We start from the raw sequence: 57,671 nt of genomic DNA, 5'->3' as shown, positions 1-57,671 counted from the left end.
CGCGGCACCAAATAATCGAACTGAAACTATCCATAAGGGTTATAAAAGTAGCAATTAATTTGCCTTACTAATATTATTTAATTTAGCCTCCCTGCACTTTCAGAGAGGCTTTTTAAAAATGTTAAAGGAAAGGAAAGAGGAGGCAAAAAATTCAGCCGATGAGATTATTAGAAATATATAGAACCATTTTTTCATTATCATTACTCCTGTCTAATTGAACTATGGTAATAATGTTATACAACCAAATTTAGTCACTTTTATAAAAGTATTAATCCTGCCTTTCCTAACCTAAGATAACTGGTTCTGGTGCAAAAAACATTTGATAGAGACACAGAATCTACGTGGTCTGTTCAATTCCAAATTATTACTTAACATAATGAATTTTATAGGCAGTAATGGGTGTAATAATATTTCCAATTAGTGTATAGTAAGGAATAATTTTTCATTATATATCTAAGAGGTGGGATCGTTATGGAAAAACTAGAATATGAATGGGTAAAACAAGCACGACAGATTTTATTAAATCAGTGTAAAGAATTGAATAAAGATGACTTTACTAAGGAATTTGAATTTGGTTTTCAAAGTATTAGAGATTCTTTAGTTCATGTGGCAGGGTGCTATCATGCTTGGCTAGGTTCTTTTATACTTTCAGAAACATCATCACCACTATTTACAAAAGAAGTAATTAATACTATGCAGGTAGACGATATTCAACGTTATTTTCAACAGGCTGATAGATATGTAGAGAAAGTATTTGAACAATTTACAGACAAATTTGATGAAGTTATTGAAAAAGAGCCTTCTTGGAAAGCAAATAGTGGTTTTATCAAAAAAACACCTCGCCAATTGCTCATCCATTCAATTACTCATGAATCACATCATAAAGGACAAATTGTAGCTATGCTACGTCTACTCGGCCATATACCTAAAAGTACAGACATAGTGGGATTACCTGCAAAAGAACTTGCCAAATAATAAATAAAGAAAACTTTCTTAATAGAGCACATTGTTAAAGCAACAGATGTGCTCTTCTTCATGTATACCATATACAAGATTAGTTTACATAATTCTCGTTATCGGAAATTTTTTGTTATTTAATGCTGTACATGCAATTAAATTACAGCTTAAGTCTTACTATGTTCTAGGTCTATGAACGCTTACTTTTACGTTATATACCATTTACAATAAGTGGGAAGTAATCGACATAGGGAGGTTTATATGAAAAGTAAACTATTAAGCGTAATCACTATTGTGATGATAATCCTGAATTGAAGCTATTTAGAGGAGAAAAGCTCAGGTTAGTCAAGAATTTATTGAAGTTTATAATAGATGGATAAATAGGGAAATAACAGCTGTCCAAGTGATGAGAGAAGCCAATGTAAAAAAGACAAATTTCTATAAACTGGTGAAAGAACATGAGTATATGCTCAACAATGATAATGTTAGTGTATAAACTGGACGGAGCCTATATTACTGTTTCGCGTTTAAAACTTACAACTAAGCTTTTAAAGAAGAAGCGAAAAAAGGAACTGTAACTCGTGTGTGGTATTATACGAAGTGTACAAGTTAGAATACAAAGTATAATACAGTACGTCCATTCCTAATAGACCTAATCAACTAGGTCTTACAACTGTAAGGATAATTAAAAGAGAAGGAAGGGAATTATCAGTGGTAAGTCTTGATTGTATTAACTAGACACCGATTTTAGATATAAAACCAGTAATGAAAGAATTTCTTCCAAAAGAGCCTATTGTCCAACCTAACTGGACAAAAGACATCATGAAAAATTATTGGAGTTAATAAATAAATTGGCGAATGCTTTGTTTTCAATACACTTTTTTCCTTCCCTTCAGGATCATTACATCTTCCCTTTGATATTTATAATTGGTCAGCAAATTATGTATGGAATCACTTCTATCCGATTCATCGCCTTTTTAACCAAAACGGACTATACAAAATATAAAAGCTTATGATCATCACTAACTCCATCGAAAATAGATACCACGGCCATGGACCAAGATAATTTAAAAGTGAAGAAGTATTCCCTGGCTTATGCATGATATAGAGATAGTTCGCCCGCAACCATTTATTTAGGAGAAAAATGCATGCAGCATAAAAGTCTACAATTAAAACGGTGGTCCAAATTGAATGAATGGTCGGTCTAAATTTACATGAAACAACCATAAACAAAATGGCTAGCACTACAGTTCCATGCGATACAAAAAACTCGACATATCGAAAATGAGGAAATGAAAAATGTCCAAGATTTGGAGTAAGTATTGCTTGAATAGAACTACCCAACCCGGCAAAATACATAAATGTAAGTAGTTTGCAATTATTTCTTAGCAACATTATGATAGCCAGAAATACAGCAAGGTCACTAAGATGAAGCGGTAGAGCAGTTTTAACTGACCATTCATTCTCGCTTAAAAGCCATACATGATAAACACTTTCAGATAACACTAATAGAAATGCTAAAGAAAAACGAATAAGCCGATTTTTGCTCTCCTCCTGAAAGGTCTTTCTAAAGAAAACGAAAAGTATGCAGAGAGTTAAAATAATTCCCATTGTTAATAAGTGTTCACCTGAAAAAAGGCGAAATGATTCTTGTTTTGAGTGAAAGGAAAAAAAGGAGTTCATTTTATTACCTCTTAATAGTAAATTTTATATTATTTTAATTTCAAATCATTAAAAATGTAGCGCGCAAATTTCCCTTAAAGAAATCCTCGACTTTAACTGATGTTTCACCTTTTCTTATTTATTTTATTACTTCCCTCACTAGTCCATACTCAATAAATTATCCAACTAAAGTCTAATTATTCGCGATATTTTACATTATGTGGAATTTTATAACTGAATTGACTACTACAGCCTCTAGCCTACTTCTTTTGATAACTTTATCTAAACTTTCTCCAGTTCCCCCTATGTATTTCTTAATTTCACAAAAAATTACCTATAGGTAGACTTTTTTATGCCTACTCTATAGGTACATTTCAAACCTTCAAAGGCTTCTTTTTGTTATCATTTTAGTTAGTATTCGCTAGGTGGATTAGCTAAATAATAAATGTCAGCTACTTCACCCAAAGTCTGGTTACAGCGCCAAGCCTCACCTATTGGGGACATATCATTTTCTAATCTGCTTCCTGGAGCAAGTTTCATAGGTATACCACCATAATCACTGTGCACTTTATCGAGACCAAGCTTGTATATACCAATATGGTTAATAGCAGCCCCCACGAAGATATTATACACTCCTGGTCGTGTATTGGTTCCTGAGTTAACTAGAGATAGAGAAGAAGGATCACTTGAATCCCTTGCCATGTCGGGAAAGGTAATTCTCCCCAAAAGAATTAGAGCTGCGCGATACTGCTGAACGAAAATAGACTCTGCAGCCAAACTAGCATTTGGACCTACTAAATTCGTACCAGGATGAATCGCCTTAGCGCCAAAATCGCCAAATGCCTCATATGCAACTATGTCATGTCTATTTCATTTTACTCTTGTCATGGTTGATTCATAGCCACCACCGTCAGGATAGACCCATGCACCAGTGTTGATGTTGCCGTCTGAGCTGAATGTGCCTTTGAAGTAGGCAGGTGAGCCTTTTTCGCCTGCCCAGATGGTTAACAAGTTCCCTTCCATTTCATAGACGTAGTCAAATGTATTACCCATGCTGTCATAGTATCAGGACTTAATGTCTTTACTTGGCTCTTCACCGAATGGCTGTAAGTGTCCAATAATCTCCATTCCTTTTACTTCATTGCCGTGCTGCTTCAAGTCGACGTGCTGGATCAAAAAAAATTTATCTTCCATCCACTCATAAGTAACAGTGCCTTCTGCACCTCCACTAACCTTCCAGGTACCAACTAAACGGTTCAGTGGATTGAGATCAGGATTAGGGAGGGACATTTGGTATCCTCGTCCTTGTACATTTTCATTTGACATATAACGTCTCCTTTCAGATTCAACTTGTTCAATAATTGGTAATTATTTATTGTACATTTACTTATATTAGGGATACGGGACCCATTTTCCTTTATGTATATTCTATACATTCCTAGTTAACATAATGATTGTTAAGGGAAGTGAAGAATGCACATGTCTTAGAAACCACGGTGTTTGAGACAACATTAAACTTAAAAGATAAAAACATTCCTTTCTATATAAGAAAAATTTATAATGGGAAAATACAAGAAAAAAGGAACTAAATTATGACAAAAGTATTTATGCTTATTTAGATAGATCATAGTAGTTCAAGAAGAAGGATCTCATCTGATGTCTTTCTCAAAGAAATATCAAATAAATCTCCAGATGAAATCAAAGAGTTATTACTTAAGAAATATTCATCTCATTTTTTGTAGCCATTATTTTTAAAGTTATATGATAAAACGGATTGGAGGCGACATACTAAAAATCCTTTTAAAGGGCACAGTTCTTGTATAAAGAGTTATGTTTTTTAGTTATTTGGATAAATAAATGTTATTTCTTTAGTATTGCACTTTTGACGTGCGAAATAAATCCGAATATCAATTTTAACTTTTGAAAATTAACGTATATAGCAAGCGCCTCTAACGGATATTAAGTCGAGGAGGTGTGCAAAATGAACGAAGATTTATACGTTATAAACGGAAAAGTATTAATTTTAACTTCTCTCTTAAACAATAAGGAGCCTTCTGCAGAAGCTTGCGATGTCACTCCGGAAGACTTCGTTAAGATTTACGAAGAAATGTATAATGAAGGTTTAATTAGTCATACGAACTTTGGGGATGTGTTAAACGCAGAGGTAACGGATAAAGGGTTTCATTACTTCGATAGTATCACGAATAGGTTAAGAATTTAGAGCAATCGAATTATTTCGGTTGTTTTTTTATTACGAATTCTTGCTGGATGCAACAGTGCGTTACCTGAACAAGACATCAAAACATAATCATACTTTTGCAAACCAATGTTTAAATTGAATACATGTAAATGAAGTGAAAATCATTGATGTTTCAATGCTTCTCACTCCGAAGTTAAGATAACAGTGTAATATTGAAATTACATCCATTTTGTACTTTATAAGGTACCCATATCCATCATCTGATCTAGCTCCAAAGGCAAAAAAGCATATTCTCCGTCCTTAATAATTTCACATTTACGAACTGAAATAGGATATTTAAAAATGGGCCCATCTATTACTGTGGTATGGAATTCTCCACCTTCTCCGCAGGGATCAATACCACGAGCTTCAAGCTCCTTCACGTATTCATGGGTTAACGTTCTCCCTAAATCATCCTCTCGCATTCCCAATGATAAATTAACAGTTACAATGATTGTTACGAATCCTAGATTTATAAACTCTTCGACAGCTTTACGATGGTTCATTTCCCATAAAGGCATCCCAAGCTTTAATCCAGCATTCTTCGTAACCTTTTCATGCCAACAGCCATGAGCGGGCATATCTAAGTCTCCAGTTACTAAAACTTCTGCTCCTTGATTTTTAGCTTTTTCTAAAAGTCGCATAAATACTTTTTCATAATCTGTCCAACTTGCAGCTGCAGTATATACGGGCAACCCTATAGATTTAGCTTGGGCACGTATAAGTTCCGGAGGCATTCCATGAGATCTGGAACGTTTTCCTTCTTCCTCCAGCATGACGATCAGTCCAATCGCTTCTCCAACCTTTACTGCTTTATATAGAGCTAAAACACTATCCTTCCCTCCACTAAAAGAAGCTATAAATTTATGCCCGCGAACACTATTTTTCCAATCCATTAATTCTGCCATTCCTATCTTTCTCCTTTATTCTAATGGTTTTTTTCACGATGTTTGTTATTAGCCAATTTCATATATAAGGTTTCATGGCTCCATTTGTTTGATTTTATCACCATTGGACCTTATAGATAAGATATTATTGTACCTTGATCCAAAAAACTTAAAATTTAATGATGGAAAAAAGGGAAGTTTAGGTCGCGATTCTTGAGAACTGCTTTTCTTAATTTATTGCACCCTATAACCGGGAGAGAAAGAAAGGGATTACAACTGTACAAGCGATGGAAGAAGCTAATATTAAAAACTATGGTCTTTGAGATCGTTTCTTTACATTTCTTTGAGTTCATAATAAATAGAATTCACACTAGGTAACGTAATGGATGTTATAGATAGTAACATATAAAAAGCCTGCATTCTTTTGATGCAGGCTCTCCTTGAGTTATCGTTACTGTATTCTTTTATGATTCTTTATCTTTAGGAACATTTCTAAGAATAAAAACAACCAAACTTTAGTGATGAAAACCCTTGTCGTCTTCTGGATCTCTCCGTATAGGTCCCTCCAAAGAATTCAGATATTCAATGGCTTGCTTAAGATTTACCAAGAATAAATGAGCAAGATCCCTTGAAAATCCATTTCGAACTACAATTCGCATAATGGTTACCTCTTCCATGTCTGCAGGTAACGGATAAGCTGGCACTTGCCATCCATACGTACGCAATTGTCGAGACAAGTCATAAAGCGTCCATTTTGATGTGTATTCATCTTTCAACCGCCAGGCCAATACTGGAATCGTTGAACCATCAGAAATCACTTCAAATGGTTCCATTTCTTGAATCTCCTTGCTAAGAAAACATGCTGTGTCCTGAGAGGACTTTTGCACTTCATAATACCCTTCTCTACCTAAACGTAAGAAATTATAATATTGCAGAAGGACTTGTGCACCAGGCCGGGAAAAATTTAGAGCAAAGGTTGGCATATTTCCCCCCAAATAAGACACCTTGAAAATGAGGTCCTCTGGGAGGTCTTCTTTTTCCCTCCAGATTACCCATCCCAGGCCAGGATAGACTAATCCATATTTATGTCCCGAAACATTAATGGACTTTACCCGTGGTAATTGAAAATCCCAGACTAGGTCTGGTTGAAGAAATGGAGCAATAAATCCCCCTGAAGCAGCATCTACATGAATAGGGATGTCTAGACCTGTCTTCTCCTGCAAATCATCTAAAGCTTTCGCGATTTCAGCAACCGGTTCATAGGATCCGGTATAAGTCACACCGAGAATGGGCACCACACCAATCGTATTTTCGTCCACAGCATCGAGAACTCCTTGCGGGTCCAAGCATGGATGCTCAGGGCTAATATTCACATAGCGTGCTTCAACATCCCAATAATTTGCAAATTTCTCCCAAACCACTTGTACAGCCGAACTAAACACAATATTTGGGCGTTCAGTTGATAGACCTTGGCCCTTTCGTGCTTTTTGCCAACGTCTCTTTAACGCCAGTCCACCAAGCATACATGCTTCAGATGAGCCTGTCGTTGAAACGCCCATCGTAGTATCTGGATGAGGCGAATTCCAGAGGTCAGCTAAAATACGTATACAACGCTCCTCAATCGCTGCGGTCTGTGGATATTCGTCTTTATCGATCATATTTTTATCGAAAGACTTGGCATATAAACGCTCTGCAGCAGGCTCCATCCATGTGGTAACAAATGTAGCTAAATTGAGACGAGAACTCCCATCTAGGGTCATTTCATCATGAATGATTTGATACGCCGTGTCCGGTAACATGCCTTGATTGCGAATACGTAGGCGTGGGATAGTTTCTTCTCCTTCACGAGAATACAAAGGATTAACAGAAAATTCTTCAGGTAATTTCATTTGTTCGCGATGCGGGTGCCATTTTGGCATACGGTATCATCTCCTCCAACGTGAGTAACACAACTATTAATTTTAGCGCTAATATACTAGCATGTTGTAAAAAACATCTAACCCTTTTGAGGGACCAATCCATAATCGAGCTAAGAGTAAATTGAGTTTTCCTCCTAAATAATAGACTCATTGAAGCATCAAACAGAATAAGGATTATTCTCTCATTGGTGATGCTTACCACGACGGATGTACGCCTTGGTCAACAGATCAAGACTATTAGATAAGTTCGCTCAGTAACATTCTTCCTTTCTTTGTCAGTGATTAAACATTTAGGTCTTGGAATCCCCTTTAGTTAAATGTCCACTATTATGTAGGGATACTATATAAAAGTTTAGTTAGCATAATCTTTACTATCGGAATTTGATAATAAAAAAACGCTTAGAGCATCAACTCTAAACGTAGCATTTTATCCCTTTTAAAAAGGGTAACTATAGTTTAATTGCCTCAAAAGCCATTGTTTATGGTACCGTTCTTTTGCACTTTAAATCGTACTACTATTTTCTCCATAACTGCTTGTTTTTTCGCAAAATAAAAATTAAATTTACAAGCTATTAGATTATATATTGACTAGTTCCTTTTAAGCCTTCCCTTTCAATAATAATCGGAGAGACAACAGAAATCACTAACTTTTAAGGTTTATGTAAGATTAAGATTAAAATAATGTAAGGTTAGTATCGTATAGTCATATTTGTAGAGGCTAATAGATGAAACTATCAAGAAGTTTTATTATAGAGCGTACCATATATCTTGAGAAGAGGAGGATTGAAACATATGAAAGGAAATAACATTTTATCATCATTATGTTATTTTAGTATATTTTTTGCACCATTTTTATTCCCGTTAATTGTGTATTTTATGGCTTCTAAGGAGGTGAAAGTTCATGCAAAAAAATCACTATGGCTACATTTGTTTCCCTATATTATTTTAGTCGTCGGTCTTGCTGGATCTGGATGGAGAGGAATTAGTGGATGGGATCAAATAGGAATTGGGTTTGCAATCACTTATGTCATTTTTATTATTGCTGGGGTATATTTCTTCTTTTGGAATATAGTCAAAGGAATAAAAGTATTAGCAGATCATTAAACGGAGACATAGAGTGTGTAAGCTCAAGCTTACTCAAACTATTTTAAGACTCTCTCTTTCCACTTATCTTGAAGAAGAAGCTGATTCATAACGGTTTTGGTGCAAAGGTTATATTTATTTTTTAAATTTTTTTGATAAAAAAGTGAAAATATAACAAAAAGGGTTTACTTTCCTAATGAATAGGGTACATGCCAGTGAATCCACATTGATGGAAATTTAAGTAAAAGAGAGGATGGTAAGGAATGAAAAAGATAGTCGCGGGTACAGTCGCAATGTTATCATTAGCAGGCGTTTCTGGACAAGTTTCAGCAGCAGAACCAACAGCAATAAAAACCAGCACTGTAGGAACTGAAAGTTCCATTAAGGCACAATCAGCTGAGACACAGATAGCAGCTGTTACCTCATTATCAACTCCTCAAGAAGGACAGAAAAATCGGTCTAGTGGAAATTTTAGCGTTGAAAATCTACCAGCAGGCACTTACGCGTTAAAATTTGTAGTAGAAGGGGCCAATTCTGGTACACATTTTAATGTCATGAAAGATGTTTCAGGAGGAACTGACCCAACAATTTGGTCTAATGTTTATAGTGGCAACACTACCGATGTACAAACCGATCGTTCATTCTATATTGCAAACCCATCAGGAACAAACTCCAACTTTACTGTTAAAGTATATGCTCTACATTAAGGAAAAAGAGGCATAGATACGTATCAAAATGTGGATTCGTTAATCAAAGTAGACCATCTCAGGACTTATTGAAGAGAAAAACTTTAAAATAACACCACTGCCAGAAAGTAAAGAGAGCAAGTTCGTTTAGCTCTAACGAACTTGCTCTTGTTTGTGCTTATGTATATTTTGATGGTCCGTTTATCATTTTTAAGGTTATGTTAAATCTTAATATTGATTTATACTTGTCTCTACATCTTGAATTACTCAATTTGTGTTTCAATCACTTTTCTTCCTTATTTAATCTTTGCCGTACCCTTACAATTCTTTTTACATACAAAATTTAAATATTCCATATTGATTACTTAGTGATTTATATAATTTTTGCTTTTATAGCTGTATACATCACTTATGGTCGTTCAGACTACATGGATAGTTCTTTCTACAGCTAAACTAACAAGGGATACTTCTTAATAAGCAGACAAATAAGGGATGAAAAGTGGTATGAAAAGAATAAGTTTTCTTCTAATCTTAGTATTGATTTGTATAGCAGGTGTAGTCTTTATACAATTCAATACTCAAAAAATAAACAAGCTTTATAAAGAAAAAGCTGAACCCGTCATATTAGATAAGGAGACCGTCTCTTTATTTAAGGAAGGAAAAGTTAAGGGTGTTCCTTTTTCACTTGATGATTTCCCTGTTAAAAAAGTAAAAAAAATGGGGAAGTCCCAATGAATAGATTGATTACGAAGACATTCAAGATTATGTATATGAAAAAATGGACAGAAAATCATCTTCAGTGTAGATGAATTAGACACTGTTAACTACTTTAGGGTTGAATTGAATATGAGTCTAAGGGAAGCAAATGAGAAGCTTGGTAATCGTTATAAAGTGAAAAATCTATCCAGGGAATTCATATATCCTATGGGTAAATACAAGCTTCGCATAGATCGTCTTTCAAAAGAACGTGTTTTAATTAGTTTGGATGAGAAATATAGTTGATTTTTTAACTAAACTCTCCTAGTCGACATAGTTCCAGTGCAAAGACTGTATTTATTTGAAAGAGACATATAGATTCCCAATGGAACTTGTGATTATGCAGCCATTCCAAATAGTTGATGAATAAACTTCACTTGATTTTGGATAGACTTGACTCCTAAGGCAAGTTGTCCTTTTTTAATGATGTGCGTCTCTCCTTTATATGTACATACTCTAAACAAACCTAGTGCACATAATGAGTGGTATAAGAAGCAAAAGTCCATTAGATATTAATGTCTAATGGACTTTTGCTATTAGGTTAGGCTTATCTATTTATTTTGGTATCAATAATAATCTGGTGCTCCATAATCGCTCCTGATAGTTGAAGAATGGAATTAAAACTTCTCCCTAGTTGATCCGTTTCTCAAATTTAGCTGTCTGGAGGAGATTTAGACCCTTAGCGAGCCACGAAAACCCCTAGCAGCATAGTAGGATTCTGCTCCATTGTGATACACGAAGACGTGACCGTAGCGACGATCGCAAAAAAGGGCACCGCCGAGTTCTCTAATGTCAGTGGGTGTTTGCACCCAACTCGATGTTTTCACATCGAAATTTTCAAGTTTCTGCAATGCTCGATATTGTTCTTCAGTCAAAAGTTCTATGCCCATAGAAGTTGCCATATCAATTGCGTTATTTTCAGGCTTATGTTTTTTTCTTGACTCTAGCGCTTCACGGTCGTAACAAACACTTCTACGGCCTTTAGGAGTTTCTGCTGAACAGTCACAAAAAATGTATTCATCCTTCTCTTTATCATAGTCCACAACATCTGGTTCACCGCCAGTGCTTTCCATTTCATTGAGAGACCAAAGTTTTTCAGTATTCCCATCCAACTTTGCTTGGACTTTAGCCCATTCAATATCTTTATGACGGTTCATGTTTTTCTCAAAACGGGCTTTCAATACTCTGAGTAATTCTGCACTTTGTTCTTGTGGCAACTCCTTTTTATCACTGATTTTATTTCCCTTTGTCATGTTAGTTCCCCCTTATGGTTTTTAATCATAATAACTTACTTTTAATAATGTACAGGAACACGATCTAAATTCTTTTTCTTGGCTACAAAATAACGACTATAACTATCTAAAAGTTCGTGTGTATCTGGATCAATGATAATCGGTTTATCTACAGTTCCATTCTTCTCAATACTTTCTTCTACTGCCTTTTGTTTTGCTATTCCTGGTGTAAATTGAAGAAAGGCTTCTGGAACCTTAATTTCCTCTAAAGACATCCAGTCTCTCGTCCCTTTCGGAACAAGAAGGGGCTTTTTCTCTTGCCCTTGTTCACTTTCTTCTTGAGGTTTAATTTCCTCTTGATTTTTAGCCCTTGAACCCTTTTTCGGCGTTTGTTTCGTTTGTTTCTTCTCTTTCTCTTTGTTCTCAATTTCTTGTATCTGCATACAGATGATGCCTATCTCACCTGTATATTGATCAAACGGAATATCCAAACAAGGCTCTCCTTGAACAAGGAAACGCCGTTGGGAAAATTCCTCCTGGTTTATGTTTAATTTCTTAAATTGTTTTGAACTCAGTACAACGGTATAGGTAATTGCATTACTCTGAAAAGGAATTCCTTGTGGAGCATTGGGACTCCCTTTTTCCGCCATATCAAAAGTCAGGTACTTATCATAGTCCTGAATTGAGCTAGTCGGACGGCCAGTTACACTAATTTTATGAGCCATCGTCCCCCCTCCTTCTCTTTCTATATGTCTAGTATATATACCTTTATATAGAACTGAATAGAGTTAACATCCAAAAAACAACAGAAAAAAGGGATTATCTTTTTTTATTAAATTACTATATTATTAATAGCCTTCCATATTTGCTACAATAAGGAGATTAAAGGGAAATAAGTGTTCTTGAATTGAAAAGTACAGAAATTGTGAGGGAAGTCGATCAATTAAGACATATTGTCATTTCAAGAAGCCAAGAGAACATCTAAATAAAATTGTATTCCTTTTTATTAATAGAATTGGAGGCTGTGCATGTAATGGGATTCTTTAAACGTTTTTTTAAGAAAGTAGAAGATGTGAATAAAGGGGAATCTGCTGCTTCTGAACTTGAATCTGAGTTTTATTTAGAGTCACCAGAAGAAGAAGCAATGAATCTCTGGGTGGAAATGGCACAAAATATTATCGTAAATGTGGTTAAGGTAACTAACAACTCCGTTGACCGTGCTTTTCTCTTAGTAAATATGGGGGAGCAACCTTCTTTTGATGTTTTTTATCAAATAGATGGCCGTTTAGTTATGTGGAATCAACTTAAAGATACTTTTATAAAAGAAGAGATTGAAAATGAATTATTACCGCAAGCATCTATTGTCGCTTCATCAGTAAATGAGAACTTTGCACAAGTTGAACACCCGAAGATTGCATTTGCTGAGCTACAATTTGAATGGGCAACTGGAGCTTGGTTTTCTCATGTAATTTGGGAAGATGATGACAATGCAAATCTAGCAAAGGAAGAAATTTTAAGTAAATGGTTCAACAACTTAAGCGCTGAAATTAAAACCCAACCATTAGATAGTGATACCAAACTCTCATGGTACCCTTAAGGTCTACTTTAGAAAGACATTAAATATATGATGACAGGTCTGAATTTTACATTTATCTTTTGTTTTATAGGTAATCCCACACTAATTGTGGAATTCAGGCCCCTTTTAATGCTTGGTTTTCGTCGTCTATATCTTTTTATCAATTTTAAAACATAGAGTGCTAGTAGACTACCCTGTCCGCCAGTTTATTCTTGACTTGAATAATGGCATTTTAAGATAAGGCTATTTTAATTTTCTGGTGATACTCCTACCATTAGCATTGAGGTAAACCAAAGACAGATAGGGTTAATAGTATCTGTCTTTATTCTTCCATATTTATCAAAATAAGGATTTTTTCTTTCTTTCCTTTAAGATCCCGCCAGTCCAACCTCTAAATCTCAAATAAAAGTAAATAGCGATAGTACTAACAAAAATCAAAATAAGGGAACCTAAATATCCAAATTTCCATTCAAGTTCTGGCATATGTTTAAAATTCATTCCCCAAAGGGCTCCTAGGGCCATCACTGGCGTAAAAATAGTTGTAATGACTGTTAGTGTTTTCATAATTTCGTTCCCCCTATAGGAAGAAATCGCTTCTTCTAAATGGAGTAACGTCTCCATTTCTTCTTGATAATGTCGAACTAACGTCATTGCCCTTTTAATACGTAATCTCGCCCTATTAAATTCTAAAGTTTTTACCACCTGATTGAGGAATGTTTCTTCAATTGCGTTAATTAATTCTTCCATTGGGATAAGTAAACTTTTTGACGTAATCAATTCCTGGCGATATCGAAAAATTTGATCTAATTTATTTTTATTATTATTTCTCTGCAACTTCCCAACAATGTTTTTCAATTGGACTTCAAAATCATCTATTCTTATTAAAAAACGATTAGTAATCTCACTCAATAATATACAAAAATTTTCTACCCCATTTCTTGATGACTGCATACGATGTAACATTTGATTTTTTTGTTTCGATTCGTTCATCTCGAGGCCAACCGTAATAAAAAAATCTTTACAAGTATAAAAGTGAAACACTTTATACTCATTCTCTTTTTGGGAATTTTGATGATAAATCAATGAACCTCTCACGTGGAGATAATCTGGGGTAATAGCTATTTTTAAATTATTCTTATTAGACTCATTTATTTCTTTTATCCAATCTTCACCTTCCGGTATGTTGTTAGCTATTTCTGATATCTCTTTTTTATCTTGGAAATCAAATTCTAACCATTCTTCATTTTTATTAAGAGGATAATCCAAATTTAACACCTCTTTCTATCATTGAATAATCCTTTAGTGTCTATTATCCAATTTAATAGAATGTAAAACCTGTTCATTTTTCTAGCATAAACTCAAGGAGGCACTAAATGTAGTACCTCCTGTATTCCCCCTCTTCCATCCATTAAAAAGATTCATTTAGAATTAGTCATTCAAAAAGGATAACAATGCTTCATTAAACTCTCTAGGATGTGTTGCATTGAGCCCATGTGGCCCTTCCTTGATTAAAGCTAATTTAGCGTTAGGAACTGCTTCATGGGTTCGCTTCCCACTATATTCAAATGGAACAGTTGCATCTGAATCACCATGAATCACAAGAGTAGGTATATTAATTTTGGCTAAATCTCTTCTAAAATCTGTTTTACTGAAAGCAGCAATACAATCTAGAGTCCCTTTAGGGGATGCACCTGCTGCAATATCCTTATTGTAAAGTCGGAATGGTTCACTAACTAAGTCCGTTCGATCTCCAGCAGAAAAAAATGTTTTCGTAAACTCATCAAGAAAGGCTAGGCGATCATTCTTTACTCCATTTTCAAATGCTTGAATAGCTGAATCATCTAATACTCCCTCAGGATGATCTGCTGATTTATAAAGAAATGGGGGTACAGCTCCTGCAAATACAGCCTTCTCTACTCTGTTTGTTCCGTAGGTTCCGATATAACGAGCTACCTCCCCGCCACCCATTGAAAATCCAACTAGCGTCACATTTTGGAGATCTAAATGCTCTAGTAGCTGATGTAAATCAGCAGTGAATGTATCATAATCGTAACCATTCCATGGCTGTGATGAGTTCCCGAACCCTCTACGGTCATAAGTTATGACTCTGTATCCAGACTCAACTAAAGCAGGAACTTGGTATTCCCAAGATCGACCACTCAATGGCCAACCGTGAATTAATACAACAGGCTTCCCTGTCCCATAATCCTCATAAAACAATTCAATTGGTTTTTCATTTTCTGTTCCTACAGTAACTTTGGTCATTCTTCTACCTCCAAAAAAGATATTCTAATCAATTTCAACTGATTTTTCCTATTAATAGGGACAAATATAATAACAAAAAGGAACTTTACAATTAGATTTAAAATTTCATTCAAATAAATTAAAAAGGGAGCAGAATTCTGTTATTCTGCTCCCTTTGATATTTTTTAATTTTTAACTTTTCCGATATCGCGCTGAGCTCCCATATAGCTTCCAATTATATTTTGATAACCAGGAAGTTGGCTAGAAAGTAAATCGCCAAAACCATCGACATCGTTGCGCCAATCACGTTGTAATTCGCACGCTACGCTAAACCAGTTCATAAGCTGCACGCCACCATGGGCCATACGAGTTAAAGATGCATCTGCGACTTGTTTGCTGACAGTTCCAGAAGCGTCCGTAACAGCAAATACTTCATATCCAGCTTTAATAGCAGAAAGTGCAGGGAAAGCAACGCAAACATCTGTAACTACGCCCGCAATAATAAGTTGTTTTTTCCCAGTTTCTTCGATTGCTTTAACAAACTCTTCATTATCCCATGCGTTAATTTGTCCAGGTCGCGCTATTTTTGGTGCGTGTGGAAACATATCAACCAATTCTTGCATCAGTGGTCCGTTAGGCCCGTTTTCAAAGCTTGTTGTTAAGATAACGGGTAAATCAAAAAACTTAGCTGTGTTAGCAAGAGCCATAACATTGTTCTTAAATTCATCTACACCATAGTCACGCACTAAGCCGGAAATAAGGCCAGTTTGATGATCCACTAAAAGCACGACAGCATCATCTTTGGAAATACGAGAATAGAGATCAGACATTTTAAAGTCCCCCTTTAATTAAAGTAATCGAAGAAAGTTTATGTATTGAAAGATTTATCTTAAACTCCTTCGTTTGTTACAATGAGTTTAGAACTTAACTGATTGCTATATCAGTTTAATTATAAAGTTAAATATTGTCAATAATATTCCGAAAAATTAGAAAATTTTACATATTATTAAAATAAAACGTCCTCTTTCTGTTAATCTAAAACAAGACTGTGATCGATCCAATCTATAAATAACTCTGGAGATATCGTATGGTTCTTTCATCAGTAAGCACTTTCAGACTAGAATCACTCTTTTCACTAGTGAAACTAGAACTTTTTGAAATGGAAGATTTAAACGATGTCACTGTTTCTGGAATACCACTTTTCTCCAAGTCTTCGTTAAACAAGAGAAGCTCATTAATCTCAATCCAGCAAAATTGGATAAAATCATCCATATCCGTCAATGATTGAGCAATAATTCAATTATAAGAATTTTTTCGTAAACTGCCATACATAAGGCCGATGGTTTTGGTCATATAATTCCTCCCTGTTTAAAATTAATCACCGTAATTTTACAATTAAAAGAAATAACATTATACCTAATCAAATTGCAGTCTAGAAACCATTCTTATATTTAAATTTGAGGCATCTCTTACAACTTCTAGATATTTCTAGCGTACTATAAAACTATAAAGGGATTGGGAGGAGTACAGAAATGGAAGAAAAAAAAGTTACATGGTTAGAGCTCTTTTATGATTTATTATTTGTGGCGGCTGTTGCAGCTGCAACTCATGTTTTACTTCATGTTGAAGATGGATATATCCATTCAGAGTATTTATTAAAATTCATGTTAATTTTTATCCCTATCTGGTGGGCTTGGGTGGGACAAACCATATTTATTAACCGGTTTGGAAAAGATTTATTTCATCAACGGCTATTTTTAATACTACAAATGTTTTTTGTTCTCATTATGACATCAAGCTTGTCAGCTGATTTTGACCCCTATTATCTTACTTTTTTAATTGGTTATATTGGATTAAGAGCTGTAACTGCTATTCAATATCTGGTTGTTCAGCGTATAGAAGAGGGAGTTCGAAAGAAAGCAGCACTCTTTTTTGGAAGGTATTTTTGGATTGGAATTGTTGTTTCATTACTCTCAATCTTTTTTGATTCTTGGGTTCGATATGCGGTGTTGTACTTGGGAATCCTTATTGATATTATTGTTCCAATACTCGGAAGGAAGTGTTTAGGAAAGGTTCCTACAAATACAGCCCATCTGTTAGAGCGATTTGGTCTATTTTCCATTATTCTCTTTGGGGAAGCCCTTATTAGCACTCTTGCGCTGATTCAACCAAAACAAGGGAACTGGGATTCAATAGCCTTTTCTATCATTTCATTTATCTTAATTATAGCGATGTGGTGGCAATATTTTGATAACATGGAGAAGAAAGTCGACAAGTCTATACAAACTTCCGGCCAAATCATTATTTACGGTCATTTGTTTATTTTAATGTCTTTGAGCATGATTGCTGCCTCCATCAGATTATTGTTTTTACCTGAAGTCCACTATTCATTTATCCTATATTTTATTTTTGGTTCTGTATTGCTCTATTTCCTGTCAACTACTCTTGTCTTTCACCAATATAGACGTAAGAACCACCAATTAAAAATTTATCATTTAGGTTTATTTTTAGGGATTTTAGCCGTCTTTTTTATTATTAATTTGATTGTAGTGGTGCCAAACATGATGATAATAGGAGAATTAACCTTGTTTTTTATCATCTATGCTAAAGCAACAACCACATAAATAAAGGCATCAAAGAAACCCATATTAACCTATAATACGGGTTTCTTTGTATATAAATTAAAAAGTATTTAAACTTGACTTTAAATTAGTTTAATCCTAGACTGATTGCAATAAAAGGGGAATGAGGTGACATTCATGAAAAAAAACATGATAAATTACTCCTCATCTAAACAAGAGGAACGAATAGGTTTAATGTTATGGTTCCGAATAACTCGAATATATAACCAGAGTATCCGGGAATCCAATCAACATTTAAAAAAATGGGAGCTATCGACAGCCCAATTTGATGTCTTAGTTCAAGTGGGTTCCCATGAACGATTGTCTCAACAAGAACTAGCAAACAGGCTATTTGTTACGAAAGGCAATATTACTCAACTGTTAAGTAAAATGGAAGACTTAGGATTGATTAAAAGAGAACAAGAATGGAAAACAAAATATCTTTCACTGACTGAGGAAGGAAAAGAGTATTTTTATGAGGTTGTTCCGAAACAAGAACATTTTCAGGCATCTCAATTTTCTAACTTGAATTACAAGGAAAAAAAACAGCTTCTAAATTTACTTAAGAAAATTTAAAAGCCATAGGAGATAATCACAACTCTGCACTAATGATAAAAAGTCCTATAAACTATAGCTTCTTAGTAATAAAACTACGATAATCTCAGCCTTCACTATAGCTCTTTTCCCCTCCTGATTTATTTCTTTTAACTCTACCTAAGTTAAAATATTTTCTTTTGAAAGAATGTATACTTCTTCGCAAGTATTGAAAAAGCCGATTCTGATAAGTTATTTTTTAACAGTATTGATATAAATTAATAGATAACCAAAATATATTTTATTATCAATTTTAGAATTATATTGTTGATAGCGCTTTCAAAAACCTTTATAATGGGATTAGACTATTAAAATAGGGACGATTTATGAAAGGAGAAATGAGAAAATGAAACATATTATATCTTATAAGATCCACCTTCCAACACTTACATTGAGGAAAACTTTAGAGCTTTACCAGCTATGTCAAACGATTGAAAGTAAAATCTATCTAATTGCAAATGGTCGGACATGCGAAATTAATCATTTGCCAAAACTTGTTTCCTTTATTTTAACCTTAAAATGTCGGAATATTCTTATTGTTTTAGAAGGAAAAGAGGCACCATCTGATGGGGAACAGATGAAGCATTTCTTTAAACAGCAAAAAAGACGATGCCCTGCTTAGCTTAAGAGGAATTGGCTCTTTTGTTGTTTAGATTTTTGATTATGGAACGGAGATAAATCAGTATTTAGGAACATTCTTAATTCAACTTTACTTTAAAGCTACACTTCGTTGTAGTTATTTCGGTTTCCTGTGATTATAAACGATATCCGTATAGTGGAAAGAAGAGGTGAAGATAATGAATACATTCGTTATCCATATATTTGGATGGTTATTACTTATTTTTTCCATATTTTTATATATTGTTACGCAATCGCAATTACTTACAGTTTTAATCGCTCTTACAGGTTTATTTTCTATTTCATATGGTCTCTTATATCAAAGTAGCGCTGATAAGCGAAGCAGTTAGGTATCCCAAAATGAGATATTTTTTCTATCCAAGTATTAGATAGAGATTTATTACAAAAGCCTAAACCAACATAGAAGTTAATGAAAAGACATTACTGGATATGAGTAATGTCTTTTTTGATAGTTACATTGAAATTGTATACCCTTACCGATAACTCATTTTTCTTACAAAGGCATCTACTGTGCTAATCCTCTTTATATTTTTCTTTTACAATACTAGAACCAATCGCTGCAACAACTGTTAAAATTAAAACACCAAAATTCCATAAAAACCATCCATTATAAAAAGGGAAATCCAAAGCAGTAAATTTATTTAGAATAATGATCCCCATTTTAATTATCCAAAAGATTACACCTATTAAAAACAATACATCAAACATAAATTTCAACTTCGGATACGCCAATTTCTTGCTATCCTTAATGACTTTCTCTGTCAATTCCCCATCACTCCTTAATAATTCATCAATGGTTACCTTAAAAAGATCACTTATTTTAATAATAATTTCGATACTGGGATAGTTCTGACCATTTTCCCACTTAGAGACAGATTGACGACTGACAAAAAGTTTTTGAGCTAATTCTTCTTGAGACCATCCCTTATTTATTCTCTCTTTTTTTAATCTCTGACCAAAAATCATATACGTAATCACCTTTTCGTAATATATAGTCCATTATTGTTAATTCTAGTGCTGAAAGTAAAGATAATAATCGTTGCTATCCCCCGCAACCCATAGTTGCCACCTATAAATCTTGGGTTACTCCCTATTTTATAAGATTGGTATGTTTAATATTAATTTGATTAGACAATGTAATTTTTATTCCCATAAAACATATTAAGGGAAGTTGGTCTTTTCTCTTTATACAGGGATTTATACATCTGTAGTAAGGTTCTTTAATCATCCAATAGAAAAAGAGTGCATAAAAACCAGATGGTTTATGCGCTCTTTATAGTCATGATTTAAAGTATTCGTATCTCAACCTATTAAGATCCTTATTTAATAATTTTCCTTCTCTAAAAAATGGTCAATATATTGATAACAACCGTGCCTTACTTTCTGTATGAAGGGATTAATCTCCTGAAGCTTCTCAATGAAGTAGGCATTGGAAGGGAGAGGATAATCTACACGTTCCTGTACATGTTTTCGTAGTGAAGTGAGATTAAAGCATTCTGTAGGATTAGATTTGAACAGTTGAATAGCAATCAGGTAAGCCTCTAATTTCTCTTTATGAACTTGATTAAGAGTCAATGTACTCCTAATGTTCGTTGTATCTATTTCTTTTTTTTTCATCTCTTCTTTAATCATCTCTGTTTCCTTCATAAAATTTAGCATACATCTCATAATATGCTCTTTTGATTGTGTTAAACGTTTTATTAATTGTTCTGATTCGTTTGATTCCACCCTATACACTCCCTAAAAAGAAAAAATACATTATTTTATATAACTAGAAATTTATTCATCATAAAATACGAAAGATAATCTGAAAGGATGACCATTCTAAAAAAATAATAATATTCAGATAAAATAATGTTTTCTATCTTAATTACAAACTATCTATCTTCTTTTTCTATATACACTGATTCAAATCCTTATCACTTAAGAAAAGTGTAAATTAATAAAAGGATAAACATACATTTAGAGTATAATTACTTTATAATTAGGTAGTAATGGAAAAGGAGGAAATGATAAATGAAGAACCCAGTCTTAGAAGACTTTATCTGTTCGGCTGATACAGATTTAGAGAAAGAAGGCGATTTAAAGATTATCTGTCGTTTCCCTAATAATTTAGGAGTTGTCATTTATAAATCTCTTACGTTTACAAACAACAAGTACTATACAACCCCTGTCCGTTTCTTTAAAAAGTCTTATCACATAAGTGGAACGGGTGATTTTTCACGCGAAGTTCAACGATTGGATACCATCCAAGAGGTAAGACAGTTCGCAAAAATAGTTTATGAGAGGGAACTTGTTTATTCTTAACGTAATAAGAGCTGAGATTTGCCTTTTTTAAGATCTTTCTAAATGCAAATCTCAGCTTTCAAATCTAACTTTATAATTTAACTCTACAAATTACAAAATCAATATAGACTTTGGGCTTGTATTTCTTTGTTTTCCTTACAACAACTACTATATGCTTGTGGTAATACTCCCTACATCTTCCACAAATCCCCTTGTCGCTGATTTACTTCTCTTTTACAGAAAAGGAAAGCATTTTATGCTGATTTCATACTTTCTTTCCGAATGGGAATCTCCCCCACACCTACCACGCCCTCCCTTGTCGTACTTTATCTATACACTACACATAGTAGATAAACTTTACATAATACATATTATTAACACCCTAAAGTTATGGGTTGAAGAAATTTCTACAGTTTTATAATTTAAAAAACTTGTTCTTATTTAGAATTAAAAAATTCAAGGAGGCAAAACATGAACATTACAGTAGTCGAACATAATCCAAAATGGAAAGATGAATATCTAAAGGAAAAGAAATTGATTGAAGAAATCCTTCAGAAAGAATTAGTGAACAGTTTTCACATTGGAAGCACTTCTATTCTCGATTTACAAGCAAAGCCTATTATTGATATCCTACTTGTAGTCAATGATATTAAAGCATTGGATGATTATTCTCAACAATTCGAAAAGCTTGATTATGAGGTCATGGGAGAGTTTGGAATTAAACAAAGAAGATATTACCGTAAAGGAGGAAATAACCGAACTCATCAGATCCATGCGTTTCAATATGATAATATTCAAGAAATTGAAAGACACCTATCTTTTAGAGATTATCTTTGTCAAAATCCAGAAATAAGAAAGCAATATGGAGAATTAAAATCTACACTAGCTCATAAATTTCCAAATGATATCATTGGTTATAGCAATGGTAAAGATGAATTTGTGAAGAAAATAGAAAAAGATGCACTTAGATGGCATTGGTTTAATCGTTAAGGTGAGGCTCACTTTCTATCCTCCATAAAATAAATTATAAGAAGGCAAGGTAATGGGATATGTTTTGGATATCAAGAAAGGGAGACATACACGAGGTATGGGAGCTATAATTAATAAAGATAGAAAAGACCGCCCCATAACTATTATTGTATAAGGCGGTCTTGAGTTTCTTATTCCGAACGAAATTAATTTTATAGCAAGCAATACTCATAAAGTATTTAGCACCAAAATGCATTCAAAAAGTATATTTAAATTCCCCTAATTTGTTTCTTTTAACTCATTATAATTAATTCGCTTTTTGCTTCCGTATCTCTTCAGTTTTTCCACCTTGCAACTTGCTATGATGACGAGAATATCCAAAATAAACGACAATACCTAAGACTAACCAACCACTAAAATATAACCATGTGCTACCTGGCAGATTAACCATTAAGAATAAACAACATAAGCAAGACACAAGTGGTAGGACCGGTACAAGTGGTACTCTAAATCCTCTTTCTAAATTCGGATGCGTTTTACGTAGGATAATGATTCCTACTCCTACCATTCCAAAGGTTAACAATGCCCCAATGTTCGCTAAGTTGGAGAGTTCTTTTAAATTAATTACTCCTCCAATTACACTACTGATAATCCCTATTAACCATGTTGAAAATACAGGAGCACCAGTCTTTTCATTTGTTTTTGAAAAGCTCTTTGGTAATAAACCATCGCGACTCATTGAAAATAGGACACGAGTTGCTGCATAAATATAAGCAAAAATTACAGCCATAATTCCAATAATTGCTCCGATTGTAACAATTCCAGCGACTGCATCTTGTCCAACCGCATGTAGTACGTAAGCCATTGCTTCTGGAACATTAAGCTCAGTGTACGGTACAACCCCTGTCATAACAAGACATACTACAACATAAATCAATGTACATACTACTAAAGAGGCAATAATTCCAATCGGCAAATCCCGTTGTGGGTTTTTTACTTCCTCTGCTGATGTTGATAATGCGTCAAATCCCAAAAAGGCAAAGAACACAGCTGCAGATCCTGCCATAATCCCTTCTATTCCAAACGGCGCAAATGGAGTCCAGTTTTCAGGTTTCACATAAAAAGCTCCGACAATAACGAAAAGACCAATGACAACAAGCTTCACTAACACCATGAAATTATTTACTTTCTTACTTTCTTTTGTTCCTCTTGAAAGAAGCCATGTAATAAGTAAAGTAATCATAATAGCTGGAAGATTAACAATCCCTCCATCTGCTGGAATTGTTACAAGTTCCTTTGGCAAACCTAAGTTGAATCCCTCTAAAAATTGATTAAAGTACGAAGACCAACCACTTGCAACTGTAGCTGTTGTTAATATATAAACGGAAAGTAGCGTCCACCCCATAAGATGGGCAACAGACTCACCAATTGTTGCGTACGTATATGTATATACACTTCCTGATACCGGAAGAGTAGAAGCAAACTCTGCATAGCAAAGAGCCGCAAATCCACATACAATAGCCGCCAAAATGAAAGAAATAATAACGGATGGGCCAGCGTCATTTGCTGCTACTAGACCTGTTAAAACTAACACTCCTGTCCCAATAACTGCGCCAATTCCTAGTAATGTTAAATCAAACGCCCCCATCGTTTTCTCTAATGTCTTACTTTCCCCTTGTTTCAATAATTGCGTAATAGATTTCTTCTTCAGTAAATCACTCATAGCCTCTTCCCCTTTCTGCTTGTGTGAGTTTAGATTTTGTTAGGTAAGAGGAGTTCTGCACAAATCCTAGTGTAAACTCTCTTAGTTTCTATATTATTATATCAATAAAATAGTAACCATCCCAATTTCTTAGTATAGTTGAAAGCGATTACATAGTAAAGGGGTTAAATAAATATTGTGTTTTTAGATGTATGTTTCATTAATTTCAGTTCAAATGAGGTAACTTATTACTATGTACAAGCCAAAGATTCCTTTTTATTAATAATAATTCATAGTAAATGAATTATTATTATGTATCCTCAGAAAAGTTATCAAATCATAAACTCTTTATTATTCAAAGAATCTATAGGTCTTCTTGCAGCCATTCTATATGTGTTGAATCCTTTATAGCATAGTCCCTTCTCCCTCATTACAGGTTTTCAATTAATCTGAACTGAAGGTTGCATATTTATCTTATACATTATCCATAATATTTCTAAGACTTCCTCCCTTAAATATGTGCTGACTCAATTAATATAAAAAATCCCTATTATAAATAGGGATTTTTTATATTAATTTACGAGTACAGAATAAATTGTTTAGTAATGAACAGGAACACGATCTAGTTTTCTTTGTTTTGCTACATAATAACGACTATAACTATCCACGAGTTCATGGGTTTCAGGATCAATAATAATTGGTTTATCTACAGTTCCATTCTTCTCAATGCTTTCTTCCACTATCTTTTGTTTAGCGATTCCTGGTGTAAATTGAAGAAAGGCTTCTGGAACCTTAATATCCTCTAAAGGCATCCAGTTTCTTGTCCCTTCTGGAACAAAAATTTGCTTTTTGACTTCCTCTTTTTTAGGTTCTTCTTGTTGTTTATTTTCTTCTGATTTTTGAGCTCTTGAGCCCTTTTTTGGCGTTCCTTTGTTCTCTTTCACTTTGTCCTCAATTTCTTGTATTTGCATACAAATAACACCTATCTCACCTGTACACTGTTCAAAAGGAATATCTAAACAAGGCTCTCCCTGGACGAGGAAACGTCTTTGAGAAAACTCTTCTCGATTTATGTTTAACTTATTAAATTGTTTTAAGCTGAGAACCACCGTATATGTAATTGCCTTACTCCGAAAAGGAATCCCCTTTGGAGCATTTGGGCTCCCTTTTTCCTCCATATCAAAAGTCAGATACTTCCCGTAATCTTGAATTGAGCTTGTCGGACGGCCTGTTACACTGATTTTATGTGCCATCGTTCTCCCTCCTTATCTTTTTTCTCATTATAGTATATATATCTTATACACTATTGTTTATCCATAAGAACAAAAAAGCAACAGAAATAGGATTTTAATCTACATTTTTAATAATTTAGCATATTATAATTCTATTTCCACCTTTTCTACAATAAAAGAATCAAAGGAACAATATCAGCAGACAACGTGGAATTGGAAAATGAAAAAATGGTGCTAAGTCAACCAAAATTAAGCCTTCTTTTTCAGTATAAAAAAAGATGAACTTTAATATAAAAAGAATCGGCTTGAATCTTTTGTTTTGTAGATGACTGTCAATCTAATTCCAGAATCCAAGCCTATGTATCTTAAGAAGATTACTTATCTTTTGTTACTACTTTTTATTTTCTGTAGATTGTTGAAGCTTCTTTTTTACTTCCTCAATATCGGTATCACTGTAGATACCTGTACCATGTCCTCCATTTGTCTTAGCCATCCATTCTTTTACTTCATTGTAAGACATGCCAGATTGTTCATTGTATTTTTTAATCTCATCAATGTTTGTTCCTACTACTGTAAATCCACTATTCTCATGCTTTTTATTCATAGTAAATCCTCCTTTTGGTTTTAGTTATTTTCCCCTTTAAAGAAAGTTTTATTAAGAATTTATTGTAAGAATACTTATTGTAAAATTCCTTTTTCTTTTGCCAATTCATCAAACTTTTTCATAACAGCTGAATCAATATTTAGCATGATGATTCCCATTACATTCATCCTTTCTCTAAATAAAGTGCACTACATTTTGAAAACCTGAAGAGCATAAGGGATTTTTGCCCCCACTAGACGTGTGGGGTTAGGCAGAGCCTAACAAAATCATGGGTACAAAGAAAAGCCCCAGATGTCCCCTCAACGTCCCCTCAAATCAACCCGTAGTCCCCACAGTGTCCCCATTATGTCCCTTCAACGTCCCCCCGTGTTTAAACGAGTAGGAGCTAAATCTTGCTCTTTTCCATTTAACTTTTTGAGCTTTTCCACTAACATTTCCTTCTCATCTTTACAGAGCTGTATACTCTCTTCTTTCATACAAATCTCATCTTCTTTTAATGAAATTTGAGCTTTCGTTTCAGTTTTTTCTGTCTCAACTTAATACTCCGTATCGGCTTTTAATTCTCCATTTTTTCTTCATAAAGCTATCCGATTCTTCACCTTAACTGTAATCGCTTTTTCATAGGATTTCATTTTCTTTTGACTTCTCTTTGCTAAATGTCGACCCTCATAATCTGTAAGCTTGCCTATCCTTAGATGACTTTTCTGTACTCGTAGGCGTTTTGGTTTGATCGGAAGAGATGGATTGAACAAGTTCGTCTTCTGGCTCCTCTTCCTCTATTTTTACTTCCCTTCTCTTGACCTCCACAGATTTCTTCTTTCATCATTTTTTGATACAAAGCAAGCGCTAATGCTTCCCAATTTGAAGATAATTGTTTCCCCCTTACGATGTCCCTGATACAAGGATTTAATCGTTAAGTCTATCTTTGAATGGGCTTTTTCTAGACTATAAAATGAATCTTCTTTCTATTTTGTAAATGTACTCTGTTGTTTCACTTTCAATATCAATATACCTAATTTTAGAATATATAAAGTAAGAGCCATCCACCTTCTCTTTCCTTTTTCCACAAAGTTGTTAAATAAACCCATTATGTTGGCTAGATGGAATCACACTACTTTTACCCTCTCCTTCATTTTGTCATTCCCCATAAAGTTCACAAGAGTTAATTTCAACATTAAATCCCACTTCTTTTCAAACTGTTATGTATAATATTTATTTTTTATTTACTATAAACATATTTTTTATATAAAAAGTATCTAAATCACCTGAGTATATAATGATGAATTAATTTTATATAATTTTTATGTTAATTAAACCTTTTTTCACTGTAAAAACAGCAACTCTTCTTCTTATTCTGTACATTTTTATAACATTTATATATATTATATATAAATGTTATAAAAATGTACTTGGAACGCCTTAGGAACGATGGATCTTTTATTGACTCATAAAAAAGAATGCTGGAACGGGAACGATTCCTATTACATTGATTAGGATTTTAGTGAGTATAAGATGGACAAAAACACGAATTGTATGTATATTTGGAACGGATCAAGAACATACAAATGATTCAATTCATTTAAAAGCCTTTTTTATAATAATTAATTGACCTTATTTAACCATTACAAATTCTCAAATGAGGAACGTTGGAACGGGAACGGTTCCTAAACATGTATTAATATTTTAAATTGGCAAAGGGTTTGCTCTTTAAAAAAAGAAGTTTTATTATCAAGATAAAAGTATAAAGGGGATCTAATAATGAATAAAGAACAGTGGAACGGGAACAGTGACAAAATACCAAAAGCGTATTGGACAAAAGAAGTGGCTGAATCGTTAGGAATTAGTGATAGTTATCTTAGGAAGTGGTGTCTTGAATTAGAGAAGAACGGATACACGTTCCTTAAAGTAAAAGATGGAAAAAACCGCGAGAATCGGGCATTTACAGAACATGATGTAATTGCTTTACGTAAATTCCAATCAGTGCTAAAGCAGCCGAATATAACAAAGTCTCAAGTAGCTGAAATGATCGCTAAAGATTATGCACCTACTGAAAGAGATAATATGGAACTGTCCACGTTCCTCCGTGACAACGATCGTGATAAAGCTCAACAGGAAGTCAATCACCTTATGATTCAAAATATCATACATGAATTAAAAGGCGAGCTTGAAGATATGGAAGTTCGTATTGCTGGGCGAATTGGAAAGCAATTTGAGGAACAGATGGAAAAGCATTTAAACAATATTTTCACAAAATACTTAGACCAAAAGGAAGAACGGATAGAAGAACGGTTGTCACATTTAGTGTCGGAACGGTTGGAACGTCACGAGGAACGGCTAAGCAATACTATAGAAAAGATGAAGAATATGCCGTTAAATGAGAAGAGTCCACTTGAAGAAACAGAAGGAATGATTACAGAATTAAAAAAGACTTATTTAGAACATCAACAACAAAACGAGGTTCGAGAGAAAGAATTACAGCAACAATTAGTTGAAAGAGAACAACAACTTCAAGATGTACTAAAAGAACTGGAGAACATTAAAGAACAAATTGCAGTCTCCAAGGAAAAGAAAAGCTTTTTTCAACGTCTTTTCTCCAAAAGTTAAGTTTGAAAGTTGTTACTATAATTACACAAACACATAAGTAGCTATAAAAAATATAAAGAGGAATTCATCTATACAAGGATAGAAGGGGACATTGTGCATTATAAAATATGAGCATTTCCCCTTATTCAAAGTAATATTACATCAAGTCACATTAAAAATGTATATAATGAATCCCATTGCGTTATAGAAGATCAGAAACCTACATTTAGTTTATAAGATCTCCTTGTAGAGAAAGGGATGTTCCCAAAAATTTAGACATCTATACGCGTCTTCTATATACAGAGACATTACAAAATGATTCTAAATAAGTGTTAAGGAGCCATTTTTTGGCTTCTTTATTTTTTCTACAGTTTGATATCTTTTGAAATTGATGGATTAAAAGAATTTAAGTCCTTACTTATTAGGCATAGTGCGCTAAAATAGCTTTCATTCTAGCTATTTCTTCTACTTCAGATTCTGCTCTACACGTATCTACTTCAGTTTCTGTTGCTTTTTCCTTTTCTTGTTGTTCCTGAAACCATTCTGGAAGCATTTCTTTACGCACTATTTTACGTGGTAATGTTATAGACTTACTATCACCATTTTTATCTTCTGTTTTAACTAGATCGTTAAACTTATTTAATGCAATTTGATAAACCAATTTGCATTGCTCTTCAAAACTCATAGAACGCGTTTTTATGTATGTAAAAAGAACATGAATAGATTCATATGCAACAGAGTGAATATCCTTCTTAGAAAGAGTTATAGAACCAGATTGGCATACTTTTTGAGACGCCATCCGTATTCGTAAATAAAAATCTTTTAGAGATTCTTTAAAAATAGGGTTAAAGGTTTGATTAATTAATTTTGGCACTCCTTTGATAAAAGGAATCGTTTTGTACATAAAATGATCTTTAATATAATTATTAGGTAAATAATAGGTAGAAACTTTTTTTGCATCCTTATCCTTACTCTCACAAGGGGTTTCAGTGTTTTCTGCTTGGACATCAGCTTGGACATCAAAGCCGAAATATTGTTGCCAGTGTGTAAAAAAAGGATGATTAACAAAGAAATAAACGGCTGCACCACGGCCATTATGTTTAGAAGAAGATCGATGAGCCTTTACGATCTTTCCAGCGTCTTCTAGGGTTTTCATCACACGACGAATTGTACGAGCAGAAATGTTATGTTCCTTAGCGAAATATGTATCTTTTGCATAAACAAAGCCTTTATCCGTTGCTAAGAAGCAAATCATATCAATAGCGTTTCGTGTCTCTGGCTTTAAACGAACAAACGAATCTCCAAAAACTGATTCAACCATTTCTAATAGTTTGTACTTCATTTGTTTTTGTTCATTTTTTGCTTTTATGTAAGATTCATAGCCTTGCATCCGGGCAAAATCATCGTTAAAAATTAACATCTCTTTTCTCTCCTTTTTTTGCGGAAAAAGAAAAAGGACCTATTTACCGTTTTAAAATGCGGTAAACACGTCCTTTTGAAAAGAGAATACAACAAACCCCTTGAAATTACGTCAAATATGTCGTACAATACAAACATAAAAAACGCAGCAAGGTTTGAGGTAAGTGTTTACCGTGGATGGATCACGGTGAGCCGTCGTAGGATGTTGGTAGCATCACTACGATTGCCTTGAACCTTTTTGCAATTCCGAACTGTTTAATTGCTGTTATTATAGCAAACTCTACCAATGAACACAATGACATATTCGACTCATTTTTATATAAATCTCTTAAATGAGCTATTATTTTTTTGTTTAATATTATCTTTTAGAACATAGTTCTAAAAGATAAATTTTGCGCTTCAAGGCTTCGCTCGCCTTTCCTTTGCTCCTGTTGAGAAATATATCTTTTGTAAAGTCTACAAAAAATAATTTTCAAAATCTTCAATTGTTAGAATCTCTGCATTGACTTTATACTCTTTGCACCAAGTTAATATCTTTTCTTTCCTCACTTGATTTGCCGTATAGAAAATTAATAAGGTTTGGTTTTCTCCCAAAGCTTGAAAGAGGGAACGATACAGTTTAATTTTCTTCTTATTTTCAAGCATCTTCTGTTGGAGATCCACTTCTACAAAACAAATCATATCGTGAAGGGAAAAGCGAGCATCACAAATGAGCTTATACCTTTCTCCTTGAATCCTCCACTCATTCGGTCGTTCTACTTTCCAATCTTTCGGACAACCATAATACAAGTAAATATCATTACGTCTCACCTTATGTTCCAACTGTGTTAAGTGAGGTTTGGTTTTCTCTGAACCGATATGCTGGCGACCTTTTTCAGACAAATAATAGACATTTTCATGAAGGCGTTTATGATTTAAAAAGGGACTCATGTTGTAGAGAACACGGTTTGCATTTCGGACACTTTTCAACTGAAACATGGCTTGTAATTGAGAACGACTCATACATTCCAACTTATCCAAGGCGTACATAATCTTCTCCTGTCTCGTTTGGCACAGTTGTTTGTTTTGCAACTTCATAGCCTCCAATCCGTTTCCATATCTCATCATGAGTAAGATAGGGAACTTGCACTTCTTTGACTTCATGCGTTTTAATGAGCGCACGCCCTTTAATATTTGAAGGTAACGTTTCCGCCCCATAGGCACCAAGAGCCACTTTAGACGCATAATCGCTTCCTAAGCGAAAGCTAACCTTTAAATCCGCATTTTGCTTGATAGAACCGTTTAATACATTTGAGGTAGGGTATTGGGTTCCATACACCAATCGAACGCCCAGAGCGCCTCCTATGCGTGCAATTTCGCTTACTATGGATTGACATTGAGCTAGATTATTCTTTTGTTCCTTATCCATAAATTTCTCCGGTGTGAGCTGTGCGGCTTCATCAATCAAAACAAACAGACGTTGAGAGAGGGGAGTGTCTACAATATTGGACCATCCTTGGCGCTTAAAACGTTCCATGCGTTCCTCCATATCCTTCTGAATCTGTTTTAAGACATATAAGGACTCCCTTGGATTACTGGCAACCCATTTCACTTGTTGAAGGTTCTTATACCGATCAAACTCTAATCCACCCTTTAAGTCGATAATGATGAACTGAGCATCCAAAGGGTGATGCTCAATGAGATAGGTCATCATGACTTTCATCATGACCGTTTTTCCAAAGCGAGTTGTCCCCGAAATCGTGGTATGCGGTGTATGGTCAAAATGATGAAAATGCCATCCCTGCTGGTTTTTCCCTAATGGAACCATCCATCCTTTTCGATGTGGAACGTCTTGATAGGACACATACGAAGGCATTTTATGTTTGGAAATCTCAATGATCAGCCATTTCTTGAACAATACATTCACTTCTTGATCTAAGGTGAGGAATAAAACCTGTTGTAACGTTCGTAAGGTTTTTTCTTCTAAAGCTAAAGGGGTGTGATAGATCAGCTTGATTTGTTTCGTACTTTTGCATTCCCGAACAAGCTGAGGATATCGGTTGTTTTTGCCATCTTTGAGGTAAATATGATATTGCTCAAAAATCTGTTGGATGATTCGATGTTCCTCACTGAATGTATTCCTGCCAAACCACAAAGCAGCAGCCCCTGTTAAAAGGGGAATCGTCATAAGCTCCCACATCCTTCTCACTCCTTCTTTTTATCTACTTTAGATAATCCCTTGAAAAAGGAAGCTTCCAAATGCCGTTCTTATCGTGATCAACCCATTCCTTTTTCTCTTCTAGCCTAGATGAAATCCTGGTCATAAGAAAGGAAGGAAAGAAGACAACGTATATAAAAAATAGAGCAAGCTCCCCAAGATACCTGCATTCATTCCAACCTGCATAATCACTCTTACTTTCGATTTGTCAACCCATCCTTTTTTCTCTGCATAGATTACCGTAAATAACACCAAGCTTGTTCCCAAGACTGTAACCATATGGACCTCCTCCTAAGTCGGTATAGTGGATTGTATGTGGCATGGCTTGTTCAATTTATCTTGTCTCGTAAAAAAAGTTTTACGAGGGCTTAATACTTTTTGTATAAAGACGTAAAGAAGTGGACATAAATGGGAATAGAAAAACATAACATAGAGGTGTAAGGGATGGGAGTTAAAAGAACAAAGTTAAAAAATTGGTTAGTGAAGGAAGGACGGTCGCAAGAATGGTTAGCGAAAAATTCAAAAATCTCAAGTACAGCAATGAGTGAAATTTGCACAGGTAAACGAGATCCCACTATGTCTACAGTGAAGAAGATTATGGCGGCCATTAGGAAAGTTAATAAGAATGCCAAAGTAGAAGACTTTTTTGATATCTAAAATTATGGATTCGAATATTGTCGTGAAAAAGCGAATAGTTATATATCATAAATATACTTAAGACCGCCTTATACACTGATGAATATTGGGCGGTCTTTGCTATGGATATGACTATTATTTAAAGAAAGCTAAGTAGGACTTATCTTATACGATAACGTCTTTATCTTATAAATAAATAACAGTACGACAAGGGTAGGTGTGGTAGGTGTGGGGAAGATTTCCATTTAGAAAATCCCCTAAAAAAATGAACAAAAAATTTTTATATAGGACTGTAAAAGAACGAAGTAACGACAAGGAGGGGTGTGGAAGATGTGGGGAATACTTCCACAATCATTAGTTGTTGTACCAAAGAAAATGAGTAAAAAAACGTAAGTATTATTTTAGACATTTTGAATAAACAAAATTCAGGCTCGAATTTTGCATTTATTTTCTGTTCTGTATGTAATCCCTCACTAAATGCAATATTTGAGCCCTTTAATTATCCTTTATTTTGTTGAGCAACTGATTATTTGACTAAGTATTAATAATATAAAAACTAAATAAATCGTCGCATTTACATCCCTTTGTATTTTATTTAGACTATTAAAGTCAGAAAATTTAGACCCTTATAGTTCTATCTTTATAGCTATTACATAACAAAGGGGAGAGAATTTTGAAGAAGAAAATATGTATTATAGGCAGTGGCACAGCCGGTTTACAGCTGGCTTATTCTCTTAAAGAAGAATTTGATGTGACGGTTATTCATTCAAACTCTTCAGATAAGATCCGGAATGGACGAGTTCTGTCTACCCAAGTACACTTTGGCTCAACAAGAAACCGAGAAAGTCGCTTTAAAATGCCAAAATGGGAAGATAAGACCCTTCTTAAAAGTATCCATATGACGATTGGTAATCAAAAACTATTTATCGGAAAGTTAAAAGAGCCAGCATTATCTGTTGATCAGCGTTTCTACTTTTCACAGTGTTTGAAGGATCTTGAAAACAAGGGCGTTTCTTTTCGACTTATGAGGGTCAATAAAAATGATATCGACAGTTTGGTAGATGAATTTGATTTAATCATTGATTGTACCGGAAAATCTGGACCTCTCTTTCCATTTCCTATTGAAAAGGAATTTTCTCCTTTCCAAGTTCCCCAACGAAAGTGTATCGTTGGTTATTTTTTAGGAGTAAAGCCCAATAACCCTCTAGGTATAAGTGTAACGGTTCTGCCTGAAATAGGTGAAATGTTTGAAATTCCTGCCATGACAGAGCACGGACCTGTTACAATATTGTTCATTATGGCAGTTCCAAACAGGGAGTTAGATACATTTAAAGAAATTAAACATGCAAAAGAATTTACAAATCAAATGAAAAATGTAACTCAGAAATATTTCCAAGACATTCACAAGCGTATTGAACAAGATATTTTTGCCCTTTCCGATGAAAAATCCTTCCTTCAAATTGCTATTAAGCCTGTAATTAGAAAACCTTATGTAACCTTTAAAAATAAACTAGTAATTGGTTGTGGAGACAGTGTTTTTCTTAATGATCCGATTACTGGCCAAGGCTGTAATCTTTCTTCTTATTGTGCTGAACAATTGTACGAAACGTTGATTCAATATAAAGATGCAGATTGGGATACCCAACTTGGAGAAGAATATTGGGATCGAACAAAAACATTTGTAAGAGAAGTAACAGAATGGACAAATGCCATGACTCAAATACTGCCTCAGCATATTGTTCAGCTCTTGTTAGCAGGCGTAGAAAATCAAAAGATTGCAGATGAAGTTGCAGAATGGTTTGAGGAGCCTCAAAAAGCTCATGAAGCTTTTTTTCAATTTCAAGATTAAGTGATGACTCTTTATTTACCGATCTTCAGGAAACAGCATAATGATTAAACTTTTTTAATTTATTCTTATAATAAAGTTATAGCTATAAAATAGTAAGAATATATAAAATTTTGTGTTAGTTTTTCTGACATTAAAAGTGACAGGGAATTATAATGCCTATATTCTAAATACAAAGAATGAAAAGCAGCAGGTGAGTATGGTGAATTCTTCTTTTAAAAGGCAGCTGTCGCAGCTATATAATGACCTCAACCAAGAAATTTATAGTACAGGAGTTAGTAAGCAAAAAATTGACATTCAGGATAATTGCATTGTCATTTTTGCGCAGACAAAGCGTTCTCCTTTAATTTCAGTATTGAGTGAGAGGTATCCTGAGTTAACAATATCGGTTGACGGGGCTTTAGCTATGGAATATAAACTTCGCTTAAAAGAAAACTTTGAAAAGAAATTTGGTATGAAGGTCAATACCATATTTAAGGATTACGATTCCACAAGTGAGCACGCTTGTACAGTCATTTACTTAGAACAATCGCTTAATATTTAACAACTATTAATACGAGTGTTGGAGAAATTTTGATTTATCATTTTTTCTTCACAGACTTGTTATTTTAAAAATTCAGGAGCTTAAATTTCGTTATACGTAGTTTAGGAGCCGTAGACATAGGAGGATTTCCCTTCTATTTCTACGGCTTTTTTTATACAGAAAATTGAGGGTGATAAAAGATGAATTTAAAAGTATTGTCGTTAGGAGCTCAGCATGTCATGGCTATGTATGCTGGGGCAATCCTTGTTCCATTGCTTGTTGGAAGAGCATTGAATTTAACTTCGAAGCAGTTGGTTTACTTAGTCGCCATTGACTTATTAACTTGCGGTATTGCTACCTTACTACAAGCGTGGAAAAACAAGTATTTTGGAATTGGTCTACCTGTTGTATTAGGTGCTTCATTTGTGGCGTTGTCGCCGATGATTGCTATTGGTACTCGGTATGGGATTCCTTCCATCTATGGCTCCATTATAGTAGCAGGGCTTTTCCTTTTTTTATTTGCTCGCTACCTAGGAAAACTGGTAAGGTTCTTTCCTCCTGTTGTTACAGGAACTGTTGTGGTGGTCATTGGCCTATCATTGATTCCATCAGGAGTTAAAAATATGGCTGGCGGAACAGGGAGTCAAGAATTCGGTAGCTTAGATAACCTACTTATATCCATAAGTGTTATAGCTTTTATTCTGGTTATTAATCGTTTCTTTAAAGGGTCTGTTCGTTCTCTGGCCGTACTTTTAGGAATTATTGCCGGTACAGCACTATCAGCAATGATGGGAAAAGTGAATTTCCAGGAGGTTTTAGAAGCCTCCTGGTTCCAAATTCCTCAACCGTTTTATTTCGGTGCCCCATCTTTTGAAATCGGGCCTATCCTCACAATGTTAATTGTAGGATTAGTTATTGTTGTTGAATCAACAGGAGTTTTCTTAAATTTAGGGCAAATTTGTAATCGTCCTGTTACCCAAGATGATCTCATTCGAGGTTATCGTGCAGAAGGGCTAGCAATTACCTTAGGAGGCATTTTTAATGCTTTTCCCTATAACACTTGTGCACAAAATATAGGATTGGTTCAACTATCTCAAAATAAATCAACAAATGTTGTGGTTGCAGCAGGAAGTATCCTCGTTTTCCTTGGCTTAGTTCCTAAAATTGCTGCTCTTGTTACCATAATTCCTGCTCCCGTACTTGGCGGTGCAACAGTGGTGTTGTTTGGTATGGTCGTAACTTCAGGAATTAAGATGCTAAGTTTAGTCGACTACACCAACCAAAACAATGCACTTATCATTGCTTGCTCAATTTCGTTAGGGCTCGGAGCCACAATTGTACCTGATTTATTTAGTCAATTGCCGCCATCCCTACGAATGCTCTTTAGCGATGGAGTGATTACAGGAAGTCTAACAGCGATATTGATGAACCTATTTTTTAACTTTCGTACCATTTTAGCTTCATCCTCCATTCCTTGTGAAGAGGATGAGAGAGAGATGTTTGAAGAAAAAAGAATAAAGGGGTTATAGAATATGATGACTATTAATGATTTAAATGAAATGCCATTGTCCGCGTTTATCGAAAAGTTAAAGGATATATTTGAACACTCTCCGTGGGTGATTGAAAGGGTAGGAGAGTTTCGTCCTTTTAGTTCCCGTAAAGATCTTTATGAACAGATGATTACTGTTGTCAAAACGGCGAGTAAAGGGGAGAAATTGGACTTAATTCAGGCTCATCCTCATTTAGGAACACGAAAAACAATGAGTTCATTTTCCACGAGTGAACAAAAAAATGCTGGGTTAAGTCAACTATCAGAAGCTGAATATAAGTTCTTGTTAGAAATGAATCAAGAGTATGTTCACCAATTTTCTTTTCCCTTTATTTTAGCTGTTCGTGGAAAAAATAAAGATGAAATTCTTCAAGCAATGAAGAGCAGATTAAAGAATTCAAAGGAGCAGGAATTTAATCAAGCTCTAACAGAAATCTATCAAATTGTTCAATTTAGAATAGAAGATCAAATAATGTAAATAAGGATGTGGATGAGATGAAAGGACTTACAACCCATATTTTAGATTTAACACACGGTCACCCTGCTGGAGAGGTCGATATCGAGCTTTATCGTTGGGAAGGATCAAATAGATGTTTGTTAAACACCACAACAACTAATGCAGATGGTCGATTAGATGATCCACTTCTTACGTTGGATGAGATGCAATCAGGAGAGTATGAATTATTAATTTATATTGGAGATTATTTTAGAAAAAAAGAGGTACAACTATCTGATCCCGCCTTTCTTGATAAGGTGTCAGTACGAATTGGCATTGATAACTCGTTATCACATTATCATGTCCCCTTGCTTGTTTCTCCATGGGGCTATCAAATCTATAGAGGCAGCTAACTTAACGATTAGTGCAGAAGATAATAAGTCATATATTGAAAGGAATGAAAAATGATGAGTTTAGAATCTTTAAATGAAAGAGTAAAAAGGGACCTTTCTTATCTTGCATATGGGGGAGCTGACTGGGTAAGCCCTACCAACCATCCTGAGGGGCATGTCTATGATACGGTGATTATAGGAGGCGGCCAATGTGGCTTAGGTGCAGCCTTTGGACTTTTGCGTGAACGAATATCTAATATCCTTATCCTCGATGAAAACGTTGAAGGATATGAAGGACCATGGGTAACTTACGCTCGTATGATGACATTGCGTACACCTAAACATTTGACATCCATTGATCTTGGAGTACCTTCTCTGACTTTTCGCTCCTGGTGGGAAGCACAATTTGGAACAAAAAGTTGGGAGGACGTCGATAAGATTCCACGGGACGATTGGATGAACTATCTACGTTGGTATCGGAAAGTTCTTAATTTACCTGTTGTTAACGAGGTAAAGCTGAAGCTGATTGAGCCTGCAGGGGAAGATATTTATCGACTGCATATTGAGGGAGCAGGAGCACCTTCTAATGCATTACTGGCCCGTAAGGTTATCTTAGCTACTGGTATTCAAGGCGGTGGGGAATGGCACGTACCACCTATGATTTCCGAAGTATTACCTCGTCGCCTCTATGCGCATACCTCTGAAAACATTGACTTTAAGGCCCTTAAAGGTAAGAAGGTAGCAGTTTTAGGCGGTGGGGCCTCAGCTTTTGATAATGCCAATTTTGCATTATCCGAAGGCGTAGGTTCAGCTCATGTGTTTGTTCGCCGCACGGAGATGCCACGCATTAATCCCATTCGACAAATGGAGGGATCAGGTCTAATTGAACGTTTTAATATTCTATCCGATGCTGATAAATATGCCGTTATGGCTCATTTCTTTAAGCATAATCAACCTCCTACAAATGAAACATTTGAACGTGCAGCTTCACATCCTGGCTTTCAATTACACTTAGGTGCACCATGGCTTGACGTACAGTATGAAGCTGAGAAGGCTGTTGTCACTACCCCACAAGGTAAGTTTACTTTTGATTTTCTACTCATTGCCACCGGTCTTGTTACTAATCCTTCCCTACGTCCAGAGCTAAAGCTTTTTGAACGCCATATTGCACGTTGGGATGACTATTATAATGCACCTGATGAGATTGCCAATCATATGCTTGATGCACATCCTTACCTTGGCCCTGGCTTTACTTTCACATGCCGGGATGAAAAGGATAAAAAGCGTCTTCATGGGCTTTTTGCTTTTAACTATTCAGCTTTAGTTAGCTGTGGCATCACAGCCTCTGCGCTTTCAGGAATGAGATATGGGATACCTAGATTAGTTTCAACTGTGGCAGACCAGCTGTTCTCTGATAATCGTGAGGAGATTCTGCAAAACTTCTATTCTTATAATGAAGCTGAATTTGTTGGAGAATGGACAAAGAGGGGTTCTGAAGTAAGATAAATAAAAGGCTCTAGAGATCCTTCCTTAGTTCTAGCGCAATTTTGGGGTTAATTCAAGATTTAGCTTTTTCGGCTATCATTATATATACAAGAAAGAGCGAATTCGTTATTGTTAAACGAATTTGCTCTTTTTCCTTCTGATAGTCCATTTTGTGTTACCTAAATTATAATGAATTCACTGTAATTAAAAAGAATCCTTTGCCTATTAGTAGCAAAGGATCTCAAATTTATACGAATGGGGAATACATTACTAGTTTGACCAGTTTTATAGATTCATATACATTAGATTCTACAATAAATATAAAGCATTCTCTTTTTGCATGCTTCTTATCTAATCAAAGAGATAATGTTCCCTTTTTCTCACCATGATTCTCATCTGTTATCATTTCTTCTATTACATTATTCTCGCCCATAATAGCTACTTTAGGCTTATGCACTTTAGCTTCTTCTTCTTCCATATCGGCATAACCAATGATAATCACTAAATCACCGGGTTGGAAGAGACGGGCTGCTGCTCCATTTAGACAGATAACCCCACTACCTCTTTCACCTTTAATTGCATACGTTTCAATTCTTTCCCCATTATTGATATTAACAACCTGTACTTTCTCATTTGGTAATAATCCAACACTTTCAAGGATTTCTTCATCAATAGTGACGCTTCCTACGTAATTCAAGTTAGCTTCTGTCACTGTTGCACGATGGATTTTAGACTTCATTAATGTCAATCTCATATAGATGCCTCCTGATTAATAACCACTATACACTATAATAAACTACAATTATTCTTTTGAAAATATTCTAAATCTTACATGATAGATGTGTAAGGTTTGTATGAAGGGGTTGATGAAGATAGAGTACAAGAATAGTTAATCAAACACTCAAAGGTCTTTAGAAGGGCAATAAGAGCGCACAGGCAGAAGATATTTATAAATTGAAATATTGTCATGAAACATCAACTAGTCATAAATATACTTAAGACCGCCTTATCCACTAATGGATATTGGGCGGTCTTTGCTATAGATATAAACGTTATTTAGAGAAGTCTAAAAGTTATAACAAAAGCTCAAACCTTATAAGATAAACTCATGTATTTATTAGGTTAAACCTCATATAATTTCACATTTTTACACTTATCAGTTAGATTAAAATATCTTATTCCATTAAATAATATTACATTTACATAACCAAATTCATAAGCCTTTGAAATTCCATACTCCAAATTTTCTCTACTGTCTTTTCCAATCACAGAGAATAGTTCCTTAACATTGACCCATTTCTCACCTTTATTACTAGAAATTACAGAATCTAATGTTTCTAATTCATCCATTATTTCTTGTCTATAATAGATATGTATCATTGACCCTAAAACATAATCAATAATTTCTTCGCCAGGATATCTTCCTTCCAACCTAGATGTATGAGGCATAGGAGTGTTAAGTTCTTCAACACCTAATTTTTTAAAGATATCAGTTGCACTAGCTTGCACTTAAATCACTCTCCATCGTGTAAATAATTATTTAATCTTTGTCATTCATTCTTCTTTATAAAGCAAAAAGAGACTCATTTATTACGTTGAAGTTTCTTATAACTACAAATAAAGACAGGTAGTTGACTGTATTCGTATCTTGTCACTTCTCTAAAGAGAATCCATCCATGTTATATCTTTTCTACAATCATGTCATGTACCCTTAAATGGGATATAATTTTGACTATGGGGAGAAAGCTTCAGAGCAGAATAAAGTAATCTATAGATGAATAAAAAGAAATCCTAAGAGTTGTTTGGTTTACATATGTCTTTTTACATCGTAGTATTCTTCTAATTCTATTAGAGTGAGTTCATACAGATGTTTGTTTCCTTTTTTATAAATACCCAAAGCTAATAAAGAATTAATAACAAGTGTTTTCTGCACTTCTATTGCAGAATATAGTTGATCACTCATTTATCCACCACCACAATTGATAATGATTATCATAATCAATTATACTTTATTGTTCCTTCTTTTTCAAATCGAATACTAATAAAAGAGTCAATTTGTTATTTATTTTTATAAAGTAGAAAGTAAAGAAGGCATTCTGTCATCAAGAATGCCTTCTTTATATATTAGTTCTTAAGAAAAGAGTCTTCAAAAAATTTCAGAAGGTACTCTAAAGTGATTGGATCGCTGTAGGTAGATGCTTTAGTATTAATTTTAAATACATGGTTGTTCTGAACTGCCGGTATGTTTTTCCATGTATCCGTTTCTAAAAATGAATTATCACCATCAGGTGTTGTACTAAGAATAATGTAATCTCCAGCAAATTCAGGAAGCAATTCAGTTGAGATTGTATGAATACCTGATTTAAGAGCCGTCTTTTTTACTTTTTCTGGCATTTTTAGTTCCATTGCTTGATACAGTATTTCTGTTCCTCGAGCATAGTTGTTTCCAAATACGTAAAATTCTTTTGTTCCATTTTCAATTACAGAAACAGTGGCATCTTCACCAATTTTTGCTCGTATCGCTTCTCCTGCTGATTTTGCACGTTTTTTGAAATCGTTAACCCATTCTTTTGCTTCTTTTTCTTTATTTAAGAGTTTTCCAATTTCCTCTTGCTGTGTTAAATAGTCTAACTTGCCCCAAGTATATACTACAGTTGGAGCAATCTCATTTAGTTTATTAATGTTTTTCATTTGAGATCCTGCAATAATTAAATCTGGATCTAGTTCAATGATTTTCTCTAAATCATCCTCCGATACAACGGTTACCCCTTTTAACTTTTCCTTAAAAAGGGGGTTTGTACTGCTCCATTCGTCAATTCCAACAAGGTTTCCCTTTAAAGCCAGTACATTCGGTCCATTTGTCAAAGCAACTATTCTTTTCGGATTTTTAGGAACTTGAACAGGCCCATTTTCTGATTGATAAGTAAACGTTTCTTTTTCATTTTCTGATGAATTGTTCGTATTCGATTTCTCATCATTTCCACAAGCGCTGAGAATAAGGACAAACAAGAGTAAAAATGGTATAAATAGCTTTTTCAGTTTAATCTGCTCCTTAACTATAGGGGAGGTTAACAACCATCCTCTATATCAAAATGTATGTAATTAGTAATGTATGATACTCTAATAATCACACCAAACTAATACTAATGGTAATGATAATCATTGTCAATTATATTCCACACAATTCTTAATCTTTTTCTGTAAAAATGATCTCTGTCTCGTTTAAAACAACTAATCATAAGTTGGAAGATAGCACGTATGTCATATAGTTAATAGATAAAACACCCATAATATGGGAAAAAGCGTAAACTCATTATAATCCAAGAAGTTTACGCTTTTTTTCTCCTAATAAGCAACATTATGTATACAACTTGTCTAAATAACTATCGGGATAATTAAAATCGAAAGTGACACTATAAATCGATTTACCTCTAAAAACGGAAATTCCTAAATTCTTTTGGAGTCATATTCATATGTTTTTTAAAGGTAGCAATAAAATGTGAAGGTGAACTAAATCCAATCATGTCAGATATTTTATTTATTGAGAAGCTCGTATTTTTTAGTAAGGATTTAGCATGTGTTAATCTTTTAAGAATGACATATTCATGGGGTGACAAACCGGTAAACTTTTTAAATTTTCTCGAAAAATGATAGACACTAAGTGAAGCTATATTAGCTAAATCACTAATATTTAAGGACTTTTCACTATTTTCATCAATGAAGGTAATAACATCCTTTAAATTAGATTCTGAAGATAGGGTATGATTTCCCTCTAATAAACAACTCAATATTTTATGGACTTCGTAAGATGCCTTAAAATCACTTATTTTATTATGTTCTAACATGTATAAAATAGTGTCTATTGCTCTTATAATCTCCATTTCATGTATTACTGATATAACTGGGCTATATAATTGAATAATCATATCATAAAATTCTTTACTAGCATTTCCGTTAAAATGAATAAATTCAAAAGACAGGGGTGCCGTTGCAAAATATTTATGAGGAATACGACAATCAAAAAGTAGTAATTCATCGGCATTTACAGTAAAAGTTTGGTGTTCAAATTCTAATCGAAGTTGTCCACGAATTACTTTAAGAAGTAAATAATAGTCATGAAAGTTTCTTTCAATAATGTAATTCATATCACAGTCATAACGGCCTGCAAAATGAATCGTAAATAAATGTTTTCTCGAAAATTCATTAGGGGTATGTACATAAAGTTCCGAGCTAGGCAAAACTCCAAGTTCATTTACTTTCATCCTAACCTCCACAGCAATATTTTGATATTTATTGAGCAAGTTTATCCGATGATTCTTAATCATAAACAAATTATACTATCTACATAATAGCAAATAACTTATAAGGTAGGGATACTAGATGAGTAAAAAGGTTAGGATTGGGATGGTTGGAGCCGGATGGATGTGTAAAGCGCATGTGAATGCCTATACAAATGCCTTTAGTTTATATGGAGATAAAATAGGTGAGCCAGTTTTTAAAATAATTATGGATGTAAATGAAGGCGTTTCCAAAGAAGCAGCTGAGAAATTTGGTTTTGAAAAATGGACAACAAATTGGATGGATGTGATTAATTCAGATGAGGTTGATATTGTCGACATTGTCACTCCAAATGTTTTTCATTATGAAATAGCAAAAGCTGCTTTATTAAATGGAAAAAATGTGTATTGTGAAAAACCATTATCTTTAAGTGCAGAGGAATCAAAAGAATTAGCGAAAATTGCGAAGGAAAAAGGTGTATTAAATTATGTAGCCTTTAATAACGTTATGAATCCTGCTACTGAATATATGAAACAATTAATACAGTCAGGAAAGTTAGGAGAAATCATGCGATTTGATGGACGTTATGACCAAGACATGCTTCTTGACCCTTCCATTGCTATTACGTGGAGACACCTTGTAAAACAGGCTGGTAGTGGAGCATTGGGCGATTTAGGCTCTCATCTATTAAGTGTTTCGCAATATATTATGGGGGATATTGAATCTGTTAATGCTGTTTCAAAAATCTATATTCCTGAGAGACCAGCAAAAACCGGCTCATCAGAAATGGCAAGTGTTGAAACAGAAGATTATATGGCTTTTACAGCGCTATATCAATCTGGTGCCATTGGTCAATTATCTACAAGTCGTATTGGAACTGGAAGAAAAAATTATTTAGCGTTTGAAGTTCAAGGCACTTTAGGTACAGCTACCTTTAATTTAGAGAGGTTAAATGAGGTTAATGTTTACTTTCATAATGAAGAAAGTACGCATAGAGGGTTTAGAAATGTATTGTTAGGTCCAGATCATGGAGATTATGGAGTATTTCAACCGGCTTCAGGTATTAATATTAGCTTTAATGATATGAAGGTTATTGAAGTAGCTAAGGTATTAGATGCATTTGCAAATGATGCAGAGTATGTGTGTAATTTTGAATTTGGAGCCAAAATTGATACATGCATTCAAGCTATTTTAAAGTCTGCTAAGACGCACCAATGGGAAAAAGTCGAGGAAAAGGATACATCTCTATGTCTATAAGAGTAGGAACTGCTCCTGACTCTTGGGGAATATGGTTTCCCGATGATTCAAAACAAGTATCTTGGCAGCAATGTTTAGATGAAATCCAAAAAGCAGGTTATAAAACTTTGGAGTTAGGACCATGGGGTTATTTACCTACGGACCCAATTAGATTAAAGGAAGAGCTCTCTAAACGAGGTTTGGAGCTAATTGCAACCACATTAATGACGGATATCGTATTTATTAACGATCTTCAACCTATTTATGAAAATTTAGATAAAATTCTCTCATTACAATGTCACTTTTCCTCCGCAAAATATTTAGTATTAATCAATGGAATGTATACAGATCTCTTTACTGGCGATCGTATTGCAAGAAAGGAACTTAATGATGATGAATGGAATCAAATGATTGTTAATATAAAAAAAATAGTAGACTATGTTAAAGCTAAATTGGATATTCAAGTTGTTTTCCATCCCCATGCAGAGACACATGTAGAGACGGAAGAAGAGATTGAGAGACTTTTAAAGGATATCGATATCGATCTTTGTTTGGATACAGGACATCATCTGTATGCTGGAGGAGATCCAATCACCTTTATTCAAAAACATAAAGACCGAATTAAATACTTACATTTAAAGGACTGCAATAAAAGTATTCGAGAAAAAATGCAAGAGCACGAATGGGCTTTTGCACGGGGCGTCCAATCAGGGGTTATGTGTGACCCAGAATCTGGGGATGTTGATTTTATTCAACTAACCAAAATACTGGAGCGTATTCAATATACTGGTGAAGCAGTTGTGGAACAAGATATGTATCCAGCTCCAGCTGGTACTCCTTTTAAAATAGCAAAACAAACATTGAATTATTTTAAAGAAATAGGCCTTGTAAAATAGGATAGTTTGATAGGTTAAAAAGGAGGATAATATGAAACCAATTGTTACTGGTGTATTAGGATATGGATTTTCAGGAAGTATATTTCATTGTCCGTTTATACATGCTCATGAGAATTTCAAACTAAAAACGGTCGTACAACGTCATGAGGATACAGCAAAACAAGATTATCCACATATCAATCTTGTAAGAGATTATCAAGAGCTTTTAGATGATAACGAAATTGAACTAGTAGTCATAACAACACCTAGTCATTTACATTTCGAACATGCAAAGCAAGCGTTAGAAAAGAATAAACATGTTCTTGTTGAAAAACCTTATACAGCAACATATGAACAAGCTGTTGAATTAAATAGGATAGCAGATGAAAAAGGCTTATTTATTTCGGCTTATCATAATAGACGATATGATGGTGACTTTTTAACTCTATCTGACTTAAAAAAGCAGGGTGCTTTTGAAAAAATATATGAAGTGAGTATGGTCTGGGATTTTAATTATCCGGTGCAGAAAGAAAAATGGCGTGAACAAGGCTACGAAGGAGCGAACTTCGTTTTTGATTTAGGAGCTCATTTTATTGATCAAGCCATACAATTATTTGGTGAACCAAAAGATTTATATTCTATCACGAAAAAAGTTAGAGAAGGATCAAATGTAATTGACTGGTTTGAAATTCTTTTTGATTATGGTGATTATGTAGCAAGAATTAAACATAGCTCTGCAGCTATAATTGAGGAACCAAGATATACAATCCAGACACCTAATGGAACTTATCAATTCCATAAGATGGGTGAACAAGAAGTACAGTTAATACAAGGAGTTAAGCCTCTAGATCCTAATTACGGAGATAATGCCCTATATGATTTTCATAAGTCGGATGGAACAATGGAGAAAAGACATATTATAAAAGGGAATTATTTGATGTACTATACGCAAATGGCCACGGCAATTCGTACAGGGGAAAACGCAGAAGTTGCAAAGGAAGATGTAGCAAGAGTCATTAAATACTTAGAGAAAATACAAAATAAATAAGTAGATAATTCTGGCTCTATATTTTACTAACTGAAACAAGAAAGAGTTTTTTAAATGGGTCAAAATGAAACTGTATAAAGATTAAAAGGGTTTTTATTAGAATTTAAAAGCTTGTATCCAATCTGGGGCAAGCTTTTTTAGTTCTTATAACTATCATTATGTGAAGTGTGTCCTCTATTTTGCTATACGTTGAATATTTAAAAGTTAGAAGCATAGAAACTATTTTTCGTTACATAATAAGTATACTATTAACTGATGTAGAGGTGCACAAATGGCACAAATTATCCTGTGGCTTCTCCTTATTGGACCTTGGTTTCTATTACCTTTATTTAATAAAGAACGTATTAAACGGTTTATGCCTGTAGGTCTGTTTGCTGCACTTGTCCTTACAGTTGTTTTTCAAATAGCAGAAAAGTTAGACTGGTGGATTATCAAAGAGAATATATTTTTCCTAACCAATATAACACCTTTCGTGTATGGTGCTTTTCTTGTAGGAACAGTGATTATTTTCTATCTTTCTTATCCAAGTTTTATCTTTTATATGGTCCTTAATATACTATTCGATTTATTTCAAGCATTTGTCGTGCATCCTATCTTTGAATGGACCGAAATTTATAAAGTAAACCACATTAATTCAATTGGACTCTTCTTTTTAATGATTTCTATAGCTATCATTATCTACCTTTATCAAAAATGGCAAGATGAAGCATTTAAAGATGAAGTAAGATAAAAAAAGAGAGAAAATATAAGTTACCTTGTTAATTATATAAATAATGGATTTTTTATAGTAGACGAAACAGATTCTTTTGAACGACCATCTCCTATACTACATCTAAATTTAAAGTAAGGTAGAGGTCTCCCTCTACCTTTCGTTTATTTGACTAACTTTCCTTTTTAGTTAAAGAAAAAAATCCTGCAATCACAGGTTTTTTTTTAACTTTTATTACAAATGACCCGTCTTTTTTATAACACTACATTTATATCTCCTATAATCAACGTTACGGTAACTGAATTTGTATATTTTAAAAAAATGTTAGTTCTTAATGATACCAAACTTATCAATAATATAAGGTTCTGTATTGTTTTTGTTTTGATCAATCTCGTAAGTCACGGCAGTCAGTTTATCTTTGTTAATGGTGATCCCGACAAAGTTTTGAATTTGGCCGCGTACTGGACGTTTGTTATCGCTCGGATCTGGACCATAGATCGCTGCATGATGTTCATCGGCTACTTCAAAAAGATTATAGTAAGCTTCTCCAAGTACAGGATCTTGATTTTTATAATATACTTTTGGTCCAGCTGTTGCAGGGATCAAATAAATCGCGCCATCTGGATTAACGGTATATTCAACAGTTTGTCCTTTTTTAGTTTCTGTAATTTTTTCTGTTTCTGAAGCTGTACCATCACTCTTTATCGGTTTCGTACGTGCATAGATATGATCATGCCCTTGAAGGACAAAGTCAATATCAAGATCCGCCATGAGTGGTGCTACCTGGTTTCTAACTCCGTTCGGACCCATAACATCATTATCTGTTGCATGGTTAGAAGTCGTATATGGTCCTTTATGAATGTTAACAATAACCCACTTAGCTCCATTAGCTTTAGCTGCTTTTACATCTTTCTTCAACCATTCAATTTGTTCTCCTGAAAAGTTAGCATGTTGCTCAGAATCCTCGTTGCTATTAAGGACAACAAAGTGAGCGTTACTGTAATCGTAAGAATAATAAGCACCTGTTTCGGTAGCCGAGTTTTCAGGCACATCCAGGTTAAAGTGGTCGATAAAAGCATAATTTTCATCCTCGTGATTCCCTGCAGAGGGTGCAAATGTTGTGTCTAGTAGGCTTTCCTGAGAGTGACCTAGAAGCCAATCCCATTGTTCCTCTTTGATCCCCTCGTCAACTATATCGCCATTGTGCATCATGAATTCGGCGTTAGGGACAGTATCTAAAGCTTTTGAAATGGTTTGAGACGAAAGGATCGCTTCATCTTCTGTTTTAGCTTGAGTATCTGCCAAGTCAATAAATGTAAAAGCACCTTTTTTAGGAGCTGTGGTAAAGGAACCTACTTCACTCCATTTATTTAAGGATGCATCTCCAACACGGTAGTAGTATTCAGTATCTGCCTTAAGTCCAGTTGCTACTGCTTTATGTACATACTCTTCTTGAGAATTTGTAGATAGGGTATGATTGCCTGAAAAAAGTAAAGGTTTCTTCTTAAAATCAGGCTTCTTTGCGCCTGTCTTTTTCACAACCTGTAAATCACTGTTCTTGGAATCAAGTGAAGTGTACCAAGTGAAGCCTTTAGAATTAGTAGAATCGCCATGAAATGTTACAGTTACCTTGCTAATATCAGTAGAATTTGGGTTACCTGCTGCAAAAGAGAGCGTACCGCCAAACCCACCCACAATGCTTAGAGTTAAGGCAACGGAAATCAATTTTCTTGCACCTTTTTTCACGTACTTTTCCTCCTCGTATATGTATGATTACCATCCCTTCAGACAGCAAGTTAAATTGTAACAAAACTCTATGTATATATTATAAATTTCATATTTTAATTGTGTTAAAGTAGTGTTAATATTTTAAAGACAAAATTTACAGTTCTGGTGCAAAAAACAACCGTATAAGTATAACTATGTAAAAATAAAGAGCACAAACTCGTTGGCAATCAACAAATTTGTGCTTTTTTACTATCTCTAACATGTTTTATGTTCACTCCAATTTTATAGCCTATACATGACCTTTTTATATTAAAATGGATTAATATGGGAGGTTTTATTTTAAAAAGAAGTTTAATTATGGTAGGTATCGTGTTTCTTAACTTATTGGTCGGTTTAGCCGGTTGCGTATATTTAACGTTTTTTAGCTTACAGAGCGTCCCAAAAGGGGATTTAATCCGAAAAGTAGAATCCCCATGTTTTAAAAACTTATTTTCATTATGGCGGTTCATTAAGTTCAGATGCGGTTAGAGGGGAATTAGTTAGTGTTCAAACAAACAACAAGAGAAATATATATTGGAATTACCCTGACGTAGATCCATATATAGTCTGGACAGATAATGATACCATTAAAATCGGAAACCAAACTTTAAATGTCGCAAAGGGGGAAACCTACGATTGGCGTGATGATGACGAACGGGTAAGTGAATTACCAAGACAATTCTCTGAACAATACCCTCCTAAAGTAATAGAATGATTTTCCCTGACGAACATTATTTTAACGAATGAATGTTTAATTTCATATGATAAAAAAACACCGATTCTTTTATATTTTATATACAGAATCAGTGTTTCTTCATTTTTAATTATTATTTCCGCAAAATTTTCTCCATCGCTTTTCCCTTTGCTAACTCATCGATCAGCTTATCTAAATAGCGAATTTCCTGCATAGTTGGTTCCTTGATGTCTTCTACTCGGACACCACAGACCACGCCTTTGATCAAAGCCCTCGAAGGATTCAGTTGGGGAGCTTTCGCAAAGAAGGTCTCAAAGTCTGTCTGTTTTTCCAGTTGAGCTTCTAACTCTTCCTGGTTATATCCTGTCAACCAACGGATGATTTCATCGACTTCAGTTTGCGTACGTCCTTTTTTCTCCGCCTTCGTAACATAAAGGGGATAGACCCTTGCTACACTCATTGTATAAATCTGATGTTTGGTCATGGATACATCCTCGCTCTTATGTTTTTCTTTATTATATCACGAAAAATAGGGGTAAAATCTATTGTGTGAACTAAATATGGGCATAGTTATATAGTTATAAAAAAACTTCTTAGTCGTGCTTTTATCTTAAAGCCCTCAATGATCTTAAGAAAGAGCACTTAAATAAAGATTTAATGAATCTTCTACTTCTTTTACAATTAACTGAATGAAATCATGATAATTTTGTGTTGTATGAGATTTATCTAATGCTTCATAATAAGCTAATCGATTTTCTACTTTAATAACAACGGCGGGAAAACCAGCTTTCATCAATTCTAAATTTAAGAGAAGGCGAGATGTACGCCCATTACCATCAATGAACGGATGGATTCCAACAAATATTGCATGTAGCATAGCTCCTCGCTCCACTGGATGTAACTTTTGCGCTTCATCCTCATACCACTTAATTAACTGTTCCATTTGTTCTTTGATTAAATAAGGCGCTGGTGGTGTATGTTTTGCGCCAGCAATAAACACTTGTTGATCACGATACACACCTGCGTACTCATCATCAATTCCTTTTAAAACTAGCCGATGGAGACTTTTTATTTGCCATTCTGTTAATAGCTCTCCTTTTTGCACAATTTCTTCAACGTATGCAATCGCATCTCGATGATTAATGACTTCCAAATGCTCTCGCATCGTTTTACCGCCGACAGTAATTCCTTCTAATACGACCTTTGTTTCGTTCAATGTTAATGTGTTACCTTCAATAGCGTTGGTATTATATGTCCATTCAAGCAATAGCTTTTCACGTAAACTCTTTAATGTATATTTTGGCAATGGACGTAAGGTATCTAGCTTCACCTTTTTCCTATTTATTTGTTCAAACATCTAATTTCACCTCTATGCGTCGTTCTATATTTCTTATCTCAATTTTACACTAACTATTAAATAAAAACAGCTTACACTATTTCAATGATTAGAGAACTATTTTATCCATTTTCATTTTAAAACAGTGCAACTTTATTCTAAACCTACGCTAATAGGATATAAGGAAAAAAGAGTTTTACACAGTTTTGTTATTACATAATGAAGTTATAAAAGGGTATCTACAAAACAAGTAAACCTATTGTCTATCCATTGGTTTGCTTTTTTACTGTTAATAATGCATGTTATATAAACTAATTGAATCTTTTATGTTTTCCTATAAATCACTAAAGCCCATGCTAAAATAACATTAAGAAAGAATGGACTTAACCTAATGGAACAAATGATATTGAAAATGGGAGAGGTAGATAGAAAATGGAAATGAACGACTTTAAAAGAGCGACAATACAAGTACCCGGATCAAGCCTATATTATGAGGTTAATGGAAAAGGTCCTTTCCTCCTTTTGATACACGGAGGGGGTGGTGATGCTGATAAATTTCACCAGATTTCCTCCCAACTTACCGACCATTATACAGTCATTACGTATGACAGGAGAGGACATTCGCGAAGTAAACTTGACAATAGGCTTGAGGATTATAGCGTAGAAACACACAGTAACGATGCTCACCTCCTACTAGCTAAACTGACCGATAAGCCGGCTTATGTTTTCGGAAGTAGCTCCGGTGCTGTTATTGCACTTGATTTGTGTATACGCCATCCAGAACAGGTCAGTGTACTAATTCCTCATGAGCCCGTTCTATTGCCACTTTTAGACCACGATGAGCAAGTTCAAGCTAGGGAGTTTATGGAAGATCTCAAGAAGAACCATAAAAGTGCAGTTGAAAATTTATTATCAAATTCCAAAAAGGACACTAACAATTCTAAACAGTCAACGGATGTGAAAGCAGAGCGTCTCTTTCGTAATTCAACGTATTTTGTTGAGCATGAAATTGAGGGAATTATTAACTATTCATTAGATGTTAACGCATTAAAATTTGCATTAAAGCATTCAACGATGAAGCTAATCCCAGCTGGCGGCGTTGATTCACAGAGCTTTTTTGCTTATCATTGTGCTTTTGCATTAGCAAGGTTACTAGAAACAGAGATAATAGAGTTCCCTGGTGATCATGGGGGTTATAACACCGGATATTATAAGGAATTTGCTGAAAAGTTAAACAATATTTTAAAAAGTATATAACCTATATTTCTACCATAAAGCTTAAATGTGTTCTTCAAAGTGGAGAGCAATTTTTTTAGTAAGGAATAGATTAAATGTAAATGAGTAATTGGGGGAACATCAGAAAAATGCAAAATTACAACGTTAAACATACCTCTATAACAATTTTTAAGTTATATACCTATGTACCTTACACATATAGGAAACAAAAATCAACCGTAAAAGGATTATATAAAAAAGAAGAAAAAGCGCAAACTCGTTGTTACTGAACGATTTTGCGCTTTTTTTACTTCCTCTAATATGTTTTATGTTAACTAAGTTTGTATATCATACTCATTTGAAACTCTTCTTTATCTATGCTTCTATTGATACAATAAATAAGGAAAGATTGAGTAAAGAATATGGGTAAACTTAAATCCCAAAATTAAGGAGAGGTGGGTTATTACTTTTTATGAGGGTTCATGATCATCTATATGGTTCTTTTGTGTTGGATCCCGTTCTAGCAGAATTAATACAAACAAAACCTGTTCAGAGACTTAAACATATTCATCAAGGAGGAGCAAGTTATTTAGTAAATCCAAAATGGAATGTGACTCGATTCGAGCATTCTATTGGAGTTATGCTCCTAATAAGAAAATTAGGTGGTTCCCTAGAAGAACAAATAGCCGGTTTATTGCATGATATCTCCCATACAGCCTTTTCTCACGTTATAGATTTCGTTTTAGATAATGAAGAACAAGATTTTCACGATCAAATTTTTGAAAAAACGATCCAACAGTCAGAAATTCCTTCTGTTTTACAAAAACATGGTTTTGATTTCTCGTCTATAGTGCCTATTGAGAAATGGTCCTTATTAGAACAATCCCTTCCTTTTTTGTGTGCCGACCGAATTGATTATACATTACGTGATTTGTCTACCTATTGTATGATTCCTTTAGAAGATGCTTCAAAATTTATAGATAAGTTAAGGGTAATAGATGAAAAAATTTGTTTAGAAACGATTGAGGCAGCAGAATGGTTTGTTAAAGCCTATTATACGGAGGTTATTGACTTCTTTCTTCATCCATTAAATGTGTATGGATATGCCATGCTCACAGATATATTAAAGGTGGCTATGGATAAGCAGGTTATTTGTTTTGATGACTTATTATTAGATGATTCAACAGTTTGGAACAAGTTAATAGGTAGTAAAGACCATGATATTTCACAGAAAGTAAAAGCTATAAGTAGGGACGTAATAAATGATGAGAATCATTATGATATACACCAAAAGAAAAAGGTCCGAATTATCGATCCGTTAGTGTTAGTAGGAAATGACCAAATAAAGAAAGCAACAGAGCTATCCATCAAAGTGACCGAATTGAATCAGTATGCTCTAGAAAAGTCCTTGAAAGGAACATTTGTTAGAGTTCTCAATACGTAGTAAGAGAAAAAGAACCTGATTTAGCTAAATTAAGGTTCTTTTTCTGTGCCGATAATTGGTGTTATGTTAACCTTTATCGTTAATAGAAGCCTATAAAGTGATAATAACTAAAAGATGTCCCTTGGAAATCTTCCATTTATCTTTTCCCACTCGCTCCATTTCATAATAGGTTTATCCGGTAAAGGTTTATCGTTTAACATAGAGATATATTCTACGGAATGCCCATTAGGATCTTGGAAGTAGAATGATACAGCAGGCATAAAAGGAAATACATATAATTCCCCTGAATCATCTTCAAAAAAGTTACTAATAGAAATTCCTAAATTCTTTACTTCTATGGCAGTTTTTTTTAGGTTGTCTAAATCAACTGAGATAGCAAAGTGCTGTCTTTGTACATCCTTACTGGGATAATTTTCTCTTATACCTAACATGCCTTTTCCTTCGCCACCTACCCAAAAGAATGTAGACTTTCTACCTTCGTCTTTATATAAGGGGGATATACCGGGTAATCTTTTATAAAAATCCGAGGATTCTTCAAAATTTAATACATTAATATGTGTTTCAAATATTCCGTTAATCATTTCTAAATCACTTCTCCTGATGACTTTTTCTAAAATATAGTTATTTTGCAATTAATCTATATAGAATCTCAATATAAGTTCTGATTATTATAGATACATGGAAAATTATAAAATAACTGGAATTAATCAGTCAAATAGGTGTCCATAAAAGTATATATAAACGAAAAGAAAAAGCGCCAACTCGTTGGTAATCAACAGGTCTGTGATTTTTACATCCTCAAATATCACTTATATGAACTAGTTATCATAGAATCTTTTTCAGCAATCGGTCCATATTCGGGAATAACGTATTGTTCAAATTATGGAAATTTGGAATAATTGGTATTAAGCAATATGAAAGAAAGGTTTAACAGGCTTATTGTCAAAGAGTCTTATTTATATTTTAGATTTAAAGGGGATGGGGTCTTGAGTATTTACATAAGACAATCCATAGAGTCTGATTCTAAAGAGTTAATGGATTTAAACAATTTAATTTTGAATAACTCTAATACTCCTGCGTTTTTTTATTGGGAATCAGTAGAGGAATATTCTAAACAATGTCCAGTTGGAAAACAGTTTGTTGCTATTATCAATGATAAAGTTGCAGGTTATATTGGTTATAAAAACCCTACAGGTCTAAAGTCCAACAGTCATGTATTAGAAATTGATATTGGCGTTCACCCTGACTTTCAAAGAAAAGGTGTAGGAAGAGCACTATTGAATTATATATTTTCGTGGGGGAAAAAGAACAGTTTTACAAAAGTTTCAATTCGTGTGCTTTCTACAAATCAATCTGCTATTCCATTTTATATTTCAAATGGCTTTAAAGAACAAGGAACTCTAAAAGATGAATTTTTAATCGATGGGAAATTCGTTGATGATATTTTAATGTATAAAATGTTATAACGGTTTCTTTAAGTATCGGGCGCTTTAATTAAATAAGAATCATAGAAATGATCAAACTTTATTCTAAATCAACAATAAAAAGCGCAAACTTACTGTTACTGACTAGGTTTGTGCTTTTTACTTCTTGGAACATGTTTTATGTTAACTAATTCTTCTTAAATGACTTTTAATAAAGAAGAAATACGGCATTATTTCGGACAGTTTTATAACTTCATAAAGGGATAATGTCTTCGTTTAGTAATGAGTATTTATTTTGTTAATGGAATGAAATTACTTTATCCTTTTTCAACGGATATTCTCTTCATTAATCGCTTTAATTTATTTTCTGTATCTGTTTCCTCTACCGGTGTATAAATACTACAACGTAAATCCATATCCCCTTGAACTTGAAGGGAAGTTAAATTAAATAACATTTTTCCTGCTTTAGCATGTCTAAATTCAATCATCATTTCCGGGGCTTTACTGACTTGACTTTCTTGCCACAAAGCTTGGAATTCAGGATGAGACTCACTCATTTCTTTGATAAACTGGTTGTACCATCCATCACCTAAATAGTGACCGTAATAAGTACGAAAAATGGCAAGGAAACCTTTCGCAAAGTGTTCCCAATTGACAGCTAATGTTTTTAATTCTTTTCTTGTAAAGACTAAACGAATTAAATTCCTTTCATGTTCTGGCACTTGTTCAAAGTTTAAAAAAACATGTGCAGCTGCTGGATTCCACCCAACAATATGGCAATGTCGGTCTGTAACGATAGTTGGACAATAAGTCAACTCAGTTAATATTTTTTCCAAAGAAGGCGTGAGCTTTGATTGTTCTTTTTTTGGGTGGGCAACCTCTGATTTTACTTCTAATGCTAAATCATATAAATAGTCTCTTTCATCGTTATTTAATTGAAGGGCCGTAGAGATACATTCTAATACAACAGAAGAAACTTTTATGTCTCGTCCTTGTTCTAGCCATGTATACCAAGTTGTACTGACTCCGGCTAATTGGGCAACTTCTTCTCTTCTTAACCCTGGTGTTCTTCTCCTAGTTCCAGTAGGTAATCCAATCGTCTCTGGCTTAATTTGAGCACGCTTCGTTTTTAGAAATGTCGACAAAGCTTCAAGCCTCGTTTTATCGTTCATGTTCAAAACTCCTTATCATATTCATTAACCTAGTAGTAATTATACTAGGATAAACAACAACTTGTAATAGGATAAATAAAATGTAGAATACAAGTATATTACTTGTTTGGAGGAAAAAGAAGTGGAAAGAGTTGTTGTGACAGGTATGGGAGTCATGTCCCCTATCGGAAATAATATAGAAACATTTTGGAGCAATCTAATAAAAGGGGAGTCCGGTATATCCTCCATTGATACCTTTGATGCCAATGAACATAAAACAAAAATTGCGGGCATTGTTCAAGATTTTGATGCAAATGAAATCTTAGGAAAGAAAGAAGCAAAACGTTTGGATCGCTTTTCTCAATTTGCTTTAGTTGCAGCTGAACAGGCATGGGCAGATTCTAAGTTAAATCTTGATGATATAGATGAAGAAAGACTAGGGGTATATGTAGGTTCAGGTATAGGAGGAATTCAAACCTTAATTGAAAATATTGATGTTCTGAGACAGAAGGGGCCAAGAAGAGTCAGCCCCACTCTAGTACCAGCGATGATTTCTAATGCTGCCGCAGCGCAGATTAGTATTAAGTGGAATGCTATGGGTCCTTCTATGTCACCTGTTTCAGCTTGTGCCATTGGAAACACAGCGATTGGAGAAGCATTTAGACTCATTCGTTCTGGAGAAGCTGATGTTATTTTTGCAGGAGGAACAGAGGCGGCTATAACAGACTTATCTATCGCTAGTTTTGGAAATGCTACAGCATTATCAACAAGAAACAACGAACCGACTAAAGCCAGTCGTCCGTTTGATGAAGATCGAGACGGGTTTGTCATGTCAGAAGGAGCAGGAATTCTAATATTAGAATCTCTATCTCATGCTTTACGTAGAAAAGCTAACATCTATGCAGAAGTTATGGGGTATGGTGCAAGTTCTGATGCCCACCATATGGTAGCGACACACCCGGAAGGTAAAGGGGCTTACCTTGCTATGAAAGCTGCTTTAAAAAATGCTAATATATCCCCTCAACATATCGATGTGATTAGTGCACATGCTACAAGTACAAAAGTAGGTGATATATCGGAAACCCTAGCCATTAAAAAGCTATTTGGAAAACATGCTTACGAAATTCCCATTACAGCTAATAAATCAATGTTTGGCCATATGTTAGGGGCATCTGGGGGAGTGGAGGCTATTGCTTTAGCCATGAGCTTGAAGGAAGGCATTATTCCCCCAACTATCAACTTAGAAAATCAGGATCCATCATGTGATTTAGATTATGTACCAGGTGTTGCTCGCCAAGCTAACGTTCATGTAGGTTTATCTAATTCATTTGGCTTCGGAGGTCATAATGCAACCATTGTATTAAAAAAATATCAATAAATCGAAAACAGTTCGTAAAAGTATACTTTTACGAACTGTTTGGGTTCACTTTTTATGGAGTGAAAAGGTGATTAATGGATATGGAAATTATGCTCGTTCATAATTGAAAAAAGCGCCAACTCGTTTTTAATAAACGGGTTGGCGCTTTTTTACTTCCTAGAA

Annotated in this window: 59 protein-coding genes and 4 pseudogenes (1 of these 63 running past the window's edge); 30 read left to right on the top strand and 33 right to left on the bottom strand. The window is 34.4% G+C overall.

The window, feature by feature from the left end; all coding sequences use genetic code 11:
* From ACK3CR_RS04920 to ACK3CR_RS04910, 3 genes and pseudogenes are all read left to right on the top strand, one after another.
* A protein-coding gene (locus ACK3CR_RS04920) for an O-antigen ligase family protein (protein ID WP_488974969.1) crosses the window boundary here: on the top strand, positions 1–58 show its 3' portion. 1,010 nt of this gene lie to the left of the window's left edge; the window shows 58 of its 1,068 coding nt (coding positions 1,011–1,068); the start codon falls outside the window, past its left edge; its stop codon occupies positions 56–58.
* A 413-nt stretch (positions 59–471) separates the two neighbouring features.
* Complete coding sequence (locus ACK3CR_RS04915; protein WP_328125023.1) at positions 472–975, top strand: DinB family protein; 504 nt, start codon at positions 472–474, stop codon at positions 973–975.
* 621 nt (positions 976–1,596) lie between these two features.
* A pseudogene (locus ACK3CR_RS04910) lies at positions 1,597–1,800 on the top strand (TrmO family methyltransferase domain-containing protein).
* Between the two features lie 123 nt (positions 1,801–1,923).
* On the opposite strand, the gene ACK3CR_RS04905 reads toward ACK3CR_RS04910, so the two are convergent.
* The 3 genes from ACK3CR_RS04905 to ACK3CR_RS04895 all read right to left on the bottom strand — a co-directional run bounded on the left by ACK3CR_RS04905 (position 1,924) and on the right by ACK3CR_RS04895 (position 3,945).
* Positions 1,924–2,640, bottom strand: a complete 717-nt coding sequence (locus ACK3CR_RS04905) for a YwaF family protein (protein WP_430240484.1) — start codon at positions 2,638–2,640, stop codon at positions 1,924–1,926.
* A 390-nt stretch (positions 2,641–3,030) separates the two neighbouring features.
* Positions 3,031–3,321, bottom strand: a complete 291-nt coding sequence (locus tag ACK3CR_RS04900) for a hypothetical protein (RefSeq protein ID WP_488974968.1) — start codon at positions 3,319–3,321, stop codon at positions 3,031–3,033.
* 363 nt (positions 3,322–3,684) lie between these two features.
* Entirely contained in the window at positions 3,685–3,945 is a 261-nt protein-coding gene (locus ACK3CR_RS04895) for a hypothetical protein (RefSeq protein WP_488974967.1), read from the bottom strand.
* Between the two features lie 655 nt (positions 3,946–4,600).
* Here ACK3CR_RS04895 and ACK3CR_RS04890 point away from each other — a divergent pair.
* Positions 4,601–4,840 carry a hypothetical protein gene (locus ACK3CR_RS04890; protein ID WP_243510651.1) on the top strand — a complete coding sequence of 80 codons (240 nt, stop codon included), beginning with the start codon at positions 4,601–4,603 and terminating at the stop codon, positions 4,838–4,840.
* Positions 4,841–5,055: 215 nt separating this feature from the next.
* Here the strand turns inward: ACK3CR_RS04890 and ACK3CR_RS04885 are convergent, their stop codons facing one another.
* Both ACK3CR_RS04885 and gad read right to left on the bottom strand, forming a co-directional pair.
* Complete coding sequence (locus tag ACK3CR_RS04885) at positions 5,056–5,766, bottom strand: Dph6-related ATP pyrophosphatase (RefSeq protein WP_243510654.1); 711 nt, start codon at positions 5,764–5,766, stop codon at positions 5,056–5,058.
* A 494-nt stretch (positions 5,767–6,260) separates the two neighbouring features.
* Complete coding sequence (gene gad, locus ACK3CR_RS04880) at positions 6,261–7,664, bottom strand: glutamate decarboxylase (protein ID WP_430240481.1); 1,404 nt, start codon at positions 7,662–7,664, stop codon at positions 6,261–6,263.
* 792 nt (positions 7,665–8,456) lie between these two features.
* Between gad and ACK3CR_RS04875 the strand changes: the two genes are divergently transcribed.
* The 3 genes from ACK3CR_RS04875 (at position 8,457) to ACK3CR_RS04865 (ending at position 10,168) form a co-directional block, all read left to right on the top strand.
* Entirely contained in the window at positions 8,457–8,768 is a 312-nt protein-coding gene (locus ACK3CR_RS04875) for a magnetosome magnetite crystal formation protein family (RefSeq protein ID WP_430240479.1), read from the top strand.
* Positions 8,769–9,010: 242 nt separating this feature from the next.
* A complete protein-coding gene (locus ACK3CR_RS04870) occupies positions 9,011–9,454 on the top strand; it encodes a DeoR family transcriptional regulator (protein ID WP_328125009.1) in 444 nt (147 codons plus the stop codon).
* Between the two features lie 471 nt (positions 9,455–9,925).
* Positions 9,926–10,168 carry an FtsB/FtsL family cell division protein gene (locus ACK3CR_RS04865; RefSeq protein WP_488974966.1) on the top strand — a complete coding sequence of 81 codons (243 nt, stop codon included), beginning with the start codon at positions 9,926–9,928 and terminating at the stop codon, positions 10,166–10,168.
* 359 nt (positions 10,169–10,527) lie between these two features.
* Here ACK3CR_RS04865 and ACK3CR_RS04860 read toward each other — a convergent pair.
* From ACK3CR_RS04860 to ACK3CR_RS04850, 3 genes and pseudogenes are all read right to left on the bottom strand, one after another.
* Positions 10,528–10,620 (bottom strand): annotated as a pseudogene (locus tag ACK3CR_RS04860) (IS6 family transposase); the annotation flags it as partial.
* Positions 10,621–10,860: 240 nt separating this feature from the next.
* Positions 10,861–11,442 carry a DUF4256 domain-containing protein gene (locus ACK3CR_RS04855; protein ID WP_488974965.1) on the bottom strand — a complete coding sequence of 194 codons (582 nt, stop codon included), beginning with the start codon at positions 11,440–11,442 and terminating at the stop codon, positions 10,861–10,863.
* 41 nt (positions 11,443–11,483) lie between these two features.
* Positions 11,484–12,146, bottom strand: a complete 663-nt coding sequence (locus ACK3CR_RS04850; protein WP_488974964.1) for a ParB N-terminal domain-containing protein — start codon at positions 12,144–12,146, stop codon at positions 11,484–11,486.
* A gap of 308 nt (positions 12,147–12,454) precedes the next feature.
* Here ACK3CR_RS04850 and ACK3CR_RS04845 point away from each other — a divergent pair, with 308 nt between their 5' ends.
* Positions 12,455–13,018 carry a hypothetical protein gene (locus ACK3CR_RS04845; protein ID WP_488974963.1) on the top strand — a complete coding sequence of 188 codons (564 nt, stop codon included), beginning with the start codon at positions 12,455–12,457 and terminating at the stop codon, positions 13,016–13,018.
* A 318-nt stretch (positions 13,019–13,336) separates the two neighbouring features.
* Here ACK3CR_RS04845 and ACK3CR_RS04840 read toward each other — a convergent pair whose 3' ends face one another.
* From ACK3CR_RS04840 to ACK3CR_RS04825, 4 genes and pseudogenes are all read right to left on the bottom strand, one after another.
* A complete protein-coding gene (locus tag ACK3CR_RS04840) occupies positions 13,337–14,263 on the bottom strand; it encodes a magnesium transporter CorA family protein (protein ID WP_488974962.1) in 927 nt (308 codons plus the stop codon).
* A 162-nt stretch (positions 14,264–14,425) separates the two neighbouring features.
* Positions 14,426–15,262 (bottom strand): alpha/beta fold hydrolase, encoded by an 837-nt coding sequence (locus ACK3CR_RS04835; RefSeq protein ID WP_488974961.1) that lies wholly within the window; start codon positions 15,260–15,262, stop codon positions 14,426–14,428.
* Between the two features lie 164 nt (positions 15,263–15,426).
* Positions 15,427–16,071: an isochorismate family cysteine hydrolase YcaC gene (gene ycaC / locus ACK3CR_RS04830; RefSeq protein ID WP_488974960.1), complete on the bottom strand. Its 645-nt coding sequence runs from the start codon at positions 16,069–16,071 to the stop codon at positions 15,427–15,429.
* A 328-nt stretch (positions 16,072–16,399) separates the two neighbouring features.
* Positions 16,400–16,537 (bottom strand): annotated as a pseudogene (locus tag ACK3CR_RS04825) (NADPH-dependent FMN reductase); the annotation flags it as partial.
* 236 nt (positions 16,538–16,773) lie between these two features.
* On the opposite strand from ACK3CR_RS04825, the gene ACK3CR_RS04820 reads away from it, so the two are divergent.
* From ACK3CR_RS04820 to ACK3CR_RS04810, 3 genes are all read left to right on the top strand, one after another.
* Entirely contained in the window at positions 16,774–17,865 is a 1,092-nt protein-coding gene (locus ACK3CR_RS04820; protein WP_488974959.1) for a low temperature requirement protein A, read from the top strand.
* A 135-nt stretch (positions 17,866–18,000) separates the two neighbouring features.
* Positions 18,001–18,438, top strand: a complete 438-nt coding sequence (locus tag ACK3CR_RS04815; protein WP_488974958.1) for a MarR family winged helix-turn-helix transcriptional regulator — start codon at positions 18,001–18,003, stop codon at positions 18,436–18,438.
* A gap of 364 nt (positions 18,439–18,802) precedes the next feature.
* The gene (locus ACK3CR_RS04810) at positions 18,803–19,078 is read left to right on the top strand and encodes a hypothetical protein (protein WP_411251620.1); all 276 of its coding nucleotides are present in this window, start codon (positions 18,803–18,805) and stop codon (positions 19,076–19,078) included.
* Positions 19,079–19,608: 530 nt separating this feature from the next.
* Here ACK3CR_RS04810 and ACK3CR_RS04805 read toward each other — a convergent pair.
* Both ACK3CR_RS04805 and ACK3CR_RS04800 read right to left on the bottom strand, forming a co-directional pair.
* Entirely contained in the window at positions 19,609–20,061 is a 453-nt protein-coding gene (locus tag ACK3CR_RS04805; protein WP_488974957.1) for a helix-turn-helix domain-containing protein, read from the bottom strand.
* A 357-nt stretch (positions 20,062–20,418) separates the two neighbouring features.
* Positions 20,419–20,823: a hypothetical protein gene (locus tag ACK3CR_RS04800; RefSeq protein ID WP_488974956.1), complete on the bottom strand. Its 405-nt coding sequence runs from the start codon at positions 20,821–20,823 to the stop codon at positions 20,419–20,421.
* A 288-nt stretch (positions 20,824–21,111) separates the two neighbouring features.
* Here ACK3CR_RS04800 and ACK3CR_RS04795 point away from each other — a divergent pair, with 288 nt between their 5' ends.
* Positions 21,112–21,402 carry a hypothetical protein gene (locus ACK3CR_RS04795; protein ID WP_488974955.1) on the top strand — a complete coding sequence of 97 codons (291 nt, stop codon included), beginning with the start codon at positions 21,112–21,114 and terminating at the stop codon, positions 21,400–21,402.
* Between the two features lie 450 nt (positions 21,403–21,852).
* Positions 21,853–22,371: a GrpB family protein gene (locus ACK3CR_RS04790; RefSeq protein WP_488974954.1), complete on the top strand. Its 519-nt coding sequence runs from the start codon at positions 21,853–21,855 to the stop codon at positions 22,369–22,371.
* Positions 22,372–22,657: 286 nt separating this feature from the next.
* Here the strand turns inward: ACK3CR_RS04790 and ACK3CR_RS04785 are convergent, their stop codons facing one another.
* The 5 genes from ACK3CR_RS04785 to ACK3CR_RS04765 form a co-directional block, all read right to left on the bottom strand.
* Positions 22,658–24,073, bottom strand: a complete 1,416-nt coding sequence (locus tag ACK3CR_RS04785; protein ID WP_243510756.1) for an amino acid permease — start codon at positions 24,071–24,073, stop codon at positions 22,658–22,660.
* 578 nt (positions 24,074–24,651) lie between these two features.
* A complete protein-coding gene (locus ACK3CR_RS04780) occupies positions 24,652–25,305 on the bottom strand; it encodes a ParB N-terminal domain-containing protein (RefSeq protein WP_243510758.1) in 654 nt (217 codons plus the stop codon).
* A gap of 370 nt (positions 25,306–25,675) precedes the next feature.
* Positions 25,676–25,888, bottom strand: a complete 213-nt coding sequence (locus ACK3CR_RS04775) for a gamma-type small acid-soluble spore protein (RefSeq protein WP_488974953.1) — start codon at positions 25,886–25,888, stop codon at positions 25,676–25,678.
* A 353-nt stretch (positions 25,889–26,241) separates the two neighbouring features.
* A complete protein-coding gene (locus tag ACK3CR_RS04770) occupies positions 26,242–26,364 on the bottom strand; it encodes a hypothetical protein (RefSeq protein WP_276517182.1) in 123 nt (40 codons plus the stop codon).
* 190 nt (positions 26,365–26,554) lie between these two features.
* Entirely contained in the window at positions 26,555–26,695 is a 141-nt protein-coding gene (locus ACK3CR_RS04765; protein ID WP_488974952.1) for a hypothetical protein, read from the bottom strand.
* A 951-nt stretch (positions 26,696–27,646) separates the two neighbouring features.
* Between ACK3CR_RS04765 and ACK3CR_RS04760 the strand changes: the two genes are divergently transcribed.
* The gene (locus ACK3CR_RS04760; protein WP_488974951.1) at positions 27,647–28,492 is read left to right on the top strand and encodes a DUF3967 domain-containing protein; all 846 of its coding nucleotides are present in this window, start codon (positions 27,647–27,649) and stop codon (positions 28,490–28,492) included.
* A 400-nt stretch (positions 28,493–28,892) separates the two neighbouring features.
* Here the strand turns inward: ACK3CR_RS04760 and ACK3CR_RS04755 are convergent, their stop codons facing one another.
* The 4 genes from ACK3CR_RS04755 to ACK3CR_RS04740 form a co-directional block, all read right to left on the bottom strand.
* A complete protein-coding gene (locus ACK3CR_RS04755; protein WP_488974950.1) occupies positions 28,893–29,891 on the bottom strand; it encodes a hypothetical protein in 999 nt (332 codons plus the stop codon).
* Between the two features lie 455 nt (positions 29,892–30,346).
* Complete coding sequence (locus tag ACK3CR_RS04750) at positions 30,347–30,919, bottom strand: replication-relaxation family protein (RefSeq protein WP_488974949.1); 573 nt, start codon at positions 30,917–30,919, stop codon at positions 30,347–30,349.
* Positions 30,903–32,069, bottom strand: coding sequence for an FtsK/SpoIIIE domain-containing protein (locus ACK3CR_RS04745; protein WP_488974948.1), 1,167 nt, complete (start codon positions 32,067–32,069; stop codon positions 30,903–30,905). The genes ACK3CR_RS04750 and ACK3CR_RS04745 overlap by 17 nt, the downstream gene beginning before the upstream one ends.
* A gap of 120 nt (positions 32,070–32,189) precedes the next feature.
* On the bottom strand, positions 32,190–32,366 hold the full coding sequence (locus tag ACK3CR_RS04740) for a hypothetical protein (protein ID WP_268583468.1): 177 nt from the start codon (positions 32,364–32,366) through the stop codon (positions 32,190–32,192).
* Positions 32,367–32,531: 165 nt separating this feature from the next.
* Here ACK3CR_RS04740 and ACK3CR_RS04735 point away from each other — a divergent pair, with 165 nt between their 5' ends.
* From ACK3CR_RS04735 to ACK3CR_RS04705, 7 genes are all read left to right on the top strand, one after another.
* Entirely contained in the window at positions 32,532–32,744 is a 213-nt protein-coding gene (locus tag ACK3CR_RS04735; RefSeq protein ID WP_243510782.1) for a helix-turn-helix transcriptional regulator, read from the top strand.
* 652 nt (positions 32,745–33,396) lie between these two features.
* Complete coding sequence (locus ACK3CR_RS04730) at positions 33,397–34,572, top strand: styrene monooxygenase/indole monooxygenase family protein (protein WP_488974947.1); 1,176 nt, start codon at positions 33,397–33,399, stop codon at positions 34,570–34,572.
* A 196-nt stretch (positions 34,573–34,768) separates the two neighbouring features.
* Positions 34,769–35,113 carry a Na-translocating system protein MpsC family protein gene (locus ACK3CR_RS04725; protein WP_243510785.1) on the top strand — a complete coding sequence of 115 codons (345 nt, stop codon included), beginning with the start codon at positions 34,769–34,771 and terminating at the stop codon, positions 35,111–35,113.
* Between the two features lie 179 nt (positions 35,114–35,292).
* Positions 35,293–36,621 (top strand): nucleobase:cation symporter-2 family protein, encoded by a 1,329-nt coding sequence (locus tag ACK3CR_RS04720; protein ID WP_488974946.1) that lies wholly within the window; start codon positions 35,293–35,295, stop codon positions 36,619–36,621.
* 3 nt (positions 36,622–36,624) lie between these two features.
* Positions 36,625–37,119 carry a 2-oxo-4-hydroxy-4-carboxy-5-ureidoimidazoline decarboxylase gene (gene uraD / locus ACK3CR_RS04715; RefSeq protein ID WP_328125138.1) on the top strand — a complete coding sequence of 165 codons (495 nt, stop codon included), beginning with the start codon at positions 36,625–36,627 and terminating at the stop codon, positions 37,117–37,119.
* Between the two features lie 17 nt (positions 37,120–37,136).
* The gene (gene uraH, locus ACK3CR_RS04710; RefSeq protein WP_430240447.1) at positions 37,137–37,490 is read left to right on the top strand and encodes a hydroxyisourate hydrolase; all 354 of its coding nucleotides are present in this window, start codon (positions 37,137–37,139) and stop codon (positions 37,488–37,490) included.
* Positions 37,491–37,544: 54 nt separating this feature from the next.
* Positions 37,545–38,975, top strand: a complete 1,431-nt coding sequence (locus ACK3CR_RS04705) for an NAD(P)-binding domain-containing protein (RefSeq protein WP_488975003.1) — start codon at positions 37,545–37,547, stop codon at positions 38,973–38,975.
* A gap of 334 nt (positions 38,976–39,309) precedes the next feature.
* Here ACK3CR_RS04705 and panD read toward each other — a convergent pair whose 3' ends face one another.
* From panD to ACK3CR_RS04680, 5 genes are all read right to left on the bottom strand, one after another.
* The gene (gene panD / locus ACK3CR_RS04700; protein WP_328125136.1) at positions 39,310–39,708 is read right to left on the bottom strand and encodes an aspartate 1-decarboxylase; all 399 of its coding nucleotides are present in this window, start codon (positions 39,706–39,708) and stop codon (positions 39,310–39,312) included.
* Between the two features lie 368 nt (positions 39,709–40,076).
* Positions 40,077–40,463, bottom strand: a complete 387-nt coding sequence (locus tag ACK3CR_RS04695) for a hypothetical protein (RefSeq protein WP_488974945.1) — start codon at positions 40,461–40,463, stop codon at positions 40,077–40,079.
* Positions 40,464–40,761: 298 nt separating this feature from the next.
* On the bottom strand, positions 40,762–40,917 hold the full coding sequence (locus tag ACK3CR_RS04690) for a Fur-regulated basic protein FbpA (RefSeq protein ID WP_328125134.1): 156 nt from the start codon (positions 40,915–40,917) through the stop codon (positions 40,762–40,764).
* 161 nt (positions 40,918–41,078) lie between these two features.
* Positions 41,079–41,993, bottom strand: a complete 915-nt coding sequence (locus ACK3CR_RS04685; RefSeq protein WP_430240535.1) for an iron-hydroxamate ABC transporter substrate-binding protein — start codon at positions 41,991–41,993, stop codon at positions 41,079–41,081.
* A gap of 392 nt (positions 41,994–42,385) precedes the next feature.
* Positions 42,386–43,216, bottom strand: coding sequence for a helix-turn-helix transcriptional regulator (locus ACK3CR_RS04680; protein ID WP_488974944.1), 831 nt, complete (start codon positions 43,214–43,216; stop codon positions 42,386–42,388).
* Positions 43,217–43,334: 118 nt separating this feature from the next.
* Here ACK3CR_RS04680 and ACK3CR_RS04675 point away from each other — a divergent pair, with 118 nt between their 5' ends.
* The 4 genes from ACK3CR_RS04675 to ACK3CR_RS04660 all read left to right on the top strand — a co-directional run bounded on the left by ACK3CR_RS04675 (position 43,335) and on the right by ACK3CR_RS04660 (position 47,121).
* Positions 43,335–44,489 (top strand): Gfo/Idh/MocA family protein, encoded by a 1,155-nt coding sequence (locus ACK3CR_RS04675; protein WP_430240441.1) that lies wholly within the window; start codon positions 43,335–43,337, stop codon positions 44,487–44,489.
* Positions 44,480–45,364, top strand: coding sequence for a sugar phosphate isomerase/epimerase family protein (locus ACK3CR_RS04670; protein ID WP_488974943.1), 885 nt, complete (start codon positions 44,480–44,482; stop codon positions 45,362–45,364). Before ACK3CR_RS04675 ends, ACK3CR_RS04670 begins: the two co-directional genes overlap by 10 nt.
* Before the next feature lie 31 nt (positions 45,365–45,395).
* Positions 45,396–46,391 (top strand): Gfo/Idh/MocA family oxidoreductase, encoded by a 996-nt coding sequence (locus tag ACK3CR_RS04665; protein WP_328125130.1) that lies wholly within the window; start codon positions 45,396–45,398, stop codon positions 46,389–46,391.
* Between the two features lie 271 nt (positions 46,392–46,662).
* Positions 46,663–47,121, top strand: coding sequence for a hypothetical protein (locus ACK3CR_RS04660; protein WP_328125129.1), 459 nt, complete (start codon positions 46,663–46,665; stop codon positions 47,119–47,121).
* Between the two features lie 303 nt (positions 47,122–47,424).
* Here ACK3CR_RS04660 and ACK3CR_RS04655 read toward each other — a convergent pair whose 3' ends face one another.
* A complete protein-coding gene (locus tag ACK3CR_RS04655) occupies positions 47,425–48,846 on the bottom strand; it encodes a purple acid phosphatase family protein (RefSeq protein WP_488974942.1) in 1,422 nt (473 codons plus the stop codon).
* A gap of 306 nt (positions 48,847–49,152) precedes the next feature.
* On the opposite strand from ACK3CR_RS04655, the pseudogene ACK3CR_RS04650 reads away from it, so the two are divergent.
* Positions 49,153–49,582 (top strand): annotated as a pseudogene (locus ACK3CR_RS04650) (DUF5412 family protein).
* A gap of 112 nt (positions 49,583–49,694) precedes the next feature.
* Here the strand turns inward: ACK3CR_RS04650 and ACK3CR_RS04645 are convergent.
* Both ACK3CR_RS04645 and ACK3CR_RS04640 read right to left on the bottom strand, forming a co-directional pair.
* Positions 49,695–50,045, bottom strand: a complete 351-nt coding sequence (locus tag ACK3CR_RS04645; protein ID WP_243510851.1) for a DUF2200 domain-containing protein — start codon at positions 50,043–50,045, stop codon at positions 49,695–49,697.
* A 144-nt stretch (positions 50,046–50,189) separates the two neighbouring features.
* A complete protein-coding gene (locus tag ACK3CR_RS04640) occupies positions 50,190–50,918 on the bottom strand; it encodes a Fic family protein (protein ID WP_328124055.1) in 729 nt (242 codons plus the stop codon).
* A gap of 417 nt (positions 50,919–51,335) precedes the next feature.
* Between ACK3CR_RS04640 and ACK3CR_RS04635 the strand changes: the two genes are divergently transcribed.
* Together ACK3CR_RS04635 and ACK3CR_RS04630 are read left to right on the top strand one after the other, a co-directional pair.
* Positions 51,336–52,154, top strand: a complete 819-nt coding sequence (locus tag ACK3CR_RS04635; protein ID WP_488975001.1) for an alpha/beta fold hydrolase — start codon at positions 51,336–51,338, stop codon at positions 52,152–52,154.
* Between the two features lie 430 nt (positions 52,155–52,584).
* Complete coding sequence (locus ACK3CR_RS04630; RefSeq protein ID WP_488974941.1) at positions 52,585–53,556, top strand: HD domain-containing protein; 972 nt, start codon at positions 52,585–52,587, stop codon at positions 53,554–53,556.
* A gap of 107 nt (positions 53,557–53,663) precedes the next feature.
* On the opposite strand, the gene ACK3CR_RS04625 is transcribed toward ACK3CR_RS04630, so the two are convergent.
* Positions 53,664–54,137 (bottom strand): VOC family protein, encoded by a 474-nt coding sequence (locus tag ACK3CR_RS04625; RefSeq protein ID WP_328124058.1) that lies wholly within the window; start codon positions 54,135–54,137, stop codon positions 53,664–53,666.
* A 405-nt stretch (positions 54,138–54,542) separates the two neighbouring features.
* Between ACK3CR_RS04625 and ACK3CR_RS04620 the strand changes: the two genes are divergently transcribed.
* Positions 54,543–55,022: a GNAT family N-acetyltransferase gene (locus ACK3CR_RS04620; RefSeq protein WP_328124059.1), complete on the top strand. Its 480-nt coding sequence runs from the start codon at positions 54,543–54,545 to the stop codon at positions 55,020–55,022.
* A 275-nt stretch (positions 55,023–55,297) separates the two neighbouring features.
* Here the strand turns inward: ACK3CR_RS04620 and ACK3CR_RS04615 are convergent, their stop codons facing one another.
* Positions 55,298–56,152, bottom strand: a complete 855-nt coding sequence (locus ACK3CR_RS04615; protein WP_328124060.1) for a helix-turn-helix transcriptional regulator — start codon at positions 56,150–56,152, stop codon at positions 55,298–55,300.
* A 121-nt stretch (positions 56,153–56,273) separates the two neighbouring features.
* Between ACK3CR_RS04615 and fabF the strand changes: the two genes are divergently transcribed.
* Positions 56,274–57,509: a beta-ketoacyl-ACP synthase II gene (gene fabF / locus ACK3CR_RS04610; RefSeq protein WP_268585793.1), complete on the top strand. Its 1,236-nt coding sequence runs from the start codon at positions 56,274–56,276 to the stop codon at positions 57,507–57,509.
* The last annotated feature ends 162 nt before the right edge of the window (positions 57,510–57,671 follow it).

The sequence above is a fragment of the Priestia sp. TRM10 genome, assembly GCF_057808375.1.
The sequence above is the reverse complement of the archived record's forward strand: the minus strand, read 5'-3'. Positions and strand labels throughout refer to the sequence as shown.

Bases quoted from the DNA above. Each gene is read 5' to 3' on its own strand.
- ACK3CR_RS04915 (WP_328125023.1), top strand. From the start codon at position 472: ATGGAAAAACTAGAATATGAATGGGTAAAACAAGCACGACAGATTTTA.
- ACK3CR_RS04905 (WP_430240484.1), bottom strand. From the start codon at position 2,640: ATGAACTCCTTTTTTTCCTTTCACTCAAAACAAGAATCATTTCGCCTT.
- ACK3CR_RS04900 (WP_488974968.1), bottom strand. From the start codon at position 3,321: ATGGCAAGGGATTCAAGTGATCCTTCTTCTCTATCTCTAGTTAACTCA.
- ACK3CR_RS04895 (WP_488974967.1), bottom strand. From the start codon at position 3,945: ATGTCAAATGAAAATGTACAAGGACGAGGATACCAAATGTCCCTCCCT.
- ACK3CR_RS04890 (WP_243510651.1), top strand. From the start codon at position 4,601: ATGAACGAAGATTTATACGTTATAAACGGAAAAGTATTAATTTTAACT.
- ACK3CR_RS04885 (WP_243510654.1), bottom strand. From the start codon at position 5,766: ATGGCAGAATTAATGGATTGGAAAAATAGTGTTCGCGGGCATAAATTT.
- gad (WP_430240481.1), bottom strand. From the start codon at position 7,664: ATGCCAAAATGGCACCCGCATCGCGAACAAATGAAATTACCTGAAGAA.
- ACK3CR_RS04875 (WP_430240479.1), top strand. From the start codon at position 8,457: ATGAAAGGAAATAACATTTTATCATCATTATGTTATTTTAGTATATTT.
- ACK3CR_RS04870 (WP_328125009.1), top strand. From the start codon at position 9,011: ATGAAAAAGATAGTCGCGGGTACAGTCGCAATGTTATCATTAGCAGGC.
- ACK3CR_RS04865 (WP_488974966.1), top strand. From the start codon at position 9,926: ATGAAAAGTGGTATGAAAAGAATAAGTTTTCTTCTAATCTTAGTATTG.
- ACK3CR_RS04855 (WP_488974965.1), bottom strand. From the start codon at position 11,442: ATGACAAAGGGAAATAAAATCAGTGATAAAAAGGAGTTGCCACAAGAA.
- ACK3CR_RS04850 (WP_488974964.1), bottom strand. From the start codon at position 12,146: ATGGCTCATAAAATTAGTGTAACTGGCCGTCCGACTAGCTCAATTCAG.
- ACK3CR_RS04845 (WP_488974963.1), top strand. From the start codon at position 12,455: ATGGGATTCTTTAAACGTTTTTTTAAGAAAGTAGAAGATGTGAATAAA.
- ACK3CR_RS04835 (WP_488974961.1), bottom strand. From the start codon at position 15,262: ATGACCAAAGTTACTGTAGGAACAGAAAATGAAAAACCAATTGAATTG.
- ycaC (WP_488974960.1), bottom strand. From the start codon at position 16,071: ATGTCTGATCTCTATTCTCGTATTTCCAAAGATGATGCTGTCGTGCTT.
- ACK3CR_RS04820 (WP_488974959.1), top strand. From the start codon at position 16,774: ATGGAAGAAAAAAAAGTTACATGGTTAGAGCTCTTTTATGATTTATTA.
- ACK3CR_RS04815 (WP_488974958.1), top strand. From the start codon at position 18,001: ATGAAAAAAAACATGATAAATTACTCCTCATCTAAACAAGAGGAACGA.
- ACK3CR_RS04810 (WP_411251620.1), top strand. From the start codon at position 18,803: ATGAAACATATTATATCTTATAAGATCCACCTTCCAACACTTACATTG.
- ACK3CR_RS04805 (WP_488974957.1), bottom strand. From the start codon at position 20,061: ATGATTTTTGGTCAGAGATTAAAAAAAGAGAGAATAAATAAGGGATGG.
- ACK3CR_RS04795 (WP_488974955.1), top strand. From the start codon at position 21,112: ATGAAGAACCCAGTCTTAGAAGACTTTATCTGTTCGGCTGATACAGAT.
- ACK3CR_RS04790 (WP_488974954.1), top strand. From the start codon at position 21,853: ATGAACATTACAGTAGTCGAACATAATCCAAAATGGAAAGATGAATAT.
- ACK3CR_RS04785 (WP_243510756.1), bottom strand. From the start codon at position 24,073: ATGAGTGATTTACTGAAGAAGAAATCTATTACGCAATTATTGAAACAA.
- ACK3CR_RS04780 (WP_243510758.1), bottom strand. From the start codon at position 25,305: ATGGCACATAAAATCAGTGTAACAGGCCGTCCGACAAGCTCAATTCAA.
- ACK3CR_RS04775 (WP_488974953.1), bottom strand. From the start codon at position 25,888: ATGAATAAAAAGCATGAGAATAGTGGATTTACAGTAGTAGGAACAAAC.
- ACK3CR_RS04770 (WP_276517182.1), bottom strand. From the start codon at position 26,364: ATGAAAGAAGAGAGTATACAGCTCTGTAAAGATGAGAAGGAAATGTTA.
- ACK3CR_RS04760 (WP_488974951.1), top strand. From the start codon at position 27,647: ATGAATAAAGAACAGTGGAACGGGAACAGTGACAAAATACCAAAAGCG.
- ACK3CR_RS04755 (WP_488974950.1), bottom strand. From the start codon at position 29,891: ATGTTAATTTTTAACGATGATTTTGCCCGGATGCAAGGCTATGAATCT.
- ACK3CR_RS04750 (WP_488974949.1), bottom strand. From the start codon at position 30,919: ATGTACGCCTTGGATAAGTTGGAATGTATGAGTCGTTCTCAATTACAA.
- ACK3CR_RS04745 (WP_488974948.1), bottom strand. From the start codon at position 32,069: ATGTGGGAGCTTATGACGATTCCCCTTTTAACAGGGGCTGCTGCTTTG.
- ACK3CR_RS04740 (WP_268583468.1), bottom strand. From the start codon at position 32,366: ATGGTTACAGTCTTGGGAACAAGCTTGGTGTTATTTACGGTAATCTAT.
- ACK3CR_RS04735 (WP_243510782.1), top strand. From the start codon at position 32,532: ATGGGAGTTAAAAGAACAAAGTTAAAAAATTGGTTAGTGAAGGAAGGA.
- ACK3CR_RS04725 (WP_243510785.1), top strand. From the start codon at position 34,769: ATGGTGAATTCTTCTTTTAAAAGGCAGCTGTCGCAGCTATATAATGAC.
- ACK3CR_RS04720 (WP_488974946.1), top strand. From the start codon at position 35,293: ATGAATTTAAAAGTATTGTCGTTAGGAGCTCAGCATGTCATGGCTATG.
- uraD (WP_328125138.1), top strand. From the start codon at position 36,625: ATGATGACTATTAATGATTTAAATGAAATGCCATTGTCCGCGTTTATC.
- uraH (WP_430240447.1), top strand. From the start codon at position 37,137: ATGAAAGGACTTACAACCCATATTTTAGATTTAACACACGGTCACCCT.
- ACK3CR_RS04705 (WP_488975003.1), top strand. From the start codon at position 37,545: ATGAGTTTAGAATCTTTAAATGAAAGAGTAAAAAGGGACCTTTCTTAT.
- panD (WP_328125136.1), bottom strand. From the start codon at position 39,708: ATGAGATTGACATTAATGAAGTCTAAAATCCATCGTGCAACAGTGACA.
- ACK3CR_RS04690 (WP_328125134.1), bottom strand. From the start codon at position 40,917: ATGAGTGATCAACTATATTCTGCAATAGAAGTGCAGAAAACACTTGTT.
- ACK3CR_RS04680 (WP_488974944.1), bottom strand. From the start codon at position 43,216: ATGAAAGTAAATGAACTTGGAGTTTTGCCTAGCTCGGAACTTTATGTA.
- ACK3CR_RS04675 (WP_430240441.1), top strand. From the start codon at position 43,335: ATGAGTAAAAAGGTTAGGATTGGGATGGTTGGAGCCGGATGGATGTGT.
- ACK3CR_RS04670 (WP_488974943.1), top strand. From the start codon at position 44,480: ATGTCTATAAGAGTAGGAACTGCTCCTGACTCTTGGGGAATATGGTTT.
- ACK3CR_RS04665 (WP_328125130.1), top strand. From the start codon at position 45,396: ATGAAACCAATTGTTACTGGTGTATTAGGATATGGATTTTCAGGAAGT.
- ACK3CR_RS04660 (WP_328125129.1), top strand. From the start codon at position 46,663: ATGGCACAAATTATCCTGTGGCTTCTCCTTATTGGACCTTGGTTTCTA.
- ACK3CR_RS04645 (WP_243510851.1), bottom strand. From the start codon at position 50,045: ATGACCAAACATCAGATTTATACAATGAGTGTAGCAAGGGTCTATCCC.
- ACK3CR_RS04640 (WP_328124055.1), bottom strand. From the start codon at position 50,918: ATGTTTGAACAAATAAATAGGAAAAAGGTGAAGCTAGATACCTTACGT.
- ACK3CR_RS04635 (WP_488975001.1), top strand. From the start codon at position 51,336: ATGAACGACTTTAAAAGAGCGACAATACAAGTACCCGGATCAAGCCTA.
- ACK3CR_RS04630 (WP_488974941.1), top strand. From the start codon at position 52,585: ATGAGGGTTCATGATCATCTATATGGTTCTTTTGTGTTGGATCCCGTT.
- ACK3CR_RS04625 (WP_328124058.1), bottom strand. From the start codon at position 54,137: ATGATTAACGGAATATTTGAAACACATATTAATGTATTAAATTTTGAA.
- ACK3CR_RS04615 (WP_328124060.1), bottom strand. From the start codon at position 56,152: ATGAACGATAAAACGAGGCTTGAAGCTTTGTCGACATTTCTAAAAACG.